Origin of the sequence: Methylicorpusculum oleiharenae (genome assembly GCF_009828925.2) — a bacterium.
GTDB classification, from domain to species: domain Bacteria; phylum Pseudomonadota; class Gammaproteobacteria; order Methylococcales; family Methylomonadaceae; genus Methylicorpusculum; species Methylicorpusculum oleiharenae.
In genome coordinates this window covers 576,717-632,907 of record NZ_WUTY02000001.1, presented here as the reverse complement: position 1 = coordinate 632,907, position 56,191 = coordinate 576,717, and the positions used below count along the sequence as shown (strand labels likewise).

Genomic DNA, 56,191 nt, shown 5'->3' with positions numbered 1-56,191 from the left:
CCCGGATATTGACTTAACAGTCCTGAAAGACTTTTACCCCACCACCGCGCCGATGGAGCAGATTCTGCGCTCCATTGTTGGTATGGATTCCGAAGCCGTTAATCAGAGATTTGCGGCGTTTATTCAGCACTATCCCAGCTTAAACGCCCGGCAGGTGCAGTTTTTAGGTTTACTCAAACGCCAGATTGCCCAAAGTGGCGCGATTGAAATCGACCATCTTTACCAAATGCCGTTTACCACGATTGGCGAGCTGGACAGCCTGTTCACTAGCGAAACCCAAATCGACGAATTGCTGTCAATTGTGCGAAGCTTTGGCAAACAACCGACACCACCGACAACAGGAAATAGCCATGAAAATCATGATTAATGTCCCCGACAATTTACCGATGCCCCGTGCCACCCAGCGCATCAAAGAGTTGGAACAAAGCTTGCGCGAAGAAGCCAGTTTTTTATCCGGTTTATTAGCCAAAAAAACCAAGCAAGACCGGCAAGCCTCCTTGCTGAAAATTGCCCATGACTGCGCCGCACTACCCACCTTAGACGAACGTAGCCCGGATGAAATTTTGGGTTACAGCGACAGTCCCGAAGGTTTGTGGGGACAAGAATAATGGTGGTGGATTCATCGATATTGATCGCCCTATTGCTCAACGAGACCGACGCAGATCAATACGCGCAAATATTGCTAGAGACAGATTCGCTTTTTATCAGTGCTGTCAGCGTGGTTGAAGCATCCATGGTCATCGAATATAAAAAAGGCAATGTCGGCGCGAACAAATTGGACGAGCTGCTCAAGCTAATCGCTCCAGTCGTCATTGCCTTCGATCAGGAACAAGCTCAATTGGCCCGTCAGGCTTGGCGACAGTTCGGCAAGGGCCGCCATCCCGCCAAATTGAATTTTGGCGATTGCTGTAGTTACGCTGCCGCTCGGTACACCGATCAACCCTTGTTGTTCAAGGGCAACGACTTTAACCAAACCGATATTCCATCGGTGCTTTATCACCCATCCCAAGCAGACTAATTAACACCTCTATGATCACCGGCGACCTGAAAAGCAAAATCGACAAACTCTGGCTGGAATTCTGGCAAGGCGGCATCGCCAACCCCTTGACCGTCATTGAGCAAATCACCTTCCTGATGTTTGCCCGTCTGCTGGATATTAACGAAAGCCGTGACGAAAAACGCGCGGCCCGCACCGATTACCGTTTCACTCCGCGTTTTAAAGACCACGAACAGCATTTGCGCTGGAGCCAGTTCAGCCATATCGAAGATGCCGAACGCCTGATGAATGTGGTGCGCGATGACGTGTTCAAGCATTTTCGCGAACATACCAGCGACAGCCGCTTTGGTGATTACATGAAAGATGCGCGCATGGTCATCGACAAACCCAGCCTGCTGGTTAAAGCCATCGAAATGATCGATGCGTTGCCGCTGGATGCCGGCGACACCAAAGGCGATCTGTACGAATACCTGCTCAGCAAACTATCCACCGCCGGCATCAACGGCCAGTTTCGTACCCCGCGCCATGTCATTAAACTGATGGTCTGGCTGCTTGATCCGCAACCCGGTGAAGTAGTGGCAGACCCCGCGTGCGGCACCGCCGGATTCTTGGTGGCGGTGATGGAATATCTGCTGGAAATCTACAGCAGCCAGCAAGGCGTGATGCAGGAAGACCTTCTCGATGAGCAGGGGAAAACCGTCAGCCAAACAATTTTCACCGGCGATTTATTAACCCAGGCGCAATGGCAAACCATCAAAACCCGCATGTTTCATGGCTTTGATTTTGACAACACGATGTTGCGCATTGCCGCCATGAATCTCTACATGCACGGCGTCGATAATCCGGATATCCATTATCAGGATACCCTGGCGCAGAGTTTTGCCCAGCATTTTCCGGAGCTTGAGCACAATGCCTTCGATGTAATTTTTGCCAATCCGCCCTTTAAAGGCAGTTTGGATCAAGACACCATTAATCCGCTCATTTTGCGGCTGGTCAAAACCAAAAAAACCGAATTGCTGTTTATTGCCCTGATTTTGCACATGCTGAAAACCGGCGGCCGCAGCGCCACCGTCGTCCCACAAGGCGTATTGTTCGGTTCCTCCAACGCGCATCAAGCCGTGCGGCAGTTACTGATAGAACACAACCAGCTGGAAGCCGTCATCAACCTGCCCAGCGGCGTGTTCAAACCTTATGCCGGGGTTGCCACCGCGATTTTAGTGTTCGCCAAAGGCGGCGCCACCGATCACGTCTGGTTTTACGACGTGCAAGACGACGGCTACTCGCTGGACGACAAACGCGACCCGCTGTATCAGGACGAGCAAGGCAATCCGCTCAATTTTGCCGGCGACTTGCCCAAAGTGCTGGCAGCCTGGAAAACCCGCCAAAAACCGGACGACCCAACCCTCTCCCCCCTTTCTCAAAGGGGGGCCGGGGGGGATTTGCCGGTAGCTGTTGAGCCAGAATCCCCCCTAACCCCCCTTTTGCAAAGGGGGGAATCAGGCATGTCCGAGGATGCCGCGAACGACCGCACCCAAGCCTGTTTTTGGGTCAGCAAAGCCGAGCTCGCCGCCAATAAATACGATTTGTCGATCAACCGCTACAAGGAAACCGTGCATCAGGAAGAGGAATACGAAGACCCGAAAGCGATATTGCAGCAGTGGATGACCTTGGTGGATGAAATCTCTGAAGAGTTAAAAGACTTAGAACGCATGCTCTGATTGATTAAACCTGAAAAATAACAAAGGAAAGATTATGCAAGCCTATTACGAAACAGAAGTTATTTTGCCCGTAAATCATCATTTAAACCTTCAGTTACCCGATGAAATTCCGGCAGGACGCGTACGCATTGCGGTGATTTATGAGAAAGAAAATAACAGCACTGAGCCGGGGAACCTTAGCCAATTTTTATCAACGCTGCCACTTAATGAACAAGGACGTTCTGATGCGGATATTCTGCAGCAGATCAAAGAAGAGCGTGATAGCTGGGATGAAACCTGATGCAGCGTGTTTATTTAGATGCCTGCATGGTTATTCATTTAGTTGAAGGGAATTCGCAGCAACAGCAAGTTCTAAAAAGGGCCTTGCTGGGACAAAAGGTTTTTAGCAGTGAATTAGTCCGACTTGAATCGAGAATAAAGGCATTACGTGAAAATCAAAGTTCATTTTTGATGATCTATGAGCAGTTTTTCATAGATTGCCAAATGATTGATTTGTATAGCATCGTATTTGGGCAAACCACTGATTTACGCGTCATTCATCACTTAAAAACGCCCGATGCCTTGTATTTAGCCGCCGCATTAACGGCTAATTGTGATCAATTTTGGACAAATGACCAACAGTTGGTCAAAGCCATCAATGATAAGCTTCAGCAAAACATTAGCGTCCGAGACATGGCTGATTTGGAGGGGATGTTGTGAGTTGGCCGGAAATTTGTTTAGCGGAATTGTTAGAGGATATTCAGCCTGGCTTTGCTTCTGGTCTAAATATAGATGATGGGATTCTGCAAGTTAGAATGAATAATGTTAAACCAGATGGAAGCTGGGACTGGAGTAAAGAGAGGCGTGTACCGGCTACAACAAGACAGTTAGCAAAATACTCACTTCAATCTGGAGATATTTTATTTAATGCTACTAATAGTCCAGAACAAGTTGGGAAGTCTGCACTGTTTCAAAAATCTGACGAACCGGTTACATTCAGTAATCATTTTTTACGCCTGAAAGTCAAAAAGAGTAAGGTAGACGAAAGATATTTGATCAGATATTTAGCAAGTTTATGGAAGAAACGCGTATTTGAAAATATGGTTGATGCTTGGGTAAATCAAGCAACAGTTCAACGCGATAGTTTTTTAGCTCTTAAAATCCCAGTTCCACCACTAGCCGAACAAAAACGCATCGCCGCCATCCTCGACAAAGCCGACAGCCTGCGCCGTAAAAACCAGCAAGCCATCCAACTCGCCGACCAATTCCTCCGCGCGGTGTTTTTAGACCTATTCGGCGATCCGATGACAAATCCGAAGGGGTGGGACGAAATTGAATTAAAGAAAATTGCAGACATTCGCTCAGGTGTGACAAAAGGAAAAAAAGTCGATCTAGCAACTGCGGTTACTTTACCTTACATGCGGGTTGCTAATGTTCAGGACGGTTATCTTGATTTAAGCGATATTCAAAACATTACTGTTTCGAGGAACGACGCTGAAAAATTCCAGTTGGAAAAAGGCGATATACTCTTAACTGAAGGCGGTGATCCTGACAAGCTTGGTCGTGGGTATGTTTGGAACAATGAAATACCCAATTGTATTCACCAAAATCATATTTTTTCGGTCCGAATAAATAACTTGAATAAAATAAGACCAGAATTTTTAAGTGCTGTTATCGCCTCACAAAGAGGGAAGCGCTACTTTTTAAGAGTTGGCAAGCAAACAACCGGCATAGCCACAATTTTAAGCGAATTTAAGCCATTTGTTCCGCCTATTGAACTTCAGGATAAATTCATGGTTTCTGTCAATAAGGCGAGAACCATCAAAAATTTATTTGCTAGTAGTGAGTTTAATTTATTCAATTCACTCAGCCAAAAAGCCTTCGCCGGTAAACTCTAATGCTTATCCAACCCGTGAATGCCTTTAAATTAAGCCGTCAACCGCCTGCCATAAGCAACAAAAAAGTGTAGGTTGGGTTAGCTCGATAGAGCGTAACCCAACAATCGAAGGTCAACGCGTTGGGTTACGGCTAGCGCCTAACCCAACCTACGATACTGCCCGGCTCCCTTCGGGCAAGTGCTAATCCGCTCCCGGCGGATTGGTCCGGCGATCCCTTCGTGCCCCAGAGGGTATGCCTGAACGACGTCACTCTCGACGGCTCGCAAAATCGGCCAAATAGTGAAGATTGGGTTAGCTCGATAGCGCGTAACGCAACAATTGAAGGCCAACGCGTTGGCTTACGATGCAAAACAATGAACCCGTCACCCCGGCAGGGATTACCGGGGTCCAGTCTGCAAGGATGCGAGCATGCCCAAGAGGTAAACCCATGTTAAAAAGTTACGAAGCCTTCTATGAGAACGGCAAATTGAATTGGCTAGGCGTTCCACCGCCGGTTAACAAGGTAAAAGTCCTTGTGGTGGTTGAAGAACATGAGCAGGTGGAGCAGGGCGGACAATCGATTAAACGACTGAAGGGCATTGCCCCCAGACCGGTTCATCCGGTCAGTCTTGAAGACATGGAAAACGCGATTCAGCTAGAAGGCGCAAAACGTTGATCGGCTTGGATACCAATGTCATCGTTCGCTATCTGGTTCAAGATGACGAACAGCAATCGAAATTGGCGACGGATTTGATCGAAGAACAGTGTTCGACCGAAACCCGGCTATTTATCAACGAGATTACACTCTGCGAAATTGTCTGGGTGCTCAAACGAGCTTACGGCTATGACAAAGCGGTGATTTTGGATATTTTGCAGCAGTATTGGGATGTCAGGATTTACTGTTCTCATCGCATTCAGAAGCCAGTTTAGCCCTGCGGGATTATGAAATCGGTAATGCCGATTTCTCTGATTATTTTATTGCCCAATTAAATAAAAAGCAGGGATGCGTATTTACCTATTCATTCGATGAAAAGGCTTGCCAACACGAGCACTTTAAACGACTGACTTGATAAGTGGAACATGCGGCATTTATTACGAGAGGCGAACTCATGAACTCAAACAAAAAACAGCCTTCCGAAAAAAGCCTGATGATTCATGCGGCTTTAAAACAAGCGGTTGCCGATGCTTTGGATAAGAAATCCCGCTTGGGCCAATACGCGGTGTTATGGGAAAACAATGGGATGTTTTTCAAAGGCAGCGAGGCGCCGGAAATATCAAGGAAATAAAATCTGTATTACTTGAGCTGACCTCCAATTTAAAGATAGTGGAATAATCATTCAAATGATACACATCCGGTTACCCGATACCGTCCCCCTGTATCAGGATAGACACCCAGGAAATTCAAATGATGCTGGCGGGAAAGTTGTAAGAAAAAGGCCTGTTGTCTAGCGGCCAGGCGGCGCAAATTGCGGGGTTTTCTCTTTGCCCGTATTTATGGCGCAATTCGGTACCGAGGCCCAATGTAAAGGGCTCTCGAACCCATCCTCCCCAAGAGAAAACCCGAAAAGCCCTCGTTTCAACCTTTATCGATTAACACAAATTCTGCACACTACCGACGCTATGTGAATAAGCGTACAGACTGTATTGAGCAGCAGGCATATACATACCGTGTAATCGATTTTCCTTGAAAAACCGTTCTTAGAGGAGTTCTAACATGCGTAAATTAATTGCAGGATTTATTCTGATCATCACTATGCCCCTACTTTGTAAGGCTGACTTGCCTAACGGCCCTCAAAATAAACCGGTCGAGCCTTCTGAAACCGAATCACGAATGGCCCCGAAAAATACCGATGGCAACGCTGCAGATATGCAAAGTGAGGCCTACGATATCTGCTTACGCGCCACTCAGCGCTTCGAACATCAGGAAAAAGACAAAGAAACAGGAACGGCCCCGATAGTGCCGCTTTCTGCTGCGTGTAAAACGGAATTGAAGCCGGCCAAGTATTGGCTTTGTATGGAAAAAGAAGCTATCGCTGAAGTCGACTTTAATGCCGCCCATTGGCGTTGCGCAAAGAATCTGAAGCGTTAAATTAACGTATCTGCTTACCTCCACCCTTTATTATTGGGTGTAGGTGCTTGATTCCTTTGAAATCAAGCGCCTATGGCCTCAATTCAAAGTGGGTGAGTAGATACAAATTATCTATAGATTCAGAAGTAATTGGAGAAGCATCATGTCAGTATTCAAAGCTGAAGATTCAACAAAATCAAGCCCGGATCGAGTTCGTAAATCTACCGCTGCCCATGTAAATGCAGCAATAGATCACCAAACGGATCTCAATATTCATCTATACAAAGACAAAAGTCAGGCGGAGACTTTAGAACGTATTCAATCGTTGGATAAAGAATGGGACATCGAGAGGTTGCTTGAAGTCAATGCATCAACTTTAGCCCTAACCGGCCTGATTCTCGGGCTAACGGCCAATCGAAAATGGTTATTTTTGCCAGGGATTGTGTTGCCCTTTCTTTTGCTGCATGGCTTACAAGGTTGGTGTCCTCCCTTACCTTTATTACGCCGATTGGGTGTTCGTACCCGGGGAGAAATCGATCGTGAAAAATATGCTCTAAAAGCCCGATTGGATAAAACTTGAGAGGGTATTCGGTAGCAGAGCTACACTGACTCTTTTTATGTGGCGGCATTAGACTGTCATAAGGTAGGGTAAAGACATTTTAATAGCGCCACCCTTTGTAACCTAGACGTAATAATATAGAACGTATGGCTATTCAGGTTGTTTCGCCCCCTCAAATGAATTGGCCCGCAACGTTTATCTCTAATTATTTTTAGCGCCGCAAACCGGATATTGTCGTTACCGATATTTTGATGCCCGTAATGGATGGGCTGAAAATGTGCGAAGCGATTAGAGCCATTAGTCCGGATATACCCATTGTCATTACTACCGCTTTTGAGGAACCGCACTATTTTCAACGCGCCATCGATCTAGGCGTAGACAAATATGTCGTGAAGCCAATAAATCCGGCCATCCTGGAAGAAGCATTATTGAAATGCGGCCGGTCAATCCGGGCCGAAGCGGCATTGCGTGAGGTGCAGGATCGCTATCAGGTATTGTTTACTCTAAGCCAGATACCCATGTCCATCACAGGCGCCGGCGGCGGAGTCGCCATGAAAACGGATAACCTGGTTAGCGCCAGAGTCGACAATGACCGAATTTTGGAGTGCAACTTGGCTTTTCTGGATTTGATCGGCTATCAGTCTACAGAAATGTTGCAATTCCTTACCTTGAGCGATTTGATTAAGCCTGAATTCCTTGCGCGGCTGAAAAAATTGGTACTGGATGAACTTCTGGTGCGAGGATTTACTCGCGAAGTTGAACTGGAACTTCAACGTATTGATGGTCAATTCGTTCAGGTAATGGCCCAGTTTATTCTGCGCCGTAACGAAATCGGCCAGCCATTGGAAATGTGGGCTTTGATGCGAAACATTACCGAGCAGCGCAAGGCCGAGAAACAACTCATTTTGGCAAAGCAAGTTTTTGATAATGCCTTGGACGCCATTCTCATCACCGATACCGACAATAATATTGTTTCAGCCAACAACGCTTTTTATCGGATTACCGGTTACTCCAGCTCGGAAGTGATGGGGCGTAATCCGCGCCTGCTCCAATCCGGCCGTCATGGACCTGATTTTTACCAGGAAGTCTGGCAGTCGTTACTGGAACAAGGACGTTGGCAGGGCGAAGTGTGGAACCGCCGTAAAAATGGCGAAATTTATACCGAATGGCTGTCGATCAGCACGGTAAAAGACGGAGGGGGGCGTATTGTTAATTACATCGGAATTTTTTCAGACATTACTGAAGCTAAAGCCGACTCCGACTACATTGCTTTTCTCGCGCACTACGACCCCCTGACTCAATTGCCTAATCGGGTTTTGCTGCGCGACAGGCTGGAGCAGGCTATCAGCATGGCGCGGCGCGAGAATAAACATGTTGCCGTGATGTTTCTCGACCTGGATCGTTTTAAGCTCATCAATGATTCAATGGGACACGGCGTTGGCGATAATTTGCTGATCCAGGTAGGGGAACGGATGGTTCAGGCCTTGCGCGAAGCCGATACGGTGGCGCGTGTGGGTGGGGATGAATTTGTTCTCGTGCAACCAGCGATCAGTGAGGCGGAGGATTCTGCCGTCATAGCGCGAAAAATTCTTGATAGTCTGCGTTCCCCGTTTAACTGTGATGGATATGAGCTGACTGTCACCACCAGTATCGGAATTGCCCTGTTTCCGGAAGATGGAAATGATTTCGACACGCTGTTGAAAAATGCCGATACCGCTATGTACAGTGCTAAGCAAAATGGACGTGACAATTACGAATTTTTTACTGTCGGCATGAATACGGAAACAATGGAACGCATGTCTTTGGAAAGTCAGTTACGCCGTGCTTTGGAACAAGGCCAGTTTGAGCTGTTTTATCAACCTGAGATAGATTCCGAAAATGGCAGATTAACGGGTATGGAAGCTTTATTACGCTGGCGGCACCCTGATTTGGGTCTGGTCCTGCCCGGCAAATTCATTTCTTTGGCTGAGGATACCGGTTTGATTGTGCCTATCGGCGCTTGGGTGTTACGCGAGGCCTGCCGTCAAAATGCGCTATGGCAGCGTCAGGGCCTGGCGCCGGTTGTTATGGCTGTTAATCTTTCCGCCCTGCAGTTCCGCCGGCGTGATTTACGGGAAACTATCGCTGATGCTTTAAAGGATTACGGTCTCGACGCATCCTGGCTGGAATTGGAGCTGACCGAAAGTATAGTCATGAGCGAAGCGGAAACCACTATTGCTACTTTGCAGGCTTTGAAGTCCGCCGGGATTAAGCTATCCATTGATGATTTCGGTACCGGGTATTCTTCGTTGGCCTATCTTAAGAGGTTTGCCGTTGATAAATTAAAAATAGACCGATCTTTCATATGTAATATACCTTCCGACGCAGAGGATGCGGCTATTGTGCGGGCGATCATCAGTCTGGCGCATGAACTTGGGCTTTGCGTTATAGCTGAAGGTGTAGAAACTATGGAGCAACTCCGTTTTTTACGTGACCAGCAATGCGATCTGGTCCAGGGATATCTTTTCAGTAAACCGGTTTCAGCGGCGGAAATGGGCGTGTTGCTTCAAAATCGGAGTATCACTATCGCTTGAATAGTAAATACAGATATAAACGCCGGCAAAGTTCCATAGGATTATGCGAAAATCCCCAGCCGCCAGGGGCCTGCGACAATTATCCACTTGCCAAGTTGACTTTTGCTGTTGCCTTTACAGGCCGCAATTGGAGGGCGCTAAGCACGGCGGGGCGGTGTTCAGAGCTTAGCCTAATGATTGGTTTATCAAGGGTAAAGGCCAAGCCATTCGATCCGACCAAAAGCCAGCACACTGGTTCGACGTGACTCATGAGTCTAACTTAGGTGAAGTTTGGTACGCGCCCGTACGCACGGTTCTGTGGGAAGACGGAGACGGTGTCTTCGGTCTCCTCTAACCCTATCATTTCAAGGCCATGGCGTTAATTGTTGGGTTTCTAAAAAAATGGAACCAACCGGCTACACGCTTTGTTAACCCGCATTTCACTCACCCGATTCTCTGAACAGCACAACACGCTTCTCTGATACCTTGGCTTTATACATTGCTGTATCGGCATTTTTGAAAAGAACATCAGCCGTATCTCCATCTGCGGGATAGATGGCAATACCGATACTGACTCTTATAGAAAGAACTGTCCCATCAAACTCGCACGCTTCGGCAATCCGATTTATCATCTGCTCTGCAAGGCGAGTCACGTCGGCTTCTCGCTTGACTTCGAACAACAGGCATACAAATTCGTCGCCCCCCCAGCGACTGACTATGTCTTCATCGCGTACAAAAGACTTTAAACGATTTGCCACCATCAACAGCACCTGATCGCCCATATCATGACCATAAGAATCGTTGATATTCTTGAATTTGTCGATGTCAATAAATAGGACGGCGAGTCCCCAACTGTGCCGTTTTGCCTGGATCAACCCCTGGTCGAGACCCTGTTTAAATGAGACTCGGTTGGGAAGGCCTGTAAGTGCGTCCTGAAGCGCAATTTGTTGCGCTTCTTCCGTTTTTACCTGGGCTTTTGAAAAATCATCTCGCGCTTCGGCCAAGTCGGTCTTCGTTTTGGCGAGTTCGGATTCGATGACAGTTCGCTGAGCTATTTCTTCGGTGAGCTTGATATTAACCAACTTCAAATCGACTGCGGCTTTCGAAACTTTTTGTTCAATATCTTCATTCTGAATGATGGCCTGTTTCATACTCTGAACAGAGACTTTTTCTTGCTTTAAAACTTCATTTACCGATGTAAGTTCATCGGCAGCCTTCTTGACAGTTTTTTTGATTTTCTCATTTTTCTTAAGCGCGTGTCCAAGCGAAACTCTCTTGGCGGGAATGTTCTCTTTTAAATCTTTTGATTTCATAAACTGAAGTTTCCCAATTATTTCAAGGCAATACCCACTAGTATATACTCGTGCTTTCAAAACAATAACTTATAGGTGAATGGGGTCCTGTTTTGGGGTGTCGTGTCTGTTTCTAAGTCATTGAATATACGAATAAAGAGACCTCATTCATGTTTATTCTAAGTGATCTTTTACGTCCTCTCTAAGCGTAAGCGCTTTTTTCCGATACTGATCTCGGTCTAGAGCAGTCTTCGTTGTTTATCTAAACGTTACTCGCCATTATCGTCCTCTTCATCTCGTCGATAGCGTCCAATTTCCTGTGCGGGTAAGGTGTCCCGGTTCGGTATTGAGATCAAGCAGAAGCTTTTTTTACCTTTAGGGCTTTCTCGACGCTGCCCTGGCAACAGCTAAGGTCAAGTCTATGGATCTTATTCCCTCGCCACTGACCGATGCCCGTTTGTGGGTCGCCGTGGATGACTTTATCAACTCCAAAGTGGGTCAGCGTATTTTTGGCTGTGAAACGCACTTCGATCATGCCGCAAAAGCCAATCAAAGTCTGTATCCTTGGGCACAAAGGATGGCTTGATGCGTTTTTAGGAAACTTCAGTTATCTAATCCAATAGTGCAAAGTTTGTGTAAAAGTACCATCTCCATTGTTGACGGATTCCATTTGCCCGCTGATGCCCGCGTATCGGCCTGTGCCACCAACAATCGCTATCTCTGACGCCCCTTCATCAAGTTCCCGGCCTGCCACCTGGATGCTGCCGTTTTTCAGGGTCAAGGTCCATTGGCATTGAAAGCTGTGGCCCGTGCGTGTGCGTATGCACGTGCCGCTATTGTTCCCGATCTGTTCAGCCTTTTTGTTTAGTAAGGGTTGGTCGAATGCCAGGATATCGCCTACCGAATCACCCGGCTCACCCCTATCAATGAATTTAGCTTTGTGAATTCTCGCATCAGCGATGGTTTCGAGTGTTTGCGGTAATTCCTGTGTGCAGGAAGCCATGCCCAGTAAACTGACGAATAGGATTCGGGAAAAGGTATAAGGCATCTAATTATCCTCACTATAAAAAAGGATAGAGGCGAGGCATAGATCGGCCATAAAGTCTCGCCCGATACCCACCAGTCCGATACGTATCAGTTTATCCGGGCGGAATTTCTGTGTTGTTTTATAGGCAACCAAATCGGCAAAAGGAATGCGGAAGGTTTGCCAGTCGCGGGTGGCTTTGAAGCTGGCACGATAGGATTGCCAGGGGAATTCAAGGTCTGAAGTGCGTAAATGCAGGTTGTATTCTTCGTTGTTGCCGGCTACTTCTATGACAATGCCGGCAAAAATTGATGCATCGAAGTGGTCTTGATCAGACAATGACAAAGCTATTTGCACAAAACCACCGTTGTTCTCAGTTGAGACGTCCCCTTGCATCCGTAGGCAGTCCCTTCCTCTGTATCTATCCAGGGTGAGCGTGCCGCTGGAAATTCCGCCCATTACCCGGTCGGTGACCACTCGCCATTCTATGCCCAGGTTGGATTTCAGACTGCCACTTTTTCGGTCATCAATTATTAAATCATTTGCCAACACCGTTCTCGTTACCCCAAGGATTATCAATATGAAGTGTTTAGGGATGAGTTGTTTTATTCCCATCTCATTTTCCAGACCTTTGTATCTTTAAGCTGATGTTTTCCTAGCCGATTTTCGCGATTGATTCTTGCCATTGGAATAAAGGAAAGATGTGGCGACCGCTTGGAATATTTAAGCAATTCTCAGTTTGAACTTTTTAATGTAGTTTTGAGGGTTGGCATAAGCCTTGCGAGGAACGCCGTAAACCCATCCATGGGGGCTTGACGGCAGCATGCCTCTGCTGTCCATCCCCGCAACGCTTACGCCTCCCTTTTTTTATCATCAAACTGGGAATTGTCGGGATAATTTCGACCATTCGGAATGATTTGTAATGTGTGTTCATTTTCACCGCAAATTCATTCAAGTTCAAGTTCAAGAATGTAATCCAGGGACAGAACAAGTTCGACCAAGCCTTAGGTCCTACCTATGAGGCGCAAGGTATGTAACGAGTAAAACACTGAACTTTATCTGGCAGCTTAAAATTCAGCCTCAATTCGATCTGACATTGACAGGCTGAATTCGGAAGGCTACCGAATAGTGAGTCGCCTGCTCGAGCTTACGGCTGGAAAGGCATCGTTCGCAGAGGCTCGTCCGGTGTAATGACCTGTCAACCAACTCAAGTCCAGTTGGTCAATAACTTCACCGAAAAATCGGGTAAATGATTCTCCGGCAACCATTCATCCATTGATGGTGGCAATAGGCCGCTAAAAGTTTTACATTTTCTTTACAGTCTTTTTGAATTTTTTTACGACTTTTTTACCGTAACAACCGGTACATTGTAAATGACGCAATCAGGGCCCCATTGCAAAGCTTAATTTTTCACTTTTCCAAGAGGTAATACAGATGGACATCGCGTATTTTTTATTAACCGCAACGTTCTTTGTAACGACCGCGCTGATGATCAGCGGCTGCGAATCATTGCGGGGGCAATCATGAGCTGGATTTATCTACTCAGCAGCGGGCTGACAGTGGCCGTGTTCGTTTATCTGGTCGTGGCTTTGTTTTATCCGGAGAAATTCTGATGACAGCGCAAGGTTTGTTACAGATTGCAATTTACGTCATCGTGCTGCTGACGCTGACCAAGCCTTTGGGCACTTATATGGCGCGTGTTTATCAAGACGAATCGGTGGGTCTGAACCGCGGATTCGCCGGGATTGAACTTTTGTTCTATCGCCTTAGCGGCGTCAATCCGGAACAGGAGATGCGCTGGACGCAGTACGCTCTGGCGTTATTGGCTTTCAATCTATTGGGACTGCTTGTGGTTTATGTGCTGCAACGCTTTCAGGACGTGCTGCCGTTGAATCCGCAAGCATTGCCTGCGGTGACGCCGGATTCCTCGTTCAACACCGCCGTCAGTTTCACCACCAATACCAACTGGCAGGGCTATGGAGGCGAAACGACGATGAGCTATCTGACCCAAATGCTCGGTTTATCGGTACAGAATTTCCTGTCTGCCGCCAGCGGTATGGCGGTGCTGGTGGCGCTGATTCGAGGTTTAAGCCGCCGTAACAGCAACAGTATCGGTAATTTCTGGGTCGATATGACCCGCAGCACCTTGTACATCCTGCTGCCCTTATCGTTTTTGCTGGCGATCGTGCTGGTCGGACAGGGCGTGGTGCAGAGCTTTAATCCGTATCAGACGGTTAACTTGCAGGAGTCGGTCAGCTACTCAGTACCAAAACTGGATGCTGATGGCAAAGCCGTGGTGGATGCCGAAGGTAAACCTGTCTCCGTTACCGTGCAAATTCAACAGCAAACTTTAGCTCTGGGACCTGCCGCTTCGCAGATCGCGATCAAGCAGTTGGGCACCAATGGCGGTGGTTTTTTCAACGTCAACTCGGCCCATCCGTATGAAAATCCCACGCCGCTGTCCAACTTTCTGGAAATGCTGGCGATCCTGCTGATTCCATCCGCGCTGTGCTACACCTTTGGAGTGATGGTGGGCGACACCCGTCAAGGCTGGGCTATATTGGGTGCAATGACGTTGGTGTTCGTGGCTCTGATCTTCGTCATGGTGTCTGCCGAGCAAAGTGGCAATCCGGCGTTATCCGCGCTGGGCGTCGATCAGACTGCTAACAGCCAACAGGCAGGCGGCAACATGGAAGGTAAGGAAGCTCGCTTCGGTATCGTCAACTCCGGCCTGTGGGCCGTGGCAACGACGGCTGCTTCCAACGGTTCGGTCAACTCCTTGCACGATTCATACACCCCCATCGGCGGCATGGTACCGATGTGGCTGATGCAATTGGGTGAAGTGATTTATGGCGGGGTTGGTTCCGGCTTATACGGCATGATCGTATTCGCCATCGTCGCGGTGTTCATCGCCGGTTTGATGATAGGTCGCACGCCGGAATACCTGGGCAAGAAAATCGAAGCCTACGAGATGAAAATGGCGGCTATCGTGATTTTGATCCCGCCGTTTATGGTGCTGGGTGGCACGGCGTTAAGCCTTATGCTGGATGCCGGCAAAGCCTCGATTTTCAACCCCGGTGCCCACGGCTTCAGCGAGGTGCTGTATGCCTATTCTTCGGCCGGAAACAACAACGGTAGTGCCTTCGGCGGTTTGTCGGCCAACGTCCCCTTCTATAACTTCATGTTGGGTTCGGCGATGTTGTTCTCCCGCTATTGGCTGATGATTCCGGTATTGGTGATTGCAGGTTCCTTGGCTGCCAAGAAAAAAGTACCGGTGGGGCCCGGCACCTTGCCGACTCATACTCCATTGTTTGCGGTATTGCTGATTATCACCGTACTGATGGTCGGTGCCTTGACCTTCGTGCCGGCACTGGCTTTGGGACCCATTGTCGAGCATTTACAAATGATCGGCCAACACTAATTTCATACTGGTAACACTATGACTAGCAAACTCGTTTCAACATCCTTAATGGATCCGCAAATCTTGCAACAAGCGTTATTCGACGCTTTTGCCAAACTCACGCCGAAGCAGCAATGGAAGAACCCGGTGATGTTCGTGGTCTATCTGAGCTGCCTGCTCACCACCGTGTTGTGGCTGCAAGCACTGAGCGGTGAAAGCGAGGAGTCCGCCGGTTTCATTCTGAGCATTACCCTCTGGCTATGGTTTACCGTGCTATTTGCCAACTTTGCCGAAGCGATAGCCGAGGGGCGCAGTAAAGCCCAAGCGGCATTTTTACGCACCGCCAAGCGCGATATTGCCGCCAAAAAACTCGATGAACCCCGCTACGGCAGCAACTATTCCAAAATTGCCGGTTCCAGCTTGAGTAAAGATGATGTGGTGTTGATTGAAGCCGGAGATTATGTGCCGGGCGACGGCGAGGTGATAGAGGGCGTGGCATCGGTAGACGAAAGCGCAATCACCGGCGAAAGCGCGCCGGTGATCCGCGAGTCAGGCGGAGACTTCAGTTCCGTTACCGGCGGTACACGGGTCTTATCCGATTGGCTGGTCGTGAAGATTTCTACGAATCCGGGTGAAACCTTTCTGGATCGGATGATTGCTATGGTGGAATGCGCCAAACGCCAGAAAACCCCTAACGAAATCGCGCTGACCATTCTGCTGGTGGCTCTGTCCTTAGTTTTTCTGATGGCGACGGTCACTTTGCTGCCGTTCTCTTTGTATAGCGTGGAAACTGCCGGTAGCGGTAGCCCGATCTCCGTTACCGTATTGGTCGCCTTGTTGGTGTGCTTGATCCCAACCACCATTGGCGGCTTGTTGTCGGCGATTGGTGTTGCCGGCATCGGCCGCATGATGCAAAAGAATGTTATCGCTACCTCAGGCCGGGCCGTCGAAGCCGCCGGCGATGTTGATGTGCTGTTGCTGGACAAGACCGGCACCATTACCTTGGGTAATCGTCAAGCTTCAGGGTTCTTTCCTGTTAAAGGGATTACCGATAAGGAATTGGCCGATGCCGCACAATTGGCCTCATTGGCAGATGAAACCCCGGAAGGCCGCAGTATCGTGGTACTTGCCAAGCACAAATACGGTTTACGTGAGCGGGATATTCATTCGCTAGGGGCGACTTTTGTTCACTTTAGCGCTCAAACCCGGATGAGTGGCGTCAATTTGCAAGGCCGTCAAATTCGTAAAGGTGCGGCTGATTCTATTCGTGCCTCTATTGAAGAACAGGGGGGCAAGGTTCCGCAAGAACTTAAATCGCTGGTTGACGATGTGTCGCGTCGCGGCAGTACGCCTCTGGTGGTCTCCGAAGGGAAGCAAGCCTTGGGGGTGATTGAGTTGAAAGACATCGTCAAGGGCGGCATCAAGGAGCGTTTTATTGAATTACGGCAGATGGGTATCAAGACCATCATGATCACCGGTGACAACCGGTTGACGGCTGCCGCCATTGCCGCAGAAGCCGGAGTCGACGACTTTCTGGCAGAAGCCACCCCGGAAGCCAAGCTAGCCCTGATCCGCCAACATCAAACTGATGGCCGACTGGTGGCGATGACCGGCGACGGCACCAATGACGCACCGGCTTTGGCGCAGGCCGATGTGGCGGTGGCAATGAACAGTGGCACCCAAGCAGCCAAGGAAGCCGGCAATATGGTCGATCTGGATTCCAACCCAACCAAGTTGATCGAAATAGTCGAAACCGGCAAGCAAATGCTGATGACCCGGGGCGCGCTGACTACATTCAGCATTGCCAATGATGTCGCTAAATACTTTGCGATCATTCCTGCCGCATTTGCTACAACCTATCCTGGCTTGAATGTACTGAATGTGATGGGATTAGCCACACCGTCCAGTGCAATTCTTTCGGCCGTAATTTTCAATGCATTGATCATCATTGCCCTGATTCCTCTGGCCTTGAAAGGTATCAAATACCAGCCGGTCGGCGCCGAGAAACTGCTGCAAAACAACTTGCTGGTCTATGGCGTCGGTGGTTTGATCGTTCCGTTTGTCGGCATCAAGGGGATAGATCTTCTTTTAGTTGCAATGAATCTGGTGTAAGAGGAAGCCAATATGTCTACTTATTTAAAACCCGCTGCGATGCTGTTGATGATATTGACACTGATTACCGGGGTTATTTATCCGGGAGTTGTTACCGTACTGGCCCAACTCATGTTTGCTGATCAAGCCAACGGCAGCCTCATCGTCGATGAGCAGGGGCACGCAAAAGGTTCGGCTTTAATCGGCCAGCCGTTCACGGCAACTCGATACTTTTGGGGGCGTCCCTCAGCCACCGGACCTCAGCCGTATAATGCTGAGGCGTCTGCGGGCTCCAATCTGGGTCCGACCAATCCGGCATTAATCCATGCCGTTTCTGCTCGCATCAAGGCATTGCAAGCTGCCTATCCCACCAATAATGCACCGGTCCCGGTGGATTTGGTGACGGCCTCCGCGAGCGGCCTTGATCCTCATATCAGTATTGCAGCAGCAGAGTATCAGATCAATCGCATCGCCAAAGCACGACAAATTGATGCAGTCAAGCTGCGTGAGCTGGTTGATGAGTTTACTGAAAGCCGTCAGTGGCAGGTGTTTGGGGAGCCCAGAGTCCATGTTTTACGGTTGAATGTGGCTCTGGATGAATTGAAACGAAAATCCGGACAGTAAGGATTGGCAACGATTATGAACGATGAGCGCCCCGATCCCGACCAATTATTGGCTCGCGTCGAACGAGATAATGCCAAAGCCCGCCGGGGCCGTTTGAAAATATTTTTCGGAGCGGCGGCCGGCGTCGGCAAAAGCTACTCGATGCTGCTCGCGGCAAGGGAGCGGCGCGCTGAAAATCTTGATGTTCTGGTCGGTCTGATCGAAACCCACGGCCGCAAGGAAACCCAAGTGTTATTGGAGGGACTCGACATTCTTCCGACCCGCAAAATCAACTACAAAGGCACCACTCTAAAGGAGTTCGATCTCGATGCGGCACTGAAACGCCGGCCTGCAATTATTCTGGTCGATGAACTGGCACACACCAATGCGCCGGGCTGCCGGCACCCGAAGCGCTGGCAGGATATACACGAACTGCTTGAGGCGGGGATCGATGTCTATACGGCCCTCAATGTCCAGCATTTGGAAAGTCTTAATGACGACATTGGCCAGATTTCCGGTATACGGGTCAGGGAAACGGTTCCGGATACTGTATTTGAAGATGCCGATGAGGTGGAATTGGTTGATCTTCCTCCGGATGAATTATTGCTGCGACTCAAAGAAGGCAAGATTTATTTGCCCCAACAGGCCAAAGACGCGGTTCATCATTTTTTTCGCAAAGGCAATCTGATTGCTTTGCGTGAATTAGCCTTGCGGCAGACGGCCAACAGGGTGGATGCACAAATGCTGGATTATCGCGAAGGTCATGCGATACGGGAAGTCTGGCAAGTCAATGAGCGCATTTTGGTTTGTATTGGTCCCAACCCTCTGGCCGAACGATTGGTTCGGGCGGGCAAACGTTTGTCAGCGAGTTTACGAGCGGAATGGGTTGTTGCTTATGTGGAAACACCGGGTTTGCAACGCTTACCCGCCGTAAAACGCGATGGTGTGCTGCGCATCTTACGGTTGGCGGAACAACTTGGCGCAGAAACCGTGACGCTGAGTGCGCCTGAAATGAGCACTGCCATTATTCGTTTTGCTCGTGAACGCAACATCAATAAAATAGTGGTCGGTAAACCCAGTCGCCGAGGCTGGAAACGCTGGTTATTGGGTTCTGTGGTCGACGTGCTGATCAGTCATGCCCATAACATCAATATTTACCTGCTCGGCAGTCCGCAAAAGGAAGATGAAACCGAAGTCGAAGTGTCGCTGTTTAAAAGAACACCGCTTCCGGGGTTGAGGCAACGCCTACCGTCCAGAACCCAAAAACGCTACCGCGGCTATATCTCGGCATTGGCTGTTACAATGGTCAGCACCTTGATTGCGAGTCTGATGTTTGGCAAACTGGAACTTGCCAACTTGGTCATGGTGTATCTACTCGGCATTGTGTTTGTCGCTACCCGTTATGGACAGGGAGCCTCAATTCTGGCTTCGCTGTCGGGAGCTGTCATTTTCGATCTGCTGTTCGTGAAACCCTTTTACAGTTTAACGATAGCCGATAGCCAGTATCTGATTACACTGTTAACCATGCTGGTCGTCGGGTTGGTGATCAGCAACCTGATGACGAATGTCCGTTCCCAGGCGAAGGTGGCCTCTCATCGCGAACGCCGCGCAGCAGTGTTGTATGCGATCAGCAAGGAACTGGCCACCAGCCAAAGCGAGGAGGATGTGGTGAGGACAGCGGTGCGTCATTTATATTCCGAATTCAGCAGCCGTAACGTTATTTTGTTTCCGGATCCAGAGGGGCGGATGGTTTATCCCCGGCAGATCGGTATCACCGAATCACTGCATGGCTGCGATTTGAGTGTTGCCCAATGGGTTCTGGATCACAACGAAATGGCGGGGCAGGGTACCAATACATTACCGGGCTCCGAGTCTATCTACTTTCCCATTCAGAATGAAGACAAGGTGCTGGGCGTCCTGGCTATGCTGCCTGTTAATCTCAGGCGGGTATTCTTGCCCGAGCAGCAAAAACTGCTGGAAACGTTTTTACGGCAAATCGGCCAAGCGATAGCGCGAATTCGCCTCGCCGAGCAGGCCAAGATTACGCAAATGCAGATAGAAACCGAACGCTTGCGAAATTCGCTACTCAGTGCTATTTCACACGATTTAAGGACCCCGTTGGCAACCATTATCGGCTCTGCCAGTACGCTTTTGGAAGAGGACAATCATCTGCATAAACAAGATAGACTTGAGCTCAGTCGCTCCATAGTCGATGAAGCCGGCCGAATGTCAAATCTGATTAATAACATTCTGGATATGGCCAGGCTCGATGCCGGAATGGAGGAACTGAACAAAGAGTGGCATCCGGTGGAGGAAATTATCGGTACAGTGTTGACGCGAATGCAAAAGCAATTATCAAGGCGAAGAGTCAAAGTCAATCTCCCGCCGGGAATGCCAATGGTCTATGCCGATGCAGTGATGATAGAGCAAGTGTTGATCAACTTGCTGGAAAACGCAGTCCGTTACACTCCGGCGGGCAGCGAACTGGCTATTGACGTGGAAGTCAGTCCGAATAAAGTGGAAATTGCCGTCGCCGATCATGGACCGGGAATACCCAAAGGCATGGAAAGCCGGTTGTTTGAAAAGTTTTATCAAGGTCGTCACGAAGCCGCTCAAAGCGGGGTGGGTTTGGGTCTGGCGATTTGTCGCGCCATCGTCGAAATTCATGGCGGTAAGATACAGGCTCAGAACCGGCCCGGTGGCGGTGCTGTGTTTACTTTTGTCTTACCCGTCGATCAATTACCACCGGTAATAGACCACTAAGCTAAAACCATGGCTAAAACTGACGCAGTAATTATCGTTATCGAGGATGACCCGGCCATTCGCCGTTTTTTGCGTACCGGGTTGAGTAGTCAGGGCTTTTCGGTGTTTGAGGCTGAAACCGGCAAGCAAGGCATCATCGAAGCCGGTATCCGGAAGCCCGATCTTATCATTCTGGACTTGGGTCTACCGGATATGGACGGCTCGCAGGTAATCAAAGCAATCCGGGAATGGTCATCGATACCCATCATCATTCTCTCGGCACGCAGCAGTGAACAGACCAAAATCGATGCGCTAGATGCAGGGGCTGACGATTACTTGACCAAGCCGTTTGGTTTCGGCGAGTTGTTAGCCAGGATTCGCGTTGCCTTACGACACGCTACTCGCTCATTTGAATCAGAAGCCGAGGTCTTTACCAGCGGTCATCTGAAAATCGATTTGTTGAATCGGATAGTCAGTGTTGACGGCACAGAAGTGCATCTGACTCCGATTCAATTTCGATTATTGACAGTGTTAGTCCAACATGCCGGAAAGGTTCTAACGCATAAGCAAATTCTCAAACAGGTATGGGGGCCTTCATACCAGGAAAACGCTCATTATCTTCGAATATACATGAGCCAGTTGCGCCACAAATTGGAAGCCGATCCAACCCAGCCCCAGCATTTGTTAACTGAATCCGGTGTGGGCTACCGACTGAAGCTTTGACCTATCAATAGGCAGTCGCCAATCGAAATTTTTATGTAAGGGTTTGCGCTCGCTTCCGGCTAAGCCTATGTCAGCGGGCCACTCGCTCGCCAGCTGCGAGCCGGTTTGTCCCAAGCCGGCTTGCATTTTATTTGCACTGTTCGCGTGAGGCTTTGAACGTTTGGTAGAGAGGGCATCCTATAAAAACTGGGAAACTTCAGTTAATAAGGAATTGGCACCCGAACCGACAGATAAGGCAAGTGATCGGTTCGTCTTGAACTTGTCGCCGGTCTGTAAATTATCGCCCTGATCGCCTTGTTACTTGGCGTGATACCCGGTTTTTTAGTGCGGTATTGATCCTCAGCGGTGCAGGGCGTTCGAGTCTCAATGTCTGGCGGCAGAATACTTAACAGAGGACAGAGTAAACAATGACCTTTCAAATCAGTATCGTTATACCGGTGCTTAACGAAGCCAAGCATCTTGCCGCTAAACTGCAGGCCTTGCAACCCCATAGAAAAAGCTGTCAGTTATTGCTAATTGATGGTGGCAGTCATGATGCTAGCGAGGCTATCGCAGAGCCTTGGGTTGACAAGATCAGGCGCAGTCCGCCCGGCCGGGCCAGACAAATGAATCTCGGCGCAGCCGAGGCTGATGCGGATATTCTGCTGTTTTTACATGCCGATACTCAATTGCCGGATAATGCTGTGACCTTGATCATTCAGGCCGTCGCCGACGGTTGTCCATGGGGTCGTTTCGATGTGATGTTCGACAATCCCAAGTCCATTTTTAAAGTGATTGCGATGATGATGAACCTTCGGTCGCGATTGACCGGTATTGCTACCGGTGATCAATGTTTGTTCGTTACCCGGCAGGCGTTTCAGACAGTGGGCGGCTTCCCGGAGATTGCTTTGATGGAAGATATCGCCATGAGTGCCCGGTTAAAAAAACACGGCAAACCTTGCTGCCTGAATGCCAAAGTAATTACCTCTGCGCGGCGCTGGGAACAGTACGGCGTTTTTAAAACCACTTTATTGATGTGGCGTATGCGGCTCGCCTATTTTTTCGGTGCCGATCCTGATGATCTGGCGAAGCGCTATTACCGTAAGCCATGACCTAAAAGAGCCCAAATTGTCCGATGCGGCGTCATGAAAACCACCGCATCAAGCTACGTCATTATTGAAGTTTTCTACTCATTGCTCCGGTTCTTACCAGGCTTCTGCCTGAATAGATTTTTTCTTGTTCGTCGGACGACTGCGAGATAAAACGTGTCGAACACAGATGCCTGCACAGCTCAAACATATTGCCCGGCGCACCAGCCGGACGCCCAGGCCCATTGAAAATTGTAACCGCCCAGCCAGCCGGTTACATCAAGCACTTCCCCGATAAAATAAAGCCCCGGCACGTCATGACTAGCCATCGTTTTCGATGAAATCGCATTGCAATCGACACCACCCAACGTTACTTCAGCGGTACGATAGCCTTCTGTCGCATTGGGTTTGATCGTCCAGTTGTTAAGTCTGCCTGACACATAATCGATCTGAATGGCAGATAAGTCCGCCAAGTTGCTATTCAGCAGCGTTTCATCGATCAGACAGGTGATCAAGCGTTTCGGTAATAACTCGGCCAACGCGGTCTTTAATGCGGATTTGGATTTTGTTGTTCTAAGGTGCAGCAGATGCGCGGCAAGATCGGTCTCTGGTAATAAATCGATTTTCAGCGGCTGGCCGGGATTCCAGTAATTCGATATCTGCAGCATCGCCGGGCCGCTTAGCCCCCGATGTGTAAACAAGAGGTTTTCGGTAAAGCTGTGCCCTGCACAACTGGCCCGGCACAGCAATGCGATGCCCGACAAGTCTGATAATTGTTCCTTGTCATCCGGTTGCAACGTAAACGGAACCAGGCCCGCCGAAGTCGGCCAAACCGGGATGCCGAATTGGGCGGCGATTTTATAGCCGAACGGCGTTGCGCCCATTTTGGGAATCGACAGACCGCCCGTTGCGATGACCAGCGAACGGCATAAATAATGTTGCAATTGGGTTTTGACCAGAAATTTTTGGTCAGGGCGCTGTTCGACAGCTTCTATGGCGGTATTCAACATCATGTTGACGCCAGCCTCCCGGCATTCTTTCAACAGCATGGCGAGAATATCCTTCGCGCTGTCGTTGCAAAACAGACGGCCGTATTCACGCTCATGATAAGGGATTTGTGAGCGCTGAACCCAATCGATAAAATCCCACTGGGTATAACGGCTCAAGGCTGATTTACAAAAATGCGGATTATGGGAAATGTAATTTTCCGGCTCGACCGTGATGTTGGTAAAGTTACAGCGGCCGCCGCCGGACATCAGGATTTTTTTACCGGGCTTTGCCGCATGTTCTAGGACCAGCACGTTGCGCTTGCGTTTACCGGCCTCAATTGCGCACATCAATCCGGACGCCCCCGCTCCGATTATGATGACATCGGTTTCCAACATAGCTTACATCCGGAAAAGCGGCGAACTATACAAGAAACCCGGACGAATCACCAGTTACTGATAACTTAGTTGAGAAGGTCTTGATTTTGCCGATTCCGGATCCTCATTTTCAAGAGCGATACGCGCTTTTTTAAGCAGAGTGCTCATGCTTAGGGCTGATTGTTTAAGGATAAGACTTTAGAGGGATGGAGTTTTTTGAATGCGTTCATGAGTAAGCTCTATTAGTTGATTACCGAATGCTTTATTGAACTGGACAATGCCGCTTTTCAAGATAATCTAATAAATGTCTAAATTAAATAGCTGGTTGGGCCAGCTGTACTTAATGGGCAATCTTTTTCCTGATTATAAAGATGTTTCAGCTAACTATTCGGACGCGTCATTCCGACAGGGATTGCCGGAGCCGTCAGACCGCGTTAGCGAATCCAGGTCACATGGATAGCTCGAAGCTTACCATCCATGGCACTGGATGTCCGTTTCCCGACGGGCATGACGGGCGATTATGGATTTAGCTGAAACAGCTTGCTAATCAGGATCTTTTTTTAATCTATCGTTTATCCCGACGCAAGAAGGGAAGGAAAGTCGTATGGGACCTTATTATCGAGGTACGTCGCAAGGTATGGGCGCTTTTTTTGATACCCTTTATGAGCATCCGATTTTGATGTTGCTTTTCGTCGCTGGCGCAGTGGGTACGGCTATCTATTTTTGGCGCAAAAAAAATACAAAAGAACAATCAGGTTTGTGATTTTTAATGCTCCGCTTTTCCTTTAAAAGGGTTTTTCCCAAATATTCACATCGGTAGATTACATTTAATCTATCGCATCCAGCCAATTCAGGACATGTGCCGGCGGTACCTGGCACATTGTCGCTTCAATCAAGTCAGGTAGTAGCGTCCAGTTATACTGCCGATTCATAATTTATCCCCTGTTGCAGGGCCTTATTTTGTTCGATTGCCAGTGAATTATCCCGTTTTTTGAAGAATGTACGATAACGAACTGACCTGTTTCTGGTTTGCGCGTATTTTCTCAGTGGAAAAAGCATTGATTTGATCGAGATTCGCTACTTCGTAGTTGATGCGTTTTGCATTAATACGAGACAGAGTTCCGTCTTTTGTTCCTTAGAAATACGGCATGCGGCAGATTCAATAATCATTGAAAAAGGCTTACAAACCCAAAATTATCGATTAGCAGTTATATTTATATCCGATAATTTGTAAAAACAATCAGTCAATTTTCAAACATTTTTGGGAGATCACCAATGAAGATTAAAACCCTATTGGCCTTTACGGCCTTTACTTTTTCAATAACAGCAGTATCTGCAAATGACGAACTTCACGGTTGTTATAGTATTAAAAGCGGAACTGGTGGCTCTAACGCTGTTCCGCCGAATCCAATGAATTCTGATTCTATTGAGGGTAGTTTCGAACAGATTGGTCAATATGAAATCCAGTTGGTTAAAACTACTGCAACTAAAAAGTCAAAGCCGGTAATTAAAATCAACGGGCCATTCAAAGGGGAAATCATCGGTCAGGATGCTTATGGAACCACTTATCTAAATCATGTTTTGGGGTCTTCTGATAAGGCGGGTCTGATTTTTACGTCAAGTGATGCTGCGAAACCTTTGGGTTTTCCTGATAAGGGGCAAATACCCATTTCAGAAACTATGAATCCGGTTAAGGGGACGGGAAAGTTTAAGTATCTTGATTCGATCAACAGTAACATTCAAGTCAACGGTGCAATTAATATTGTTACCGGCAAAAACCAATTTGACGAGATGGCGGGCACTTTGTGCTTTAAATGAGTAATCGCGCTAAAAAAGAGTCATTCACTTGGCTAGACCTGAATCCTTTTGGTTGTCCGTTTTAATTTACTAACGCTCATAAAAAAGGCCGGTTGCCCGGCCTTTTTTATTCATGCATTATTTCAATAGACCCTGTAACAAGTCGTTTAATTTATGCACGAACGCAGCTGGATCTTCCAATTGCCCGCCTTCGCTGAGTACCGCCTGATCGAACAGAATATGCGCCAGATCTTCAAAACGTTGATCGTCTTGCTCTTCTTTCAGACGCGTAACTAACTGGTGATGGGGGTTTAACTCGAATATGGGTTTCGAACCGGGCATTTTTTGACCGGCTTCTTTCATAATTCGCTCCATATTGAGACTCATGCCGTAAACATCGCTTACCAAGCAGGCAGGGGAATCGGTCAAGCGGTGCGACAAACGCACTTCGCTAACTTTGTCTTTCAGTGCTTCTTTGATTTGGGCTAGAACCGATTCAAAGTCTTTGTTGACGGTTTCCTGCTCTTTTTTCTCTTCTTCGTCTTCCAGGTTGCCTAAATCCAGATCACCTTTGGCGACAGATTGTAAATGTTTGCCGTCAAAATCGGACACGCTGGATATCAGCCATTCGTCTATCCGGTCGGATAACAACAATACTTCTATGCCTTTTTTACGGAAAATTTCCAAATGCGGACTATTTTTGGCTGCAGCAAAGCTGTCTGCGGTCACGTAATAGATTTTTTCCTGGCCTTCTTTCATGCGGCTGACATAATCTTCCAGGGACACATCTTGTTTTTCGCTATCCGTATGCGTTGAAGAAAAACGCAATAATTTGGCGATACGTTCGCGATTGCTAAAGTCTTCGATAGGGCCTTCCTTGATGACATTGCCAAATGCCGTCCAGAACTGTTCATATTTTTCAGGTTCGTTTTTGGCGATACCTTCCAGCAAGCCGAGCACTTTTTTGACCGCGCCTGATTTGATGTTACTGATTTGTTTGCTTTGTTGCAGAATTTCCCTTGATACATTAAGCGGCAAGGAACTGGCGTCAATCACACCACGAATGAACCTTAGATAACGCGGCATTAACTGTTCGGCATCATCAGTGATGAAGACTTTCTTGATATAAAGTTTGACGCCGTGTTTGGCATCTCGGTCCCATAAATCAAATGGCGCTCTCGACGGCACATAAAGCAACAAGGTGTATTCGTTAGTGCCTTCTACTTTGCTGTGGACATGAGCCAACGGATCCTGAAAATCATGGCCTACGTGTTTGTAGAACTCATTGTAATCTTCATCGGAAATATCCTGTCTGGCTTTGGTCCATAAAGCCGATGCGCTGTTGACGGTTTCTTCTTCGATTCTGGATGGCGCAGTTTCATTGCCTTCGTCGTCTTTTTCCGCCGGAATCACTTTATCCATGACTATCGGCAAAGAAATATGATCGGAGAATTTTCTGATAATGGAGCGGAGGCGGTAACCGTCTAAAAATTCGTCTTCGCTTTCCTTCAGGTGCAAGGTGATTTCGGTGCCGCGGGTGGGTTTTTCAATGGATTCCAGCGTGTACTCGCCTTCTCCGGCTGATTCCCACAACACACCTTCTTCAGCGGATAAGCCGGCTTTGCGGGTTTTAACGGTCACTTTATCGGCAACGATAAACGCGGAATAAAAACCGACGCCGAACTGGCCGATCAATTCGCTGTCTTTGGCCTGGTCGCCTGTTAATGACTCAAAAAACTGTTTGGTTCCGGATTTGGCGATGGTGCCGATATGCTCTTGCACTTCCAGGCGATCCATACCCACCCCGTTATCGATGATGGTGATGGTTTTTTGGTCTTTATCGAAATTGATACGGATTTTTAGTTCACTATCGCCTTCGTACAGCGCATCGTTCGATAATCCCATAAAGCGCAGTTTATCTGCCGCATCAGAGGCATTTGAGATAAGTTCGCGTAAAAATATTTCCTTGTTGCTGTACAAGGAATGGATCATCAAATGCAGCAGATGCTTAACTTCGGTTTGAAATCCGCGGGTTTCTTTTTTGGCTTCAACAGTCATGCTTATAGATTCCTCAATTCAGTTAATAGGGTTTCTGTCAATGTGGGGATGGCAAGTCTATTTTTCAAGCCGGTCCCAAACAAAGAAATCAAATCAGAGTTTCTTAAATTAAAAAGCACAGTAGGAATGTGCAGCGGATCTTTTGATCTGAATAAATCAAGCCCGCTGACTGCAAAGGGTGTTAGCAAGAAAAAGCGGCTGTTTATTTATGACTTTCGCACTTCAAATTTCGGCAGTGCCTAAAGAGGCAACGGGTTGTTCGGCAAAGGCTTTGCCAGTATGGATGCTGGCATTAGAGCCTACATGGATGGTTTTACGGCGGGCACTCGGTGCCGAATTTCGATCTACGAGGGTATAACGTTTGATTAAGAGGCTGCCTGTATTTGGGTAATGCCTTTATAATGCCGGGCAGTGAGCCGATTTATTTTCATTTTAAAAAGCCAATTTATGATCAATAATAACTTTTGTGGCGAGAACTGCCGGTTACTTTTCTTGCTTTGACTGGTGCGCAAATACGCTTCAGGAAATAGCAGAATGGATTTATTTGACGTTTCGCTGGACACTTTGCCATCACCGTTTAAACTTCACCAGATGAAGCAATCGCTTAAATCAAAGAAAGTTCTTATCGTCGAGGATCAGGCCACCATGCGCAAGGCGATCCGGGAAATGATCTATGGTTTTGATATGAAACTCATAACTGAGGCAGCCAACGGTTCTAGTGCCATCGCCGCTATGCGAAAGGAGAGTTTTGATATTGTGCTTTGCGATTACAACCTGGGTTCAGGTAAAAACGGCCAGCAGGTCCTGGAGGAAGCCAGATTCCGGAAACTGCTTCCTTTTTACGCTGTATTTATCATGGTGACTGCCGAACAGACTCAAAGCATGGTCTTGGGGGCGATGGACAATAAACCCGATGAATACATGACCAAGCCTTTTAATGCCGAGCAGTTGCTTAATCGGATCAAAAGAAATATTTCACGCAAAGAGTATCTGGGCGACATAGAGAAAGCGATTGATTCAGGCAACATCAGTCTTGCAATTGCGCAGTGCGACAAAAAGCTGCTGGAAAATAATCGCCTGATGCATACGCATCTCCTCAAGTTGCGTGCCCAGCTGGCCATTAAAATCGGTGATTTAAAAAAAGCCACTGCCATTTATCAGGCCGTTTTAGAACAAAGCGAATTAAATTGGGCCACACTGGGCTTGGGAATTATTGCCTATCTGCAGGACGATTTTAGCGAGGCAGAAGCTATTTTCCGGAAATTGATTGATGATTATCCGATGATGCTGGAGGCGTTTGACTGGCTGGCCAAAACGCATGAAGCGCAAGGCGATTTTGCCGGGGCTCAGAATACATTGAATGAAGCGACCGCCTTATCTCCTCAGGCAATTTTGAGACAACAAAAGCTGGCGACTATGGCCAATATGAATGGCGAGCTGACCATCGCTGAAAAAGCTTATAAAACGGCAATCGATCTGGGTAAAAATTCCGTTCATCATTCTTCCGGCGATTTTGCGGGATTGGCCAAAATTTATTCAAAGACTGACGCCAAATCAGCGCTTAAAACCTTAAAAGACATGCGCTCGCTTTATTTTGGCAATCCTGAGGCGGAGCTGAGAGCTGCGTTGCTGGAAACAGAGGTTTTTCATCAGCTGGCCGATGAGGAATCCTCGGTGCAAGCTTATCAAACAGCGCAAAAACTGAGTCTGGAGTTAGGAAACAAGGCACCTACTGACCTTAGATTGGAAATGATTAAGACCAGTTATCTGAAAGGCGATGATAAAGCGGCAAATAAAGAGCTGGAGCAACTGATTAAAAACCATGCCGATGATGATCACTTTATGGGTGATGTCAGAAAAGTACTGAACGAGACCGGTAATGCCCAACAAGGTGAAAAATTGATAGCGCGTATCAAAAAAGAATTGGTCGAGATTAATAATAAGGGTGTGGATTTGTTTAGGCAGGGCAATATTACCGAAGCCACGCAGGTTTTCCAGAAGGCGGCAACGACCATGCCGGAAAACAAAACCATAATGATTAACATGGTCAAGATTTTGTTGCATGACTTAAAGACCAACGAAGTGAACAAAGAAAAAATTCAACGCATTCAAACGTTCATCAATAAAGCGTCACAATTTGGTGTCAAAAAAGAAAAAATCGAACATCTGCAAGCCCAGTTGAATAATTTGTCCCATAAGATCAATTCCACGGCGTCTCAAGAATGAGCCAAGATGCAAAATTCAGTCAGATTCTTGCCTCGTCAGTTCATGATTTAAAAAACTCACTTCAAACCGTTCGGTCTTTGATCAGAGCGCTTGCGTTAGAACAAGCCAATTCCGAAAAGCCGGAATTTCAGATACTGGATTTCGAAACTGCCCGAATGAACAGTTGTGTCATGCAGTTGCTGATACTTTACCGGCTGGATGCCAGTCACTTCAAGCCTGTGCTGGAAGAGTGCCGGGTTGTCGAAATTTTGGAAGAGGTGGGCTATCAGCAAAGCCTGCAGATTCAATTACGGCAGATTTCGCTCACAGTGGAATGCAGCGCGGACTTGTTTTGTTTTTGCGATGATACGTTAATCAATACGGTTCTGGTTTCTGTCGTTAACAATGCGTTGCGCTATTGCCGTCAAGCGATACGCTTATCCGGACGGCAGCAAGGTGATTTTGTCTGCTTATGCATTGAAGATGACGGACCCGGTTTTTCTTCCGGCATCATGGAAGGCATTCAAGGTGTCAAAAGCTGCGAGCTGGAAAAAGGCAATACCGGTCTTGGACTTCATTTTGCGTCAACCATTGCCGAACTTCATAGCCAGGGTCAACGCAGCGGTTTTATAGCCATAGACAATGAAAGTACGTTGGGTGGCGCAAGGTTTAGCCTGTTTCTCCCATAGGATCAAGGCCGGCCATCAGCAAGCAGATCGTTAAAAGAGTCTGCCAGGCGTCACCCATTTGAGCGCCCTTGATTTGTCGATCGGCTTTAGCGCTCAACAAAAGCGCCTGATCAAGCCGGTTAGTATTCAGACGATGAATAGCGGCATCAATCAGGGGTTTACGTTTATCCCAAACCTGGTTTTTTGAAAAGGCCTGATCTTTAGAATGTCCATCGCGTAAGCTCTGCTTGATCTTACACAACACTCTGATTTCACGCGTGATTGACCAAAGCACGATCGGTGCCGCAACGCCTTCGGCTTCTAAACCCTCTAAAATCTTAACGATGCGTTCGGCATTTCCTGCTAAAAGGGCATCGGCCAGATTAAAAACATCATAACGGGAACTGTCAGCCACTACGGAGGCAATATCCTCGTTTTTTAATTTTACCGGTCCGTATAAAACAAAAAGCTTTTCAATCTCCTGAGCTGCAGCCAGCAGGTTTCCTTCTATGCGCGTGACCAGAATTTTCAAACCATCACTATCGGCACTCATTCCCTTTTGCTGAAGGCGTTGCGATAGCCAATTCATCAGCTCCTTGCCCGCCAGCGGCCAGACTTGAACCAGAATTCCTGTGGCCTCGATAGCCTGCACCCATTTTGATTTGCTGGCCGAGGACTCGAGTTTTCCTGAGGTGATGAGTAAAATCGTATCTTCAGGACGTCGTTCACAGTAATACAGGAACGCTTTGCTACCCTCCATTCCCGGTTTGCCGTTGGGCAGACGCAGATCTATGAGTTTTTTTTCGGAAAAAATGCTCATGGCTTCGGCGGCGGCACTCAGTTCTCGCCAATCGAAATGAGTGTCCACCGTCAATATTTCCCGGTTATCAAAACCGGCTTGTTTAGCCGCTTTTCTTATCTGATCAGCCGCTTCGCCCAATTGCAAGGGTTCGTCGCCGCATATCAAATAAACAGCTTGCAGCTGTTTATTCAAGTTAGCTTCCAGCTGATCCAGTCTTAATCGCATTGCCGATTATTTGCCGGCCAGATCAGATCTGGTCGTATTCACGATCTTTTTTACTGCCTGCAGATAAAGTTCTTGCTGAATGATCGTTTCCTCATTGGTTTTGGCAATAATGGCTTCCTGATCGTTGTAATATTCACGGGTAATCTCAATACTTTGAATTTTTTTCAACACAGCCCCTGACGCGTCCTGCAATTCATAATCCAGAGAGTAATTGAGCTCAAACTCGTTGGCTTTACCCGTAGAGCTCAGTGAAAGTACCCGACGATCCATTTGCTCGTTAAATACGGCAACAACCAGGCCCGCCTGACTTATCTCTTTAACGACATCCACGGACGACGCTTTCAGTGTTTTGGTGAATTGTTCCTGCAAGGATTGGGATGCGTTTTTAAGATAAACCTTACGCATTTGCTCAGGCAATTCAATTGCGCCGCGCAAATGATAGCCGCATGCAACGGTCATTAAGGCCAAACCCAGTACCAGCACTCTTGTAATCATCATATTGATCTTACTCAATTACTTTGCTCATCAAACAACAATATTGACCAGTTTATGCGGCACAACAATGATTTTTTTAACCGGTTTATTATCGATAAAACGCAGTGTGTGCTCATCATTCAACGCAGCAGCTTCGATTGCTTCGCGCGTGGCAGAGGCCGAAACTAAAATTTTACTGCGCAATTTACCGTTTACCTGAACCACAATTTCCAGTTCATCCTGTTGTAATGCGGATGGATCGGAGACTGGCCACTTTTCGGTAATCACGGAACCTGAGTGACCCAGTCCTTGCCATAAATGCTGGCAAATATGAGGCACAATAGGAGCCAGCATCAACACAATGAATTCGAATGCTTCCTGGCGAATAGCCAGTCCATTGTCAGACGTGTCCGAGAATTTGGAAACCGAATTCAACAATTCCATATTGGCCGCAATCGCCGTATTAAAGGTATAACGCCGGCCAAGATCATCGGTTACTTTGTCCAGCGTTTGATGCACCTGACGCCTTATTGCCTTTTGATCGCTGTTCAGCGATTCTTTATCCAGAGCGGGTATCGCCTGCGAATGAGTGACATGCAGGTGGACCTGCTTCCATAAGCGGCGCAGAAACCTGAAGGCACCTTCAACGCCGCTGTCTGACCATTCCAGCGATTGTTCGGGAGGGGCGGCAAACATAATGAACAAGCGGACCGTGTCGGCTCCGTATTCGTCGATAAGGGCCTGAGGATCAACCGTATTGCCCTTGGATTTGGACATTTTGCTGCCGTCTTTTAACACCATGCCCTGGGTGAGCAGTTTTTTGAAAGGTTCGTCGTTAACGAGTAAACCTTCATCGCGCAGCAGTTTGTTGAAAAAGCGCGAATACAAAAGGTGCAGAATGGCATGCTCGATACCGCCGATATACTGGTCAACAGGCAGCCAGTAATTGGCGTTTTCATCCAGCATCTTGTCGGCTTTAGGGCTGGCAAAACGGGCAAAATACCAGGAAGATTCCATGAATGTGTCGAACGTATCCGTTTCCCTTCGACCGTCTTTGCCGCATTTTGGACAGGCCGCATGCGAAAAAGTGGGATGAGCAACCAGCGGCGACTGTGAGCCATCCAGCACGACATCTCTTGGCAGTTCGACAGGTAAATCTTTTTCCGGCACAGGAACAACACCGCAATCATCGCAGTAAATTACCGGAATCGGCGCGCCCCAATAACGCTGTCTTGACACGCCCCAATCCCGCAGGCGGAAATTGGTTTTACGCTGGCCTTTGTTTTCCGATTCCAGTTTTTTAGCAATGGCCGAAAAAGCGTCTTGAGAAGTCATACCGTCAAATTCGCCGGAGTTTTTTAGTATGCCTTTGTCTGTAAAAGCGTGGTCGCTGATGTCATCAGGACCGGCGTCTTTGGCAAAAATAACCTGTTTTAGCGGAATGCCGTATTTATGAGCAAACTCGAAATCGCGTTGATCATGGGCAGGTACGGCCATAACGGCACCGGTGCCGTATCCCATCAATACAAAGTTGGCAATCCAGACCGGCACTTGCTCGCCGGTTATGGGGTGTGTCGCTTTAATGCCCGAATCAACCCCGCGTTTTTCCATGGTTTCCATCGCAGCTTCCGATGTTTCCATGACTTTACATTCTTCAATGAAGGCCGCTATATTTGGATCGTTATGGGCGGCTTTCAGCGCTAAAGGATGTTCTGCCGCGACAGCCAGGTAAGTCACGCCCATCAATGTATCAGGACGGGTTGTATAAATTCTTAAAGGCTCACCCATTTCGGCGACTTGAAAATCCATTTCCACGCCTTCTGACCGGCCTATCCAGTTGACCTGCATGGTTCTGACCTGTTCCGGCCAGCCATCCAGGCCGTCTAATGCTTGCAGTAATTCGTCGGCATACGCGGTAATTTTAAGAAACCACTGTGAAATCTCTTTGCGCTCGACATGGGTGCCGCAACGCCAGCAGCCGCCGTCGATAACCTGTTCATTAGCCAGAACAGTGAGGTCATGCGGGCACCAATTGACCGGTGCGGTTTTTTTATAAACCAGGCCTTTTTCAAGCAGCTTGATAAAAAACCATTGCTCCCAGCGGTAATAAGAAGGATCGCACGTCGCCAGTTCCCTGTCCCAGTCATATCCAAAGCCCAGTCTTTTGAGCTGGTCACGCATGTAATCAATATTTTCATACGTCCAGTCGGCGGGGTGAACGCCATGTTGCATAGCCGCATTTTCAGCCGGTAAGCCAAAAGCATCCCAGCCCATCGGTTGCATTACATTTTTACCCTGCATCCTGAAAAAGCGACTTATCACATCGCCAATGGTGTAGTTTCTGACGTGGCCCATGTGCAACTTGCCACTGGGATAGGGAAACATGGACAAGCAATAGAATTTCTCCGCATTGGATGATTCGACAGCTTTAAAGCTGCCGGAGTCTTCCCACGCTTTTTGAACGGCTTGCTCAATAACTGAAGGCTTGTAAATTTCTTCCATCGAACTCATCTTTTCGGGCCAAAATCGTTAGAATACAGTACACTTGTGCAAATCAAAAGTCTCATTTTAAGGAGTTAATAACATGAGTGACAATAAGCTGATCGAAGCCTATAACGATCTGATGGGGCATCTCTATGAGGTCATGGATGATGGTATTCATTCATTGGCCAATGCGTTGGAAAAAGCCAAGGAAAAAACCAGTGAAATAGGCGGGGTGACCCAGGAAGAATTATCAAAAATTTCTGATTATGTAAAACGTGACGTTGAGCATGCGGCCCATGCCTTGAATGAAGATGGCACTGACGACTTGTCCGAATGGTTAAAGTTTGACATTGATCTGATTGAGAATTTTGCACTCGATGCCTTTATGAGCGTCGCCGATAAAACCAGTGTCGAACTTGCCAAGCTGAAAACCCTTGCCGAGCAAAATACTTACCACAGCGGCGAAGTGACAGGACCGGGAACATTTGTCTGTGATCAGTGCAATAAGGAGATTGCCTTTAAAACAACCAGTGTTATTCCCAAGTGCCCAGCCTGCGGCGCCGATACTTTTTTCCGTTGTTGATATTATTAATGTTGACTTTATAATGCACTCAATTACTCATCTGAACTCATGGTAAACAGTATGAAAAGGGTTATTTTCAACCAGAAAGGCGGCGTTGGTAAATCGACCATCACCTGTAATTTGGCCGCCATTAACGCGGTTGAAGGCAAAAAAACCCTGGTCGTTGACCTGGATATTCAAGGCAACGCTACGCAATACCTGTTGGGCGGAAATGTGACTAATTCCGACCAGACCATTGCTCACTTTTTCAAAGCCAGTTTGAGTTTAGGTTTTTTTGGCTCCAATGATTCCGGGCTTGAAAGCGTCATCCATGAAACGCCTTTTCCCAATCTTTACATCATTCCTTCTCATCCTGAATTGGAGCCTCTGCAAGCCCGTCTCGAGTCTCGGTATAAAATCTTTAAGTTCAAAGAAGCGTTAGATAAGCTGGAAGGGTTCGATACCATCTACATCGATACACCGCCTGTTTTAAATTTTTACAGCCAATCCGCATTGATTGCGGCGGACAAGTGCCTTATTCCGTTTGACTGCGATGCGTTTTCAAGAGAAGCCTTGTTTACGTTAATGCAGGCGCTTGCTGAAGTTAAGACCGATCACAACCAAAACCTTGAGATTGAAGGCATCGTGGTCAATCAATACCAAAAACAGGCCAACCTACCCCGTCAACTGGTCGAAGAATTAATATCACTGGGTCATCCGGTGCTGGATGCAAAAATATCTCCCTCGGTAAAAATAAGAGAGTCACACAGCGAAGCCAAGCCGCTTGTTCACTACGCGCCTCATCATAAACTGACCGATGAATTCAGAGCGTTACACATTGAAATCAATCAAAAGCGGGTATAAATAAATCGCCAGCTATTGATTAAGCTTATTATTTCAAGCGTAATTCAATGACAAAAAGACCGCCAACCGGCGGTTTTTTTTTTCTGGGGATAGGAGCAGTAATTCCCGGTCTGATGATTAAGAGGGAGAGGTGTAAGCTTTTCGGGTATGTCGGCAGCAGGGATGCTGTCGTAAAGCTTCAATGGATGGGAGTCCAGAGCTGTCGATATCGAATCATTTTTTTCAGATTTCAGGGTATTTGTAACAGGACGTTGCAACCAGAGCTTTCGCAGATGTATTCACGCGTTCTGAAAAAGTAGCAGCCATGGGTCTGCAAAAATAAATACGGAATAAGTTTTTTTAAGTAGGCGATGTCCAAAAAAATCAAGGATGAATAAACTTTCTTGATATTTCTTAGGAATTGATTCGAATGGTGCCTGGAGCCTTTCCCAAAGTGCAATAAAAATACCTGTAAAACAGTTGCTTAAAAAACTTCAATTAAAATATACCGTATTTATACCGTCAGCTTTTCATTGCTGCCCAGCATTGAATAAATAAATATCTCACTTCAAAATCGTATTTTCCCCGTGTAATTAAATTTGTGCCAATCCCTGAACCGGCCAACCTGGACCCGCAATCTAACCACCAATAAACGATAAGCATCAATCCGTCTGATGGATCAGCCCGGCTAACCTGGATCAGCAATTTAACCCCAATAAAGGCGGGCTGAAAAGCATAATTGAACGCTAAAAGACTTAAGCAGATATAAACGCACTTCTTTGACACTTTCCCAGCTTATAATTTCTGGTCTAGAGTCGGGCATTAGTTTTTTATGATGTAAGTTGTTGATTATATAAATTTTATTGATAGACGATAACCTAGGTTTCCCGATTCCCAGAAAAAAAGTATATAGATAAGTTTTTTAAAATAAATGGCTGAATGCGTCTCTTGACCGGTATAGACACACGAAAAAAAAGCACCCGAAAACCAGCAGATTCTTATTCGTATATATAGCTATTAACCGCGCCTAAAATGCTTACGCCAATATCGGGCAGGGCGGGGAAAGAAAATCGGAGTCAAGCGGTTTTTGTTGGCATTTACCAGGAATAGACATAGCTTTGTAAACTTTTGACTACATGATTTTGATGTTTTTTATTTATTTTCAAGAATAAAGCGCGTTTTGTAAGCTTGATGTAGCACTGGTTGGTTAATAGAGAATTTTCGCCTCGCGTTAAGTCATGAAAAAAAACCGCGTGTATTTTTTTTCGGGAATCGGGAATTTATGCCTTTATATATATAATTATTTAAATTTATAAATAAATAAATATATATGTATCAATAGCTTAAGGCGGTTTCTTTGCTTGTTTTTTCTATTGTCAACTAAGTCCCGACTCTAGACCAGAAATTATAAGCTGGGAAAGTGTCAAGGAAGTATTTTTATATGTGCTTTAGTCTTTTAGCGTTCAATTATGCTTTTCAGCCCGCCTTTATTGGTGGTTAATTGCTGGTCCAGGCTGGCCGGTTCTGGCTATTGGCCCGGGAAAAAACCGCTGGCGATGGGCGATCTTAAGGTGATGCCGCCAATGGATGAAAACAAAAACCCGTCAGGCGGCTAAGCGAACCAGCCAAGACAGCCAGGCGAACAAAAGCCTTTTAAGTGTACCGGCGATATTTTGGCGAGAGTGGCGGCGCTTACTGGACCGGGAAAGCCAATATTGAATTTATTTGACTGGAGCCCGGTTTAAACGGTGGGCGATCATGGCGCGAGGGGTTCGGGCGCGGGATTGGGTGAGTGGTTGAATGAAATAAAGATAAGAGGCTAATAAAAAACCGGCTACTGATGTGTAAGCCGGTTCTAAAAGTTATCGGTTCATTCAAGCGCGTTAGTGGTTCGTGTTAAGCCATCATTCAAGCTGATGCCTAATTTTAATCTTACGTTTTCAATAATGTATTTATTTGGGTTGTTCCACCTCCGGCTTAATATTGCCAAGTAGTTATCTTTTTTAACGTAACCCGCACAAGACCAGCCGCAACGGTCACAAACATAACTCATCACGGCAATCTTGGGCGGCCAATCAAGAGAATCACTTACGTCTTTTAGGTGGCCGGCGCCAACCAAACACACAGGGCATTTTTCTAAAGCTTCCGGAATATCAGCAAATAAGTCGTTTTGTTCGTTCATGGCGGTCTTTAGTCAATCATCAAAAGAAACGCCGCAACCTGATCTGATTCGTCGGCGTATTCGCTGGTAATCTGCTTCAGTGCCATAAACTTATCCCGATAAAATGCTTTGCCTCTGTCGATTTCGGCTTGCAAAGCGTATGAGGTGCTGATCATTCCAGTTAGTACATTGTTGGCGGCAATCTGTTCAAGCGTATAGGGATGCACAAGCGTGAGACGTGGCGGAGCTGTCGGATAAAAAAACGATGATCGAACCGGCTGCTCAATCTCGCAAAATTGCCAGTGATAATTTCTAAAGTCTTTTATGATCCTGGCCGCTTGGGTAATAACTTTGCTGTGAAACGCTGTATCAGCGAAGTTCTGAATTTCAAACTTTCGCCGCTGGTTAGGTGAGACGGGATAAATAACAATCATCTTCGGCCTCTCAGATCTACAAACAAAGACAGGAAAAAACCAATCAGCAAGCCCACCACAATACAATAAATCGCAACTGATACATTGCCATCCGTAAGACAGTGTGCACTTCTCTCGTAGGCCAGATAGCCCGCCTTGATTAATTCTTCATTCATAAAACCTCCTGCCTAATCAAGACCTCGAAGTAGGTGAGGGGGCATACGCCAAGCGTATAACCACGATAGGCAAGGTCTAGCAGAATCGGACCTGTTAACGACTTTGTGTTGATGCTGGCAACCGTTTTGCCATTTTTGATTAAAAAAACTTTCATTTCGCCCCCCTGCTCAATATCTCCCGAATTGACCTAAGCCCCGATCCAGCAATTTCAGGATTTGATTGTTTTCGGGGTTGTGGGGTGAAGGGTTTGAATGACATGTGACCCACGGTAACGCGTGACCCTTGGTCACTGGTTCGCGCGTTTTCTTTCTGGTTATTTCTGGTTAATTCTGGTTTATGTGACCCTGGGTCACAGCTTTGTGACCCAGGGTCACTGGTCTGTGATCCTGGGTCACATGTGGGTAAGTCACTAACCTGTGATCCAGGATCAAGGCTGTGGATAAATCCAGACAGAAAATAGCTGTTATTTTTGCCGTTTTGTCTAACAACTTCTATTAGTCTTTTTTCTTCGAGTTCTGAAATTATTTGTAAAACTGCACGACGAGAATACCCGGTTCTGTTTACCAGGTCGTTAGATGACGGCCAACTGATTAAATCGTTTTCGTTGGCCCTTTCCGCCAGGCATACTAAAACAAATTTCTCCGCAGAACGAAGCTTAAAATCGGCATCAAGGGCGATCTGCACAAGTTTATAGCTCATGACTTGGTCCTCATTGCTGACTTAGCCCAGGCAGAAAAAAGCCGGTCACCGTCATCGATGTACAAATGAATTTCCTGAGCAGTAACCCGGGCATCCAACGTCAAGACCTTAATGCAGTCATCAAAAAGCGATTTATCCAGACCTCGCAAGCTTGTCAGCTCGAACGGGAAATCATAAGAATTGTAAAGGCCCAATAAGAAGCTCCGCACTTTTAACGACTGGCCTGTGTCGCGCTTAGCAACCTCAACCAAGCGAATTAAAGCCGGTTCACCTTCGCCAATAGCCTTCTGGCACTCTTCCCGGTACTCTCGCATTTGTCGGGCAAATTCAACATTGGCGGCATCGTGTCGGGCATGATCTTCATCGGTTTTTGGACCGAATGAAACTGTAGTGGGGATAGATTTCATGATAACCCCCCCCTTATTCATTGCCAGCGGTTAAAGCATACTCACGGCTAAGGCTTATCTCGCCCACCGTAACAGTGACGCGCACAACCGGGAGACAATACTCTGGGTCACTGTCGCCTGAATAATCCGCCAAATAGCCAACCAAAAGGTACTGCATCACAGTAGCGTTTTGAAAATGGCATTTCACAGCTTCTTTAATCGCCCGTAACTGCAAAAACTGTTCGTCAGTCAGTTCTTCCAAAGTTCGTTCAATGGATCGTACCTGTGAAGGCTCAGCATAGACGGGCAACTGATCGAGACAATAATCGGATATTGAAAGCTTGAGTAATTCCTGATTGATGGGCTTAAAATGGTCCAGTGGTTCAAAGGTTTTGGCGGTCATGGCCTGGATAATATCCGACTCAGGCAATAATTCATTTGCCCACTTTTGCTGAGATAGAATCGGCATGTGTGTCATAACGAACACGCCTAATTGCTCAGCGCGGCGGATTTTGGCTTCCGCGTCCATTCTTTCCTGAGTTTCTCTTTTCTCAGTGGCTAAGCGTCCACGGGTGAAACGGGCAGCTTCTAAGCGTTGCTCAAGTTCGGCGGCATGTTCTTCAGCGGTAACAAGTCGCTGTACAACATCGGGGTAGCTTAAAACGGTCGCCCTGATTGCCTTGGCGCGGTCACTTCCACCTGTAGCAGGACTGACCCAAAGACCACTAAAAAAATCTAACCAAGATCGTTTGGCGCTGGTATGGCTATCGATTCTTAGTAAGGGTATTGGCTTGGCCGGCTGAATAACCACCTGTCCCGTTTCCTCGTTCAATGCCAGATCGTCAGCCAGGGGAGCATCTAATAGCTTGGCAATCATTAAATCAACACATTGACGATCTTCTGCGGCTTGTGCCAGCGAGTCAGCGGCCAGTTTTTGAGCGGCGATATCAAGCAGTTCAGTAAGTGATTCAGTGCCATTGATGGGCTTGCCTACAGATGAATCATTCAATGAAAAATTGAACTTAGCCAGGGTAAGGCGTTGCTGTTCGGACAGTTCAGAAGGTTTGAAGGGGACTTTAAGAGAGCCGTATTGATCGTTACCGGCAAGTAAAGCGGCTTTTTGATCGACAAAAATAACGGCGTGGAATTGGTTTTGTGCTTGGGTGTTTTGCGAGTTCATGATGATCTCCGTTTGTAAATAAACCCGGAGCCATGATGTCAAACAGTGGCGCCGGACTGAGCAGGTTGACATACCGGTACAAACGAGACCGGCCACTCTCGCGAGTGCCCACCCAGCCCGACATAATATGAAGAGCCGAATTTCGCGCATAAAAAAAGCCGTTAACCGGCTTATGCGCCGTTTGTTTCCAGGATGTCAAGCCTGTGTTACCTTTTGATAACGTCTTAAGTATACGTTAACAATCGAAACTTTCAAAGTATTTTTAATCATATTTGTTGAAATAATTGACCAATACAAGCCGAGTATGTCCGGCATGGTTTACCGCTCGAAGCCGAAGCCCTGGAACGGAAGCGGCAAGCCGGAGGAAATCATGGCAACCAGTACAAAAAAGCTGAAATATTGGGCATTGGGGCAACCGCAATAAACCGTGAATGCTAACTGTAATTATCATAATTATGTAATTATCGTAATTATGCTGGCTATTACACTTTCGAGTGAGTTGTTCCATGTATGCCGCCTAAGCAGCAAAAAACCGCCACCACAACACGAACGAATCAAGCCGATACACTGGCAAGGTTCAAGCTTTGTTCGTAGTGGCCTGATAACCAGTTTTAGAAAAAACCCGGCTGTCAGGTCCGGCGATAGATCAATCTACAGCCCCTAAGTGATGCCATCAATAAACCGTGATATGCTCGCTACTAGAAACAATGCCTATATCAATATTCGTGCCGGTCTGTAAGCCTTGATAATATTGGCCTATAAATACTTGGCATGAAAACATGCTAAGGATTTAATTGTTTCCTTTAAGTAGCACATCACTTTTGTCATGCCCGACGATAAACCAGCTTACAGCCGCGCAAGGTTGCCAATGTTCGGTTTGCCAGGTTGCGGCGCCAGGTGCTTGAAGAGTTCAAATCAGCCTGAATCATTTTCATGTTGATCTCATAAGCCTGACCATGCTTCAGGTTGAATTCTCTGTGCGTCATGGTTAACCTCGCGTGGTTCGGCGTTTGAGCTTATGAACCTCCACAGGAATTCCTTTTCCGTTCAGCTTCACGCGGTCTATCCTGTTTGAGTCGGGATAGCTGAGCCAAGCCAAAGCAACCGAATTCACGCCAGCGGGGGCAATCTCTGTTGAACCATCCGGCTTATGAACCCGCAACTGCTCATTGCTGGCTAATTCGGTGCCTCTAATATGCATTTTTTCGCTGTGAGCCCGATAATTGCCGCGTATGTTCGGGAGTTGTTCCGCAAGCGGCATCCTTTCCGCATTGGCTGGGATCAAGTCAGCCTCGTTCAGCCTCATAACTGGCGGCGGTGGCGGGACCATCGCTTTTTTCCTTACTGATTCCATCGTCTGCATAAGCTTATTAGGGTGCGTTTTAGCAATCACACTATTGATGCTTATTTCGCGTTGGACGTTTAGCTGCTCCAGGTATTTTTTTTCATCGGCTGGGTTCATTTCGCTACCTCGCTTTTTAGGTTAATCCGAATTCATGCAGAGCCGCTAATTCAGTGCTTAATTGGGCGTGTTCAGCGATTAAAAGCGCGGCCTTAGCCTCTCCAACCGCTCCCGGCAGAGCCTCTAGCGTATGATGCCTTGTGATTTGCGCCAACCGCTCGCGTATATCATGCGGCCGCTTTTGCAAAAAAGGTTTGTTTTCAGGATTAGCAAACATTATTGCCACATCTTCAGCGGTCTCGATTTTGATTTGTTTGTTCCGTTCATTTAGTTCCTTAACGGTCCCTACCGATTGAATGTCAATGTAACGCGGGTTCATGTTTTTGGTCATGTTGTTTCTCCAGGTAATTTAAAAAATTAGTTATAGCCGGCAGCATTGAGCATGGCGATTTCATTTTTTAGGCTTTCAATCTCTCTTCGGGTGAAATCAGTTTGTGGCGAAGTCTCCTGTAATTTCGCAATCTCAAGTCGTATCTTAGCGGGGCGTTCCGCTTGTGCGGCCATTGCACCGCTACGGGCAGCATCAATTCGGGCGGCGTTACTCATAGCGGGCTCACTTCTGGATCGCCACCCAATACAGGTGTTTCCAGTACAAACGCATCGACCATTTTATCGATCAGCTCAATATGCCGCTTCATAAGATCCGAATGACCGAATGTATTCTCACCGCCTGTTGGGGTAATCAGTTCATCAAGGACAACGCCGTTTTCATCAAGGGCTTGGATTTTCTGGAAATTGGGGAACATAGCTGCGGCTTCATTCATCGTCTGGGCTGCACTGGCATTGTAAATGTGACCACCAGCGGCTACGCCGTCAATCACGAAGAAGGTGTTATATTTCTGTACGTTCATAGTTTACTCTCGGGTTGGTTGGGTGTTCAGCTTAAAAGCGTGGTATCAATGTGTGCAGTTCTAAGAACCCGCTGTGCCGCGTTACTTTTGGGCAGGTCGTGGCCGGAATTAGCTTGCAAGAAAACCGTTTTGCCTGACTCATTTGGCAGTCCGGGCAGGTTAGGGATGCTCAGCAAGCTGTTGCCAAAATAGCCAGCTGGAAACTCAGTTGGGCGTTGCAGATGCCTTTGATTCCCCGCTTTTGGTAGGGTCAAAACCCTTATTGAATCAGATAGATCATGTGCGGCGGCTAAGGCATCGACAAAACCCAGGCAATACGATCTGTAGACTTCGCGGTAGTGACTCAGCTCAGATTCCATCTCAGCAACGACCAAGGCCCGCAATTGGTCTTTTAGCTCTTGAATCTCAGCCGCCAGAACGCTAGAGCGACTTTCCATAGCATCGGCTATTTGGTCCCTTTGGTCGTTTAAAGCCATAGTTTCACGGTTCTGTGCTTTAGCCTTTTCCAATGACTTTTTAAGCTCTTTAAGTCGAGCCTCGTCGATTTCTAAGCCAAGCTCCTTACTGGTCTGAAGTTCAATGATCTGGGACAAAAGCGATTGTTCATCAACAAGGGGCAGGAAGTCATAGGTTTTATGCTTGTCATCAAATGAATTCATTAGCTCAATTTTGCTTCGAATCTCAGCTTGCAGTGATTCAATAGTGCGAACAATTGGACCGCTTAGGCTTTTGTGTGTCGGTTTTTCTTCTGGTCTGTCAGGTTTCATGGTTTAACTCCAGGGTTAAAAATTAAAGTGTTTTTAAACGGTGGCTTTCTCAGCCTTAATATCAGGTGTCTTTAGTGAGCAATCCAGCCCTAAGGCCAGCCGCGCGGCTTTGTGCTTTTTGGGTGGCACAAGCTGAATTCCAGAATACCGAGTCATGACATATCTGATTCTCACAGTGCCGCCGTGAGGGGTCGGATAATAAAAGGCTAATTTTTTTCGGCAAAATCTTGAGCGCCTGGCATAATCTGCTTTAGCGATCAGCCGTAATTCTCTGTATAGTGGCAGCGCCTCAGTGGCCAGTGCGCTAATTCGCGGATTATCAATACACAGCTCGCCAATGTATTTAAAATCCCGATCCAGAACCTTCCTAACGGCTCGTTCAGCTTCAATCTGCTTTTGTTTTTTGCGTTCTGCTTTTTCGTTTGCTTGGTCCATGTGCTTTCTCGGTCAATGTGTCCTGAAAGTCGTTTTCTTCAGGCTCTTGTTCGTTGGTAATGTCATAATATTCTTGTGGTCCTGCTTCAACGCCGCTTGCTGATACCATCAAAAAACAGGTCTCAAATAGCCGCCAAGCTTCACCAAAGTTTTCAACGATCTGGCGTTCGCGGCGATTGTCTGCCCGAAGTCCAGCCAGTCTTAAGCCTAAGGCTTTAAAGGTTTGATTCAGTGCTTCAAACTCGCCTTGTAATTCGGTCAGGCTGGTTTCGTGTGCTGGCTTGCTCATTGTGCCGCCGCCTCGTCTGCCGGGTCTTTGCCTGGCGGTATCAGAAAGTCGGAGTCAATCACCAACAACCGGCGCGATGTCCCCCCTATGGTTTTCTTTTTTAGTGGACGCGGCTTCGCCTCGGACTCGTCAACCTCGGCCAGTAAATTACGTTGCATCATCTGCCGCCAGAGCGACGACTCGGCGCCTGAAAAATCAGCTTGTCTTAATTTTTGGGCCATATTTTGCGCAACGCTTAGGGCGTTTTTAGGTTCCAGGAAAATTTTAGCGTCCTGGCCGCCAATCGGCGGCTGATGCCACCCGATCAGGGTCCCATGATTTTCATACTGCTCGCCGCCGACCAGGGACCAACCAAACGACCTGGGCCGAATTTTTGGTTCTTTTTGGAATCGCGAGTCGGCGATGTGAGCCATGCCGCCAGATAGGGCCGCGCGTATCATTTCGAAGAATCGATCAATGGGATCGTTTTCGCTTTGGTAGGTTGACTGCTCAGAGAACACAACAATTAGTCCGGATTCAATAGCGTCGAGAACTTCCGTGTAACGCTCCGCCGTCAGAGCGCCCAGCTCTTGCAATAGGTTTAGCGCAACTTCGGACCCGTACAGGATGTTGGCGTAGTTGTGCGGCGCTCGCTCGTGGCTCGTGAAGATTTTACCGTCCTTGGCTTTGTCCCGATAATGCAACACCGAGCTCGAAAAGTCAGACTTGATGTCGTCATAATTTGCGGCGACCTGCTGAATCAGTGCGGCCATTGCTCCGCAAAGCTTTGGGGCATGGCGAACGAGGTCTCGGGAGCGTGCAACATCCATGTCACCGCGCTGAATTTCGATATGCGGCACACGGCCAATAATGGCCGGTCCTTCGAGAGGATGCTCGCCGGTAATTAGTACAGATGCGCGAACCATACCGAAGCTTCGAAGCTCACGGCCAGGCTTCAGAGTGTCGCGGCCTCCGTTGCTGATATAGTTGCGAACGATTGAATCCGCGAAAAGCCTCAACTCAGCATCCGCCTTGGTGTTGCCGGTAAACGTAAACTCGTCGATGACATGCACGACATCCTTCGTCATTAACAACTTCACGCCAGTAGCCATGGCAGAATCCCCGAATCGTGAGGGCATGGTGCCGCCGTCGAACGAACCGAACAGACTGAGGACGATACCCGCTAAGGTTGACTTGCCGCCGCCAGTAGTGCCAAACAACGCGAGACCAAAATCTGAGCGGCTGATCGAGTTAAACAACGCGCGAAAGGCAAACCCGAGCAACACGGCGCCAACGTGAGGTTTAGCGGGGCACACGTTTAGAATCGAAAGCATCAGGTTAACGGCTTCGATCAACTCAGCACCCGATAGAGGTGTTTGAAGCGCATAGTTGTTGAGGATTGAGCCATCGCCGCTTAGATCGACCTGGCCTTGAGTGTTCAGCCCGTCTTTAGTCAGAATTCCGCTACACGAGGTGAACGCCATTTCATCGCCGATCTTGTGCCAGCCGGTAGAGCGATAAATCACCTCGATGGGTACAGGGCCTTCCAGGGTGGAATATTCGTGAATGCAGCCAGCCAGGTTTTTGTCGCGTTGGTATCCGGGCTGAATATTTATCCGGGTGCCGTAGTGTTTCATAGTCCAATCTCGGATTGAGTTGAATTCAGTGGCCTCGATGTCAACAGCGTTAAGTTTGTCGCCGGTGGCAAGAACACAGCTAATACGGAAAAAAATCACGACACCCTCAGGAGTGACCAGGTGTAGTTCACGGTCAATTTTTAAAATGACATTGGCGAGCTTTATTCTGATTTCTGTTTGAACGCCGTCGATGCGCGTGTTTTTAATCTGAAACATTCCCCCGGCTCCAACACACCACTGGAGCATGTCGCCAAATCGTATCGGGATGTCAGTCGAGCCACTGGAGCCGCCGCCAGAACCACCAGAACCGCCGCCCGTTGAATCATCCGGCGCGTTTTCGGCATTTTCCACTAACTGCAAAAGCCCGAATTTAGACATTAAGCGCGTCCTTGTGTTTTATCCAATAATCGTTCCAGTCACCCGGTTCAGGGGGTATCAAAATTCTCCCCTTTATGGCCGCTGCCGCTTCGGTGGCTTTGGTTCTGCCTGGGTCTTTTTTGGTGAGCGCGTCATTGTCTCCACAAATAACGATATCGGCATGAGGCAAACGAGCCCGAACAATCTGAGCCACGGCTAATAGATTACCGGCAGTGAAAGCGATGTATGTTCTTAGGCCTGTTTGCTCAAATAACGTGTATCCGGTAGCCACACCTTCACAAATCAAAACAGTACAGCCTGGATCAGTCGGGCGCGGTCCACAGAAGAAAAAACAGCCTTCCAATTCTGAACCCGGCATAAAGTCTTTGTTACGCTTCAAAACTGGATGAACTTCAGGAAAAATAGCTTGAACATTGCGGATTTTTCCAGCGGAGTTATAAATTGGGGCTAGCAAAACATTGAATACAGTGATTTTGACCTTATTGCCGTGTTCATCCACTACCCAGCGCGTCCATGTGCCACGCCTTTCACCATAACCGCCCTTGTTTTCCTTGGCTGCATGATACTTATGCGCTGTGCTGCCCATGGGGTCATAAAGTGGAAACGATTTAACAACTCGATTTGAATGAATGGCCGCTGCATCATGTTTGGCCTTGCGTTCTGCGTCACGCTTTGCCTGTTCAGCTTTGACCTTTTTGGCAAAACGTTTTTTTTCCTCAGGGCTCATGGGTTTAGTGGTACCGTTGAATCTCCATTTCCGTATTTCGCCACCCCACTTATGGTCCTGATACCAACCAGATGGAGGCGGATCGAGGTGTAAAGCGTAGGCACCGTTATTAGTGCCTGGGTCATGACCTTCCAAATGAACGCGCTTGAGTGCACCGTCAGCAATAATGGGCCTTGTCGGAATCATGCCATCCTCGGCCATAGCCGCCAGGAAAGCGTTGATAACGTCTTGAGTTGAATCGGTCATCGATTAACTAGCCGTTACCCAGTGAGTCAATCCACGCGCGAACCTGCGAGGCTTTATAAACTGTTGTCCGTTTGGTCAGTCGAATCGGCTCAAGCGGAATCGAGCCATCCGCCAGGCCAGAATAGAATGTTGATCGAGAGATGTTGATTAACTCGAGGATCTGCTTCAGGCGAAGAAGGCCGGAAAGCTCCTTTTGCGGATTGGTATTCTGCGGGGTGGGTAGGTTATCGGTCATATTCAATCAATCTCGGTTATTGAAGTACGACACCCATTGTAATGATATATTTTCCCGTAAAAAGCAATACCTGACCTTTGCGAATTAACGGGAAAAATAATGATGGAAAGATGGATCTTGATGAAAATTGCAAAAAAAGAAAGTCAACTAAACTTTCTTTATGACTGCCGATTTATTGAAAATAATATGTGGTCCACACTAACCGGCGGGGGGATTTTTTGGCGCAGGGCGACGAAACTCTGATAAAAGAGTTTGCAATCTTTTACTAGACAGACCGGCAAGCGGTGCCGGTGGCTTTATGGCTTTTATCGCTTGTTTGAATGTAGTTTTTGTATCGGCATTCAGAATGTAGCCGTGAAGTTCCTTCAGGTAACTATTAAGAATTGAAGCTTTTTTAATGTCAGTCGGTCTGCCTCGCTTTGGCTTTGTTTTGGGGTTCTGATAAAGAGCGCCCAATAATGAGGTGGCCGGGCTTTTTCCTTCGGTGCTTATTTTCTTGCCGCGGCTGGCCTTCTTCTTTTTCCAATACAGCTTTTGTTCGAGCTGCATTCTGATCTTATGGGATTCTTGCGCCCGTTCTTCGAGGTAACGCGCGTAATTTTGCCAGTCCTCCGGTGACCATAAATGCTTATCGGCAAAAGTCGCATCACGCAGGTACAGACCAATCAAGTATTCAGGACAACCAAGCAAACTAAGCTTTAACGGCCATTTGCCGCCATAGTGAAGCAAAGCAGATTCAGACGCGCTTATGCTGGCCGGGTTGATAAACAACCAACCTAAGCTATAAGCTAAATGATTTAAGGTTTTGTCATCAATGTTGTGTGTCGCTGGTCTGCCGCGCTTGCGTGGTTTATCAGCAGATGGACGCTTCAGTGCTTCATTAAAAATGACTGACGCATCATCGAGAAAGGGGGGTGTGGACATTGATGAACCTCGTTACAGGTTGCGCGTTATAGGAAAATGCCGGAAAAGGGTTAACGACTCCCTCTTGTCGGCCCGCGTGGCCTATCCGGTAAACAGATTCTATCAATCCGCTTTGTTTGTCGCCACCCTATTAATCGGGGTTACATCGGCACCCTTTCGCAAACCGTCTAAATAATCGGCCCAATGTTGCATCATCTTGACTCTTTCGGGTAAGTGCTGAGCCCGGTTATAGGATGCTCTGATTTTATCGCGGGGCATGTGCGATAACTGGCGTTCAATCGCATCCGGTGAAAAGCCGCACTCGTTAAGCAGGGTTGACGCTACAGACCTGAACCCGTGAGCGGTCATCATGTCGCCAGTGTAGCCCAGGTTCCTAAGTGCCATGTTTACGGTATTCTCACTTATGGGCCTCCCTGGTCGTGTCGTGAATACATAATCTTGATGGCCGGTTAACTGTTTAATGCTGGTCAAGACTTCAACAGCTTGGCGGCTGAGTGGCACAATGTGTTCGATGTTGGTTTTAGTGACCAGATACCGCCATTGTTGAGAATCCAAGTCAATATCAGCCCACAGCATTTGTCTAATTTCGCCAGGTCGTTGAAACAGTAAGGCCGATAATCTTAATGCGCACTGGACCACAAAAGCGCCTTGATAGTTGTAAATGTCCCGAAGCAGAACAGCCAGCTCCCGTGGATCAGTAATAGCTGAACGATGTTCAACTTTGAAAACTGGAATTTGTTTAACAAGCGGCTGCGCTGGATCGTATTCAGCCAAGCCATGAACAATGGCATAGTTAAATACTGAACTGATATCCGCGCGGGCCCGGTGTGCGGTTTCCAGATTGCCACCATTGATAAGCGGCAATAATGCCTTGTAAATCGCTGGTGATTTTATTTCGGTAATGGGCTGCTCACCCAATGCCGGGAAAACATGCAGCTCAAAACGCCGAATACGTTTAGTTTGAGTCACAGGCTGTATTGTATGCTTGATTGATTCTGCCCATTGGCGAGCAACGCGTTCAAAGGTGTAATGAACAGCTTGATGTTCGGTTTTTTTCTTTGCGCAAGGGTCGACACCTTCAGCTAAGCTTTTACGAGCGTCATGAAGCTTTTCGCGGGCTTTTTTCAAAGATGTTTTTGGATATACGCCTAAAGCAAACGTCTTACGCTTCCCGGCAAAGCGATAATCAAAACGAAAATATTTTGAACCGTTAGGATGGATCAAAACATAAAGCCCGTCACCGTCAAACAGCTTGAATTGTTTGTCGCTGGGCTTGGCGTTTTTTACTGCGGCATCGGTTAAAGCCATAACGGTATAAATCTAAGCGGTATTTTTTGTACTGTCGTTATACCGACATTTATAACGGGATGTCAAAGGATTTAGAAGGATGTTATAGGACGAACAAAACAAAGAGAAATCAGGAAAATCAAGGCTTAAGGGATGTTTTGGGAGGGTGTGAGACTTTTGACTGGTGCCTGGAGCCGGAATCGAACCGGCACGCCCTTACGAGCGAGGGATTTTAAGTCCCATGAAGTCAATAAACCGTAAATTATCACAACAAATAACAATAGATAATTCAATACTTTGTCTATTTTGTTAGTTGTGGTTTGCTGTTAATAATTGCCCTTATTTTCTGACAAGTGTCCCGCCAGTGTCCCATGGGACACTAGCCAAAAATTGCCGGGGTGTTAGTCCCGGCCTCTTGTTTTGAAAAAATGTTATGCGGGGTAGTGCTTCATTTGGTTGACAATCGCCTATTACATTAATCATGCCAGCCTGTAGGCCTTGATATTATTAGGTTTTAGCGTCTTGGCATGGTTTATAGCTAGGGAATTGATTGTTTACTAAATATTGCACATCACAGCGCCTCAAAAGCCGCATCTTCAGCGTCATATTGCTCAATCTGCTTGATACCTGCCGCACCTCTCGGACTCAATCCAAACTTGTTACTTAATGTCACAAATTGCCGGTGTGCTTCGTTGTGAAGTTGCGCCAATGGGTGAGGCTTTAATAAATCGCCGTTTCTGCCGCCCTCGGTTTTGAAAGTCCAACCCTCAGTATCAAGTTGTTGTCTGAATTTCAAAAGCCTGGGCCGCAATTCGCACAGCTCGCCAAAGAGTTCTGCATAGTCTCCATTTAACCGGCCACTTGCAACGCAACCCGGTGCCCACTTATCCCAAATCTTTGACGCATCACCTGTTAGCCAATCCGGTTTAATGCGCTCGGATGTCAAGGCGTCATCGTCACTAAATGATTGATAGGGTGTTTTCTTTGATGTAGTCATTTTTTATCTCTCGGTTTGTTGTTAAAAATCTATTGGGTTTTTTCCCCTAAACGCATAAGCCGCGTGGAAAGAGTTTCGGGCGTGGTCAGGATAAAACAACTCTTTGATTTTTTACCCTGGTAGGGGGGGTATAGCCCCTGTCATTCTCAAATCGGACACGCGTGTCCGTTTTTAATCTTTCCATCGTGTAACGATTTAATCTTGTTCCGTTCTGCTTTCAATTCAGTAAAAAATTTCCCTGGAATTGCTAGAGTGCCAACCTACTAAACCTACAAAAATAATTCTGTAGTTTTTGTAGGTTCATGCTCTAGGGATTTACAGGAAAAAATATCGTTCTCTCATTCTGCTATTCAGTAAAAAATTTCCCTGGAATGTCTAGACTAGCAAGTGTCTAAAGTATCTAAAGGTGGTTTAGAAACTTTAGATACTTCATGCTCTAGGGATTTACAGGAAAAAATATCGTTCTCTCATTCTGCTATTCAGTAAAAAATTTCCCTGGAATGTGCCTAGTAGCAACCCGCTAAAATAGCTAAAATAATTTAGCGGTTTTAGCTGGTTCATGCTCTAGGGATTTACAGGAAAAAATATCGTTCTCTCATTCTGCTATTCAGTAAAAAATTTCCCTGGAATGTCTAGACTAGCAAGTGTCTAAAGTATCTAAAGGTGGTTTAGAAACTTTAGATACTTCATGCTCTAGGGATTTACAGGAAAAAAGGGTTAATGTGATAACTCGGTAAAGGTGGGCGGCCTCCTACTTTCTTGACTGGTTTCCGTTCCATCTGTAGCCAATTTTCTTCTATCAAAACATTACAGGCCGCTTCAACTTCCTGCCTATCCTTTAGCCCATGCCAATGGTTTTTGTAAACGTCTTTAGCTGTAAACGGACTGGGTAACGCTTTTTCCCGTATCTTTTCAGCCAGCCTTAAAGCCGCTTCATGCTCCGGATTTTGAGCCATTGAATAGATTCGCCGCGCGTGACTTTCCAGATACTTGCACCATTCAGCCGCCAGCAATGCCGCCCGCTCTGTAACCGGGCCGGGGGCTTTGCCGTCTGCAACCTCAACCAGATGGAATATAACGGCAAGGCTAGGCATCAAAGAACCGTACTTTCCAAGGTGTTCAATCATTACCGGGTGTTCATCGCCTCGAATCTTTACGGTTTGCAATTCAGTCAGCCAGCTATTGAAAACAGCTTGCCCGGCATCGTCGAATCTAAAAAATGGCCGGTCGTCATCGTCCCCTTGATTAGCTCCATATCTGGTAAAATCAATTTCAGCCAATACTTTAAAAATGTCATAAACTCGATTCTTTGCGGCATTGTCTGGCTTGGTGTCTACCAGCTCCCAGGTTTCAGGTTCATCAGGCCAGACGGCTAACTGTAGGCGTTGAACTAAGCCATCGTTAAGCCCCTTCATTGCTTGATATAAATAAATCTTTAGCTTATCCGGCTGTATGCCTCCCAGTAACGATATGCAAACGTTTGGACAGTCAGTTAAGCCCCTGCCGATTTTGTTATCGGTATAACTGCCATATCCATTAAATCCCGTCATGAAGTAGGTTCTTTCGTCCGAATGTTCTTCCCGCTCCCATCGTGCAAGTAAGCCGGTGAGTTCATCCCGGAAAAACAGTAAGCCCCTCGGGTTTTGGTTCTGTAAAACAGTCATTGACTGTATGCTGGTTTCATTCGTCTTGAATTGCCGCCTAACTGGTTCGGGTGGTGTTTTTTCTTTCAGGCTTAGGTAATCCGCTTCCAGTTTTGCCATTTCTTCATCCGAAATAACGCCGTCTTTTTTCGTGCCCTTTGCCGCCTTGCTGGTTCTGGCTTTAATATCCTCTTCAACGGCTTTGTATTTAATGTGCTCAAATTCCATAGCCGCAATACCTTGCTCGAATTGCTTCGAATAATCAGCTTGCAAACGTTCCAGGAATTGCATAGGTTCTTTCATGCTAGGCGATTTCAAGACAACCGAAGGCCTGCCGATACATGCCCCCCATAGATTCGGGACAACCTCCCAACTATCGAAGCGTTTCGGCTTGATAGAACAACCCGCGCCAATGAGCGAGCCAATAACCGTAACAAGGCTAATCGCCGCAAAGTCCGGGGGCGTTTGCATACGGTGGCTAACATCAGCCAGCCAAGGCCGGAAAGGTTCCGGCATTATTTCAAGCCGGAACGCATCAACCGGGGGCGTGTTGCTTTCAATTTCGCCCGGAGTTTCCCAGATAAAGCCGGTGTTATCAGCTTTGTCAGTCATGGCCCATTCTTCAGGAACGGGTTCAGCCTTTTTCAGCTCGGCTTTGAAGTCAGTAAGCGCCCATGCTTTTTCGGTGTCAGGGAATGGTTGCAAGCCGTCCCAATCGGGGGAAAACTCTTGTAACCAGTCCACCAAGTCCCCACCTTCAGGTAAGTCGGAAAGCCTAAGCAGTTTAACCTCTGGGGACTCTTCCAAGCGCATCAGGGCCGCGTAAACGTCCCGGGCATAGTGTTGCCCTGGTTCGTCGTTATCAGGCAAAATAAACACGGTTTTAAAGCTGTTTAACGGCTGCCAGCTAGACTTTAAAGCCGATTGAGAACCGCCCAAACTGGTAACCGCGCAAACGCCTAAGCTATGCAGGGCCGCCGCTGGTTTTTCACCTTCACAAATAAAAACAGCCTTGTTTTTTGGGTGAGCTGCTAACTTATCCAGGCCAAACAAGGGCCGGGGGTTTAACTCGATACCGGCCGCAAAACCGGAGCCGTTCCGCTTAAAATAGGGAATGATTTCTTTTTTATCGCTGCCGTTCTGGTATCTGCCAACAATCCCTAAAAGTTCGCCGTCCTGGTTAAGATAATTCCAGCTCGCCTTTAATGGCTTTCCTTCAAACGTTCGGGGTATCGTGTTCATGTAAGCCCCCAATCATTAGCCAGCTTTTCCAGCGAATCAGTAAAACTTAACCCGTAACGGTTCATTGTGAAGGCGATAATATCCCCGCCAGCCGCACCACAGGCAAAACACTTATAACCGCCAGTCTCAAGGCTAACGTGAAAACTTCCCTGTCTTGTATCGCTATGAAACGGGCATAAGCCGCCTTGATTCCAGCCGGGCCGCCTAAACTTTGCAGCTGGTAATTCGTGCCGATAAAAGTCTATTGGTGAAAGAGTTTGCTTGATATAATCAGGCCGCCGATTGATTTTGTTTTGATATATGCCGTTCCGGGTTTCGCTCGCCCGGTTCGGTTTTCGTTTTAAATAGCTCATTCGCCCGCCTCAAATTTCTGAACCGCATGAATGAAGTTAGTGACTCGTTCAGCTCCTAATTCAGCCTTAGCCAGTTTTAAAATATCCTTTTCCAAGTAATACCGCGCATAAGTAGCCTTGCGCCCTTTATCATTTGTTGGTGAAGTTTCTTTAATTGCCTCAACCTGCCATCCATGCCGGTTCCGAAGATTCAAGATATAACCTGAAAGTCTGTAGCTTGCTGTTTCGCTAAAAAAGTCCCTATGCGTAAATTTTTTTCCCTGTAATAGTCGCATCAATGCGCGGCCTGTTAATGTGTTGGTTTTAGGGAATGACGGCGCTCTCATTTTGAACCGCCGTTATTCCGTTCAACACATGCGAAAAATTCAGTCTCATCAATCAGAACGCGTTTACCAACCCGCTTAAACGCAGTTTTGAACCCGTTTGTTTTTTCGTTGAATATTAAGTGACGTAAGCCGCCGATTGGGGGCCATGGGTGAAAGTCGTTCCAGTTGGTAACAGGTATTAACCGGCTTGGTTTTTGTGTAGGTTCTTGATTGGCTTGTATCTGTGCGTTCATAATTGCCCTTTTTGGTTATTCGCCGTCATTTACGGCTTGGGGCAATTGTTACTTGTGACTTTTGCGGCTAAGCTTGCATTGCAAAATGTTCTCTTAGCCGCAAATGTTTTAGATAGGTGGGTTTCTTTTCAGTCGACTAATTACGCTGTTTAAGCCCGTTTTTTTATTTCTCCGCTCAGTTCCGTAAGTTGATATCCATAAAATCTCTTGAGCCGTTACTTCTTGAATAATTTCTTCAGTGTCGTATTTTTCGTAATTTTTCTGCAATTCATTCCAAACTCGATTCACATTTGCATGCCCGTCTTTGTTAAGGGATTGCCAAACGCGCCAAATCAAAGAATGAAGCTGATGTTCTCGTTTGCTCTTGGTGGTTATTTTGGGCAAAACATCTGGCTTTTCCAGGCTCCACCAATTAAACAACAACCCATTAGGGGGCCATTGTCCGGAACTTTGAAGGAACTCTTTGTATTTTTGCCGGGTAAATCCTTTTAAAAGTCCATGCCCTTCTTGAATTTCTTGCTCTTCAAATTCAACCCCTGAAAGTCTGATTATGCTTTCTAACGCCCCTGTGTAATGGCCGGAAAGGGTAGCAATGTCATCAATACATAAAAATTCAGGTAATAATTTATGTGTAGCCATTAATTCAAGTTCGTCTTTTTGACGGTTACGCCATGCGCTGAATAACCGCTGTTGTTTTTCCCTTTCTTTTGGGCGAATTTCGCGCCGCTTTAAATTCTCGTCTAGCTTCATCAAGCGCCCCCGAATATCTTATCGTTCATTCGACTAACTACGCTCGAAACATGACCGTCTGATAGGTGGGCGTAACGCTTAACCATGGATAAGGTTTTGTGCCCTAAAATCTCGGATATTTCAGCCAGTGACGCGCCGCTCATGGCTAAATAAGACGCGGTGCAATGCCTTAAGTCATGCCAATGAAAATTGGTTATTTCTGCCGCTTGTAGGGCGTTCTCGAATGGCCGTCTAAGGCTT

The 56,191-nt window shown here is 47.2% G+C and carries 61 protein-coding genes (2 of these 61 only partly in view); 28 read left to right on the top strand and 33 right to left on the bottom strand.

The genetic code is table 11. The annotated features are described in order from the left end of the window. The 13 genes from GO003_RS03015 to GO003_RS26365 all read left to right on the top strand — a co-directional run. Positions 1-367, top strand: partial view of a DEAD/DEAH box helicase family protein gene (locus GO003_RS03015; protein ID WP_231088799.1) — the end only. The gene continues 3,029 nt to the left of window position 1, outside the view; the window shows 367 of its 3,396 coding nt (coding positions 3,030-3,396); its start codon lies off the left edge, out of view; the stop codon is at positions 365-367. Continuing rightward, positions 351-608, top strand: a complete 258-nt coding sequence (locus tag GO003_RS03010; RefSeq protein ID WP_159651779.1) for a hypothetical protein — start codon at positions 351-353, stop codon at positions 606-608. Before GO003_RS03015 ends, GO003_RS03010 begins: the two co-directional genes overlap by 17 nt. After that, positions 608-1,018, top strand: coding sequence for a type II toxin-antitoxin system VapC family toxin (locus GO003_RS03005; protein WP_159651781.1), 411 nt, complete (start codon positions 608-610; stop codon positions 1,016-1,018). Before GO003_RS03010 ends, GO003_RS03005 begins: the two co-directional genes overlap by 1 nt. Positions 1,019-1,029: 11 nt before the next feature. After that, positions 1,030-2,715: a type I restriction-modification system subunit M gene (locus tag GO003_RS03000; protein ID WP_159651783.1), complete on the top strand. Its 1,686-nt coding sequence runs from the start codon at positions 1,030-1,032 to the stop codon at positions 2,713-2,715. Positions 2,716-2,749: 34 nt separating this feature from the next. After that, a complete protein-coding gene (locus GO003_RS02995; protein WP_159651785.1) occupies positions 2,750-2,995 on the top strand; it encodes a hypothetical protein in 246 nt (81 codons plus the stop codon). Then, a complete protein-coding gene (locus GO003_RS02990; RefSeq protein ID WP_159651787.1) occupies positions 2,995-3,414 on the top strand; it encodes a PIN domain-containing protein in 420 nt (139 codons plus the stop codon). Before GO003_RS02995 ends, GO003_RS02990 begins: the two co-directional genes overlap by 1 nt. Beyond that, positions 3,411-4,592 carry a restriction endonuclease subunit S gene (locus GO003_RS02985; RefSeq protein ID WP_159651789.1) on the top strand — a complete coding sequence of 394 codons (1,182 nt, stop codon included), beginning with the start codon at positions 3,411-3,413 and terminating at the stop codon, positions 4,590-4,592. Before GO003_RS02990 ends, GO003_RS02985 begins: the two co-directional genes overlap by 4 nt. A gap of 427 nt (positions 4,593-5,019) precedes the next feature. Next, on the top strand, positions 5,020-5,247 hold the full coding sequence (locus tag GO003_RS02980; protein ID WP_159651791.1) for a hypothetical protein: 228 nt from the start codon (positions 5,020-5,022) through the stop codon (positions 5,245-5,247). Beyond that, positions 5,244-5,501, top strand: a complete 258-nt coding sequence (locus GO003_RS02975) for a PIN domain-containing protein (RefSeq protein ID WP_206444562.1) — start codon at positions 5,244-5,246, stop codon at positions 5,499-5,501. Before GO003_RS02980 ends, GO003_RS02975 begins: the two co-directional genes overlap by 4 nt. Before the next feature lie 179 nt (positions 5,502-5,680). Then, complete coding sequence (locus tag GO003_RS02970) at positions 5,681-5,857, top strand: hypothetical protein (protein ID WP_164505696.1); 177 nt, start codon at positions 5,681-5,683, stop codon at positions 5,855-5,857. Between the two features lie 428 nt (positions 5,858-6,285). Further along, positions 6,286-6,660, top strand: coding sequence for a hypothetical protein (locus GO003_RS02965; RefSeq protein ID WP_159651793.1), 375 nt, complete (start codon positions 6,286-6,288; stop codon positions 6,658-6,660). Positions 6,661-6,802: 142 nt separating this feature from the next. Next, a complete protein-coding gene (locus GO003_RS02960; protein WP_159651795.1) occupies positions 6,803-7,219 on the top strand; it encodes a hypothetical protein in 417 nt (138 codons plus the stop codon). 209 nt (positions 7,220-7,428) lie between these two features. Then, entirely contained in the window at positions 7,429-9,771 is a 2,343-nt protein-coding gene (locus tag GO003_RS26365; RefSeq protein WP_331001656.1) for a GGDEF/EAL domain-containing response regulator, read from the top strand. Positions 9,772-10,190: 419 nt separating this feature from the next. Here the strand turns inward: GO003_RS26365 and GO003_RS02950 are convergent, their stop codons facing one another. After that, positions 10,191-11,063: a GGDEF domain-containing protein gene (locus GO003_RS02950; RefSeq protein ID WP_159651799.1), complete on the bottom strand. Its 873-nt coding sequence runs from the start codon at positions 11,061-11,063 to the stop codon at positions 10,191-10,193. A gap of 400 nt (positions 11,064-11,463) precedes the next feature. On the opposite strand from GO003_RS02950, the gene GO003_RS02945 reads away from it, so the two are divergent. After that, complete coding sequence (locus GO003_RS02945) at positions 11,464-11,628, top strand: hypothetical protein (RefSeq protein WP_159651801.1); 165 nt, start codon at positions 11,464-11,466, stop codon at positions 11,626-11,628. Positions 11,629-11,649: 21 nt separating this feature from the next. Here GO003_RS02945 and GO003_RS02940 read toward each other — a convergent pair whose 3' ends face one another. Then, the gene (locus GO003_RS02940; protein ID WP_206444563.1) at positions 11,650-12,090 is read right to left on the bottom strand and encodes a dirigent protein; all 441 of its coding nucleotides are present in this window, start codon (positions 12,088-12,090) and stop codon (positions 11,650-11,652) included. Beyond that, a complete protein-coding gene (locus GO003_RS02935) occupies positions 12,091-12,681 on the bottom strand; it encodes a CIA30 family protein (protein ID WP_159651803.1) in 591 nt (196 codons plus the stop codon). 908 nt (positions 12,682-13,589) lie between these two features. On the opposite strand from GO003_RS02935, the gene kdpF reads away from it, so the two are divergent. From kdpF to GO003_RS02895, 7 genes are all read left to right on the top strand, one after another. Further along, positions 13,590-13,679 (top strand): K(+)-transporting ATPase subunit F, encoded by a 90-nt coding sequence (kdpF, locus tag GO003_RS02925; RefSeq protein WP_159651805.1) that lies wholly within the window; start codon positions 13,590-13,592, stop codon positions 13,677-13,679. Then, positions 13,679-15,487 carry a potassium-transporting ATPase subunit KdpA gene (kdpA, locus tag GO003_RS02920; protein ID WP_159651807.1) on the top strand — a complete coding sequence of 603 codons (1,809 nt, stop codon included), beginning with the start codon at positions 13,679-13,681 and terminating at the stop codon, positions 15,485-15,487. Before kdpF ends, kdpA begins: the two co-directional genes overlap by 1 nt. 18 nt (positions 15,488-15,505) lie before the next feature. Then, positions 15,506-17,578, top strand: coding sequence for a potassium-transporting ATPase subunit KdpB (gene kdpB, locus GO003_RS02915; protein ID WP_159651809.1), 2,073 nt, complete (start codon positions 15,506-15,508; stop codon positions 17,576-17,578). Between the two features lie 12 nt (positions 17,579-17,590). Then, positions 17,591-18,181 (top strand): potassium-transporting ATPase subunit KdpC, encoded by a 591-nt coding sequence (kdpC, locus tag GO003_RS02910; RefSeq protein WP_159651811.1) that lies wholly within the window; start codon positions 17,591-17,593, stop codon positions 18,179-18,181. Between the two features lie 15 nt (positions 18,182-18,196). Further along, complete coding sequence (locus tag GO003_RS02905; RefSeq protein WP_159651813.1) at positions 18,197-20,923, top strand: sensor histidine kinase; 2,727 nt, start codon at positions 18,197-18,199, stop codon at positions 20,921-20,923. A gap of 9 nt (positions 20,924-20,932) precedes the next feature. Continuing rightward, complete coding sequence (locus tag GO003_RS02900; RefSeq protein WP_159651815.1) at positions 20,933-21,625, top strand: response regulator; 693 nt, start codon at positions 20,933-20,935, stop codon at positions 21,623-21,625. A gap of 407 nt (positions 21,626-22,032) precedes the next feature. Continuing rightward, the gene (locus GO003_RS02895) at positions 22,033-22,716 is read left to right on the top strand and encodes a TIGR04283 family arsenosugar biosynthesis glycosyltransferase (RefSeq protein ID WP_159651817.1); all 684 of its coding nucleotides are present in this window, start codon (positions 22,033-22,035) and stop codon (positions 22,714-22,716) included. Between the two features lie 179 nt (positions 22,717-22,895). On the opposite strand, the gene GO003_RS02890 is transcribed toward GO003_RS02895, so the two are convergent. Then, a complete protein-coding gene (locus GO003_RS02890) occupies positions 22,896-24,077 on the bottom strand; it encodes a BaiN/RdsA family NAD(P)/FAD-dependent oxidoreductase (protein ID WP_159651819.1) in 1,182 nt (393 codons plus the stop codon). 583 nt (positions 24,078-24,660) lie between these two features. Here GO003_RS02890 and GO003_RS02885 point away from each other — a divergent pair. After that, the gene (locus GO003_RS02885) at positions 24,661-24,819 is read left to right on the top strand and encodes a hypothetical protein (protein ID WP_164505697.1); all 159 of its coding nucleotides are present in this window, start codon (positions 24,661-24,663) and stop codon (positions 24,817-24,819) included. Between the two features lie 512 nt (positions 24,820-25,331). Then, positions 25,332-25,874: a hypothetical protein gene (locus GO003_RS02880; protein ID WP_159651821.1), complete on the top strand. Its 543-nt coding sequence runs from the start codon at positions 25,332-25,334 to the stop codon at positions 25,872-25,874. Positions 25,875-25,991: 117 nt separating this feature from the next. On the opposite strand, the gene htpG is transcribed toward GO003_RS02880, so the two are convergent. Next, complete coding sequence (htpG, locus tag GO003_RS02875; RefSeq protein ID WP_159651823.1) at positions 25,992-27,911, bottom strand: molecular chaperone HtpG; 1,920 nt, start codon at positions 27,909-27,911, stop codon at positions 25,992-25,994. Positions 27,912-28,445: 534 nt separating this feature from the next. Between htpG and GO003_RS02870 the strand changes: the two genes are divergently transcribed. Next, a complete protein-coding gene (locus GO003_RS02870) occupies positions 28,446-30,137 on the top strand; it encodes a tetratricopeptide repeat-containing response regulator (RefSeq protein ID WP_231088797.1) in 1,692 nt (563 codons plus the stop codon). Next, on the top strand, positions 30,134-30,805 hold the full coding sequence (locus GO003_RS02865; RefSeq protein WP_159651825.1) for a sensor histidine kinase: 672 nt from the start codon (positions 30,134-30,136) through the stop codon (positions 30,803-30,805). The genes GO003_RS02870 and GO003_RS02865 overlap by 4 nt, the downstream gene beginning before the upstream one ends. On the opposite strand, the gene holA is transcribed toward GO003_RS02865, so the two are convergent. From holA to leuS, 3 genes are read right to left on the bottom strand one after another with little or no spacing between them, the layout of a single operon-like run. Beyond that, complete coding sequence (gene holA / locus GO003_RS02860; protein WP_159651827.1) at positions 30,786-31,811, bottom strand: DNA polymerase III subunit delta; 1,026 nt, start codon at positions 31,809-31,811, stop codon at positions 30,786-30,788. The genes GO003_RS02865 and holA overlap by 20 nt on opposite strands. Before the next feature lie 6 nt (positions 31,812-31,817). Beyond that, entirely contained in the window at positions 31,818-32,309 is a 492-nt protein-coding gene (locus GO003_RS02855) for an LPS-assembly lipoprotein LptE (protein WP_231088796.1), read from the bottom strand. Between the two features lie 27 nt (positions 32,310-32,336). Next, positions 32,337-34,787: a leucine--tRNA ligase gene (leuS, locus tag GO003_RS02850; RefSeq protein WP_159651829.1), complete on the bottom strand. Its 2,451-nt coding sequence runs from the start codon at positions 34,785-34,787 to the stop codon at positions 32,337-32,339. Positions 34,788-34,869: 82 nt separating this feature from the next. On the opposite strand from leuS, the gene GO003_RS02845 reads away from it, so the two are divergent. The 3 genes from GO003_RS02845 to GO003_RS26090 all read left to right on the top strand — a co-directional run bounded on the left by GO003_RS02845 (position 34,870) and on the right by GO003_RS26090 (position 37,893). After that, positions 34,870-35,352 (top strand): zinc ribbon-containing protein, encoded by a 483-nt coding sequence (locus GO003_RS02845; protein WP_159651831.1) that lies wholly within the window; start codon positions 34,870-34,872, stop codon positions 35,350-35,352. Positions 35,353-35,412: 60 nt separating this feature from the next. Beyond that, entirely contained in the window at positions 35,413-36,195 is a 783-nt protein-coding gene (locus tag GO003_RS02840; protein ID WP_159651833.1) for a ParA family protein, read from the top strand. Between the two features lie 1,566 nt (positions 36,196-37,761). Further along, a complete protein-coding gene (locus GO003_RS26090; protein ID WP_269144314.1) occupies positions 37,762-37,893 on the top strand; it encodes a hypothetical protein in 132 nt (43 codons plus the stop codon). A 151-nt stretch (positions 37,894-38,044) separates the two neighbouring features. Here GO003_RS26090 and GO003_RS02835 read toward each other — a convergent pair whose 3' ends face one another. The 25 genes from GO003_RS02835 to GO003_RS02715 form a co-directional block, all read right to left on the bottom strand. Then, positions 38,045-38,356, bottom strand: a complete 312-nt coding sequence (locus GO003_RS02835) for a hypothetical protein (protein WP_159651835.1) — start codon at positions 38,354-38,356, stop codon at positions 38,045-38,047. A gap of 8 nt (positions 38,357-38,364) precedes the next feature. Beyond that, a complete protein-coding gene (locus GO003_RS02830) occupies positions 38,365-38,769 on the bottom strand; it encodes a hypothetical protein (protein WP_159651837.1) in 405 nt (134 codons plus the stop codon). After that, on the bottom strand, positions 38,766-38,924 hold the full coding sequence (locus GO003_RS02825; RefSeq protein WP_159651839.1) for a hypothetical protein: 159 nt from the start codon (positions 38,922-38,924) through the stop codon (positions 38,766-38,768). Before GO003_RS02825 ends, GO003_RS02830 begins: the two co-directional genes overlap by 4 nt. A 151-nt stretch (positions 38,925-39,075) precedes the next feature. Continuing rightward, complete coding sequence (locus tag GO003_RS02820) at positions 39,076-39,624, bottom strand: helix-turn-helix transcriptional regulator (RefSeq protein ID WP_159651841.1); 549 nt, start codon at positions 39,622-39,624, stop codon at positions 39,076-39,078. Next, complete coding sequence (locus GO003_RS02815) at positions 39,621-40,031, bottom strand: DUF7673 family protein (RefSeq protein WP_206444565.1); 411 nt, start codon at positions 40,029-40,031, stop codon at positions 39,621-39,623. The genes GO003_RS02820 and GO003_RS02815 overlap by 4 nt, the downstream gene beginning before the upstream one ends. A gap of 13 nt (positions 40,032-40,044) precedes the next feature. Then, positions 40,045-41,190 carry a hypothetical protein gene (locus tag GO003_RS02810; RefSeq protein ID WP_231088795.1) on the bottom strand — a complete coding sequence of 382 codons (1,146 nt, stop codon included), beginning with the start codon at positions 41,188-41,190 and terminating at the stop codon, positions 40,045-40,047. A gap of 824 nt (positions 41,191-42,014) precedes the next feature. Beyond that, entirely contained in the window at positions 42,015-42,176 is a 162-nt protein-coding gene (locus GO003_RS02805) for a hypothetical protein (protein WP_159658770.1), read from the bottom strand. 2 nt (positions 42,177-42,178) lie between these two features. Next, on the bottom strand, positions 42,179-42,652 hold the full coding sequence (locus tag GO003_RS02800) for a hypothetical protein (protein ID WP_159658771.1): 474 nt from the start codon (positions 42,650-42,652) through the stop codon (positions 42,179-42,181). A 16-nt stretch (positions 42,653-42,668) separates the two neighbouring features. Continuing rightward, a complete protein-coding gene (locus tag GO003_RS02795; protein WP_159658772.1) occupies positions 42,669-42,983 on the bottom strand; it encodes a hypothetical protein in 315 nt (104 codons plus the stop codon). Positions 42,984-43,009: 26 nt separating this feature from the next. Further along, positions 43,010-43,198, bottom strand: a complete 189-nt coding sequence (locus tag GO003_RS02790; protein ID WP_159658773.1) for a hypothetical protein — start codon at positions 43,196-43,198, stop codon at positions 43,010-43,012. Beyond that, a complete protein-coding gene (locus tag GO003_RS02785) occupies positions 43,195-43,503 on the bottom strand; it encodes a hypothetical protein (RefSeq protein ID WP_159658774.1) in 309 nt (102 codons plus the stop codon). Before GO003_RS02785 ends, GO003_RS02790 begins: the two co-directional genes overlap by 4 nt. Positions 43,504-43,529: 26 nt before the next feature. Beyond that, complete coding sequence (locus GO003_RS02780; RefSeq protein WP_159658775.1) at positions 43,530-44,270, bottom strand: hypothetical protein; 741 nt, start codon at positions 44,268-44,270, stop codon at positions 43,530-43,532. Positions 44,271-44,303: 33 nt separating this feature from the next. Next, on the bottom strand, positions 44,304-44,705 hold the full coding sequence (locus GO003_RS02775; RefSeq protein ID WP_159658776.1) for a hypothetical protein: 402 nt from the start codon (positions 44,703-44,705) through the stop codon (positions 44,304-44,306). Beyond that, positions 44,656-44,994 carry a hypothetical protein gene (locus GO003_RS02770; protein ID WP_159658777.1) on the bottom strand — a complete coding sequence of 113 codons (339 nt, stop codon included), beginning with the start codon at positions 44,992-44,994 and terminating at the stop codon, positions 44,656-44,658. The genes GO003_RS02775 and GO003_RS02770 overlap by 50 nt, the downstream gene beginning before the upstream one ends. After that, entirely contained in the window at positions 44,991-46,988 is a 1,998-nt protein-coding gene (locus GO003_RS02765; RefSeq protein ID WP_231088794.1) for a hypothetical protein, read from the bottom strand. Before GO003_RS02765 ends, GO003_RS02770 begins: the two co-directional genes overlap by 4 nt. Next, positions 46,981-47,961, bottom strand: a complete 981-nt coding sequence (locus GO003_RS02760) for a toprim domain-containing protein (protein WP_159656188.1) — start codon at positions 47,959-47,961, stop codon at positions 46,981-46,983. Before GO003_RS02760 ends, GO003_RS02765 begins: the two co-directional genes overlap by 8 nt. A 7-nt stretch (positions 47,962-47,968) precedes the next feature. Further along, positions 47,969-48,196, bottom strand: coding sequence for a helix-turn-helix transcriptional regulator (locus tag GO003_RS02755; protein WP_159656186.1), 228 nt, complete (start codon positions 48,194-48,196; stop codon positions 47,969-47,971). 198 nt (positions 48,197-48,394) lie between these two features. Continuing rightward, the gene (locus GO003_RS02750; RefSeq protein WP_159656184.1) at positions 48,395-49,120 is read right to left on the bottom strand and encodes a hypothetical protein; all 726 of its coding nucleotides are present in this window, start codon (positions 49,118-49,120) and stop codon (positions 48,395-48,397) included. Positions 49,121-49,222: 102 nt separating this feature from the next. Beyond that, complete coding sequence (locus GO003_RS02745; protein ID WP_159656182.1) at positions 49,223-50,428, bottom strand: tyrosine-type recombinase/integrase; 1,206 nt, start codon at positions 50,426-50,428, stop codon at positions 49,223-49,225. 550 nt (positions 50,429-50,978) lie between these two features. Next, on the bottom strand, positions 50,979-51,404 hold the full coding sequence (locus tag GO003_RS02740) for a P27 family phage terminase small subunit (protein ID WP_159659118.1): 426 nt from the start codon (positions 51,402-51,404) through the stop codon (positions 50,979-50,981). 701 nt (positions 51,405-52,105) lie between these two features. After that, positions 52,106-54,289, bottom strand: coding sequence for a DUF3987 domain-containing protein (locus tag GO003_RS02735; RefSeq protein WP_231088793.1), 2,184 nt, complete (start codon positions 54,287-54,289; stop codon positions 52,106-52,108). Next, positions 54,286-54,642 (bottom strand): CHC2 zinc finger domain-containing protein, encoded by a 357-nt coding sequence (locus GO003_RS02730; protein WP_159655946.1) that lies wholly within the window; start codon positions 54,640-54,642, stop codon positions 54,286-54,288. Before GO003_RS02730 ends, GO003_RS02735 begins: the two co-directional genes overlap by 4 nt. Continuing rightward, positions 54,639-54,968 carry a hypothetical protein gene (locus GO003_RS02725; protein WP_231088792.1) on the bottom strand — a complete coding sequence of 110 codons (330 nt, stop codon included), beginning with the start codon at positions 54,966-54,968 and terminating at the stop codon, positions 54,639-54,641. Before GO003_RS02725 ends, GO003_RS02730 begins: the two co-directional genes overlap by 4 nt. A gap of 341 nt (positions 54,969-55,309) precedes the next feature. Next, complete coding sequence (locus GO003_RS02720; protein WP_159659122.1) at positions 55,310-55,951, bottom strand: hypothetical protein; 642 nt, start codon at positions 55,949-55,951, stop codon at positions 55,310-55,312. Next, positions 55,951-56,191, bottom strand: partial view of a tyrosine-type recombinase/integrase gene (locus GO003_RS02715; protein WP_231088791.1) — the 3' portion only. It continues 827 nt past the right edge of the window; only the last 241 of its 1,068 coding nucleotides appear in the window; its start codon lies beyond the right edge, outside the window; the stop codon is at positions 55,951-55,953. Before GO003_RS02715 ends, GO003_RS02720 begins: the two co-directional genes overlap by 1 nt.

What these genes read in the sequence shown, in the direction of transcription:
- GO003_RS03010 (WP_159651779.1), top strand. Translation starts at nt 351, where the DNA reads ATGAAAATCATGATTAATGTCCCCGACAATTTACCGATGCCCCGTGCC.
- GO003_RS03005 (WP_159651781.1), top strand. Translation starts at nt 608, where the DNA reads ATGGTGGTGGATTCATCGATATTGATCGCCCTATTGCTCAACGAGACC.
- GO003_RS03000 (WP_159651783.1), top strand. Translation starts at nt 1,030, where the DNA reads ATGATCACCGGCGACCTGAAAAGCAAAATCGACAAACTCTGGCTGGAA.
- GO003_RS02995 (WP_159651785.1), top strand. Translation starts at nt 2,750, where the DNA reads ATGCAAGCCTATTACGAAACAGAAGTTATTTTGCCCGTAAATCATCAT.
- GO003_RS02990 (WP_159651787.1), top strand. Translation starts at nt 2,995, where the DNA reads ATGCAGCGTGTTTATTTAGATGCCTGCATGGTTATTCATTTAGTTGAA.
- GO003_RS02980 (WP_159651791.1), top strand. Translation starts at nt 5,020, where the DNA reads ATGTTAAAAAGTTACGAAGCCTTCTATGAGAACGGCAAATTGAATTGG.
- GO003_RS02970 (WP_164505696.1), top strand. Translation starts at nt 5,681, where the DNA reads ATGAACTCAAACAAAAAACAGCCTTCCGAAAAAAGCCTGATGATTCAT.
- GO003_RS02965 (WP_159651793.1), top strand. Translation starts at nt 6,286, where the DNA reads ATGCGTAAATTAATTGCAGGATTTATTCTGATCATCACTATGCCCCTA.
- GO003_RS02960 (WP_159651795.1), top strand. Translation starts at nt 6,803, where the DNA reads ATGTCAGTATTCAAAGCTGAAGATTCAACAAAATCAAGCCCGGATCGA.
- GO003_RS02950 (WP_159651799.1), bottom strand. Translation starts at nt 11,063, where the DNA reads ATGAAATCAAAAGATTTAAAAGAGAACATTCCCGCCAAGAGAGTTTCG.
- GO003_RS02945 (WP_159651801.1), top strand. Translation starts at nt 11,464, where the DNA reads ATGGATCTTATTCCCTCGCCACTGACCGATGCCCGTTTGTGGGTCGCC.
- GO003_RS02940 (WP_206444563.1), bottom strand. Translation starts at nt 12,090, where the DNA reads ATGCCTTATACCTTTTCCCGAATCCTATTCGTCAGTTTACTGGGCATG.
- GO003_RS02935 (WP_159651803.1), bottom strand. Translation starts at nt 12,681, where the DNA reads ATGGGAATAAAACAACTCATCCCTAAACACTTCATATTGATAATCCTT.
- kdpF (WP_159651805.1), top strand. Translation starts at nt 13,590, where the DNA reads ATGAGCTGGATTTATCTACTCAGCAGCGGGCTGACAGTGGCCGTGTTC.
- kdpA (WP_159651807.1), top strand. Translation starts at nt 13,679, where the DNA reads ATGACAGCGCAAGGTTTGTTACAGATTGCAATTTACGTCATCGTGCTG.
- kdpB (WP_159651809.1), top strand. Translation starts at nt 15,506, where the DNA reads ATGACTAGCAAACTCGTTTCAACATCCTTAATGGATCCGCAAATCTTG.
- kdpC (WP_159651811.1), top strand. Translation starts at nt 17,591, where the DNA reads ATGTCTACTTATTTAAAACCCGCTGCGATGCTGTTGATGATATTGACA.
- GO003_RS02905 (WP_159651813.1), top strand. Translation starts at nt 18,197, where the DNA reads ATGAACGATGAGCGCCCCGATCCCGACCAATTATTGGCTCGCGTCGAA.
- GO003_RS02900 (WP_159651815.1), top strand. Translation starts at nt 20,933, where the DNA reads ATGGCTAAAACTGACGCAGTAATTATCGTTATCGAGGATGACCCGGCC.
- GO003_RS02895 (WP_159651817.1), top strand. Translation starts at nt 22,033, where the DNA reads ATGACCTTTCAAATCAGTATCGTTATACCGGTGCTTAACGAAGCCAAG.
- GO003_RS02890 (WP_159651819.1), bottom strand. Translation starts at nt 24,077, where the DNA reads ATGTTGGAAACCGATGTCATCATAATCGGAGCGGGGGCGTCCGGATTG.
- GO003_RS02885 (WP_164505697.1), top strand. Translation starts at nt 24,661, where the DNA reads ATGGGACCTTATTATCGAGGTACGTCGCAAGGTATGGGCGCTTTTTTT.
- GO003_RS02880 (WP_159651821.1), top strand. Translation starts at nt 25,332, where the DNA reads ATGAAGATTAAAACCCTATTGGCCTTTACGGCCTTTACTTTTTCAATA.
- htpG (WP_159651823.1), bottom strand. Translation starts at nt 27,911, where the DNA reads ATGACTGTTGAAGCCAAAAAAGAAACCCGCGGATTTCAAACCGAAGTT.
- GO003_RS02870 (WP_231088797.1), top strand. Translation starts at nt 28,446, where the DNA reads ATGGATTTATTTGACGTTTCGCTGGACACTTTGCCATCACCGTTTAAA.
- GO003_RS02865 (WP_159651825.1), top strand. Translation starts at nt 30,134, where the DNA reads ATGAGCCAAGATGCAAAATTCAGTCAGATTCTTGCCTCGTCAGTTCAT.
- holA (WP_159651827.1), bottom strand. Translation starts at nt 31,811, where the DNA reads ATGCGATTAAGACTGGATCAGCTGGAAGCTAACTTGAATAAACAGCTG.
- GO003_RS02855 (WP_231088796.1), bottom strand. Translation starts at nt 32,309, where the DNA reads ATGATGATTACAAGAGTGCTGGTACTGGGTTTGGCCTTAATGACCGTT.
- leuS (WP_159651829.1), bottom strand. Translation starts at nt 34,787, where the DNA reads ATGGAAGAAATTTACAAGCCTTCAGTTATTGAGCAAGCCGTTCAAAAA.
- GO003_RS02845 (WP_159651831.1), top strand. Translation starts at nt 34,870, where the DNA reads ATGAGTGACAATAAGCTGATCGAAGCCTATAACGATCTGATGGGGCAT.
- GO003_RS02840 (WP_159651833.1), top strand. Translation starts at nt 35,413, where the DNA reads ATGAAAAGGGTTATTTTCAACCAGAAAGGCGGCGTTGGTAAATCGACC.
- GO003_RS26090 (WP_269144314.1), top strand. Translation starts at nt 37,762, where the DNA reads ATGAAAACAAAAACCCGTCAGGCGGCTAAGCGAACCAGCCAAGACAGC.
- GO003_RS02835 (WP_159651835.1), bottom strand. Translation starts at nt 38,356, where the DNA reads ATGAACGAACAAAACGACTTATTTGCTGATATTCCGGAAGCTTTAGAA.
- GO003_RS02830 (WP_159651837.1), bottom strand. Translation starts at nt 38,769, where the DNA reads ATGATTGTTATTTATCCCGTCTCACCTAACCAGCGGCGAAAGTTTGAA.
- GO003_RS02825 (WP_159651839.1), bottom strand. Translation starts at nt 38,924, where the DNA reads ATGAATGAAGAATTAATCAAGGCGGGCTATCTGGCCTACGAGAGAAGT.
- GO003_RS02820 (WP_159651841.1), bottom strand. Translation starts at nt 39,624, where the DNA reads ATGAGCTATAAACTTGTGCAGATCGCCCTTGATGCCGATTTTAAGCTT.
- GO003_RS02815 (WP_206444565.1), bottom strand. Translation starts at nt 40,031, where the DNA reads ATGAAATCTATCCCCACTACAGTTTCATTCGGTCCAAAAACCGATGAA.
- GO003_RS02810 (WP_231088795.1), bottom strand. Translation starts at nt 41,190, where the DNA reads ATGAACTCGCAAAACACCCAAGCACAAAACCAATTCCACGCCGTTATT.
- GO003_RS02805 (WP_159658770.1), bottom strand. Translation starts at nt 42,176, where the DNA reads ATGACGCACAGAGAATTCAACCTGAAGCATGGTCAGGCTTATGAGATC.
- GO003_RS02800 (WP_159658771.1), bottom strand. Translation starts at nt 42,652, where the DNA reads ATGAACCCAGCCGATGAAAAAAAATACCTGGAGCAGCTAAACGTCCAA.
- GO003_RS02795 (WP_159658772.1), bottom strand. Translation starts at nt 42,983, where the DNA reads ATGACCAAAAACATGAACCCGCGTTACATTGACATTCAATCGGTAGGG.
- GO003_RS02790 (WP_159658773.1), bottom strand. Translation starts at nt 43,198, where the DNA reads ATGAGTAACGCCGCCCGAATTGATGCTGCCCGTAGCGGTGCAATGGCC.
- GO003_RS02785 (WP_159658774.1), bottom strand. Translation starts at nt 43,503, where the DNA reads ATGAACGTACAGAAATATAACACCTTCTTCGTGATTGACGGCGTAGCC.
- GO003_RS02780 (WP_159658775.1), bottom strand. Translation starts at nt 44,270, where the DNA reads ATGAAACCTGACAGACCAGAAGAAAAACCGACACACAAAAGCCTAAGC.
- GO003_RS02775 (WP_159658776.1), bottom strand. Translation starts at nt 44,705, where the DNA reads ATGGACCAAGCAAACGAAAAAGCAGAACGCAAAAAACAAAAGCAGATT.
- GO003_RS02770 (WP_159658777.1), bottom strand. Translation starts at nt 44,994, where the DNA reads ATGAGCAAGCCAGCACACGAAACCAGCCTGACCGAATTACAAGGCGAG.
- GO003_RS02765 (WP_231088794.1), bottom strand. Translation starts at nt 46,988, where the DNA reads ATGTCTAAATTCGGGCTTTTGCAGTTAGTGGAAAATGCCGAAAACGCG.
- GO003_RS02760 (WP_159656188.1), bottom strand. Translation starts at nt 47,961, where the DNA reads ATGACCGATTCAACTCAAGACGTTATCAACGCTTTCCTGGCGGCTATG.
- GO003_RS02755 (WP_159656186.1), bottom strand. Translation starts at nt 48,196, where the DNA reads ATGACCGATAACCTACCCACCCCGCAGAATACCAATCCGCAAAAGGAG.
- GO003_RS02750 (WP_159656184.1), bottom strand. Translation starts at nt 49,120, where the DNA reads ATGTCCACACCCCCCTTTCTCGATGATGCGTCAGTCATTTTTAATGAA.
- GO003_RS02745 (WP_159656182.1), bottom strand. Translation starts at nt 50,428, where the DNA reads ATGGCTTTAACCGATGCCGCAGTAAAAAACGCCAAGCCCAGCGACAAA.
- GO003_RS02740 (WP_159659118.1), bottom strand. Translation starts at nt 51,404, where the DNA reads ATGACTACATCAAAGAAAACACCCTATCAATCATTTAGTGACGATGAC.
- GO003_RS02735 (WP_231088793.1), bottom strand. Translation starts at nt 54,289, where the DNA reads ATGAACACGATACCCCGAACGTTTGAAGGAAAGCCATTAAAGGCGAGC.
- GO003_RS02730 (WP_159655946.1), bottom strand. Translation starts at nt 54,642, where the DNA reads ATGAGCTATTTAAAACGAAAACCGAACCGGGCGAGCGAAACCCGGAAC.
- GO003_RS02725 (WP_231088792.1), bottom strand. Translation starts at nt 54,968, where the DNA reads ATGAGAGCGCCGTCATTCCCTAAAACCAACACATTAACAGGCCGCGCA.
- GO003_RS02720 (WP_159659122.1), bottom strand. Translation starts at nt 55,951, where the DNA reads ATGAAGCTAGACGAGAATTTAAAGCGGCGCGAAATTCGCCCAAAAGAA.